Source organism: Mesorhizobium sp. M7A.T.Ca.US.000.02.2.1 (assembly GCF_003996995.1).
In the GTDB taxonomy this organism is placed as follows: domain Bacteria; phylum Pseudomonadota; class Alphaproteobacteria; order Rhizobiales; family Rhizobiaceae; genus Mesorhizobium.
The window spans coordinates 1-57,671 of record NZ_RZTT01000001.1; the positions used below are offsets into that span (position 1 = coordinate 1).

Here is a 57,671-nt window from a genome sequence, read left to right on the forward strand (position 1 = left end):
ATGCACCTGAAGCATGACCCATCCGCCACCGAGAGCTTTGCGCGAACGCATGTGCGGCGGCTGGAGGCGATCCGCCGCGCGACCGGCGGCGTCGAGCGAGAGCCGAACGGCACCTGGCTCATCGCGCCGGACCATCTCGATCGCGTCGCGAATTATGAGGGCCAGCGGGCCAGGGCCGAGCCTGTCGTTGCCGACAAGCTCTCCTCAATGGCGCTGGAGCGACAGGTCAGCTTCAACGGCGCCACCTGGCTCGACCGGGAGCTGGTTGCCGATAGACCCGAGCCTTTGCACGGATCCGGCTTCGGCCGCGACGTGAGAGAGGCGCAAGCTCGCCGGCGGCAGTGGCTGATCGCGCAAGGCCTCGCGCATGAAGAACAGGATGGGATCGTCTATCGAGCCAACATGCTTTCGATCCTGCGCCAGCGAGAACTGAACCGTGTTGCTGGCCAACTGTCGGAGGAACTTGGCCTGCCCTATGCCGAAGCGCGATCCGGAGGACGAGTAGAGGGTACGCTCCGCCGCTCCGTCGAGCTTGCCAGCGGAAAATGTGCCGTCGTTGAGAAGTCGCGCGAATTCACGCTGGTGCCATGGCGGCCGGTGCTTGAGCGCCATGTGGGCAAGGAGGTCTCCGGTGTCGTGAGTGGGGAGGGGATTTCATGGACCGTCGGCCGGCAAAGGAGCGGACCTGGTGTTTCGTGAGATGGTGTACAGCTTTTTAGCCAGCGGCGCGGGCAGCCATGCGACCCCGCGTAGACCTTATGGCCGCAGCCCGCAATCGGTCGCATGGACCTGCCAGGCGGGGCGGCTTTGGAGCGTTCGGACCCGACACGCTGCGTGAGTGGCCAGACTTCGAGCGCTCGAAGATGGCGGACTGTTGTCTGCTGGCCGGCGTTATTCCGGCTGGCCTATGACCGCGGCGCAACAGTTCACCGCTGAAGTTGCCACGGGCGAACATCGACAAGAGAAAAAACACCATTGCGCGATACAAATCGCCGTTGAAAGCGTTTAGGTTGCATGCGCTTCGCCAAGTAAACGGATACCCCAGAAGAGAGCCATGACCACGGCCCGCCATATCGTGACGCTGCTTAAAAGCCACATTGCCGGCGACGAGGATCGTTTCCTCTCTATCGCGATGCAGCTTGCTGCGCATGAGGCACGTCAAGGCCATGGTAAGCTTGCTCAGGAGCTCAAGGATCTGGTCGACGCAGCCAAGAGCAGGGACGCCCGGATTGTCAAGAGCAGTCGGCCGGTTCCCCTTTTTCAGCCAAAGGGCGAGCTCGCAGGGCTCCTGCATGTGCGCTATCCGGACCTGCGACTGACCGACATGATTTTGCCGGACAGTCTGCGCTCGCGCCTGCACCGCGTGCTGGGAGAGCAGCGCCAACAAGCAAGCTTGCGCGAGCACGGGCTTGTTCCCCGTCGCAAACTGCTTCTGGTCGGCCCGCCAGGATCAGGCAAGACGATGACCGCATCGGCATTGGCCGGGGAGCTTCATCTGCCCCTTTTCACGATCGTCCTCGATGGTTTGATCACCAAGTTCATGGGAGAGACTGCCGGAAAGCTGCGGCTTGTTTTTGATGCAATGCAGGCGACGCGGGGCGTCTACTTCTTTGACGAATTCGATGCCATCGGCGCGCGTCGAGGCGAACGCCAGGATGTTGGCGAGATTCGGCGCGTGCTGAATTCGTTTCTGCAGTTTCTCGAGCAAGACGACAGCCACAGCCTGATTATTGCGGCAACAAATCATCCCGAGCTGCTCGACAGAGCTTTGTTCCGCCGTTTCGACGATGTCATCGAATACGCCGTGCCCGATCGGCCGATTATAGAGGCGCTGCTTCGGGCTCGACTCGACCGCTTCGACACCAGAGGGCTTGCCTGGAACGAGGCGATCTCTCAGGCAGAGAGACTGTCGCAGGCCGAGATCACGCGCGCGGCCGACGACGCTGCAAAAACCATCATATTGCGGGGGGGAAGCGGATCACCTCGGAAGCGCTCATCGACGCTCTGAAGGAACGCCGGCAGGCGTCGCTGTTTGAGTAGCGACAGCACAGATCATAATGGCAGACGATTTTCCGCGCGACCGCGCCCATATCCACCTTCGCCATCACAGCGTCGGTGTTCCTGCCGCAAAGCGCGCAAGCCTATTATTTGCGGAAAGTCGAGGCGTATCGAGACGTTGATACTGACCGCGGCAGACCGCGCAACGAGCCGCTCGTCTCCCGCATGGAGACAGTCAGGCTGGCGACTGCACGATCGTTGTTTACCGACCACGACGACCTCTTCCCCCAGGCCGCTGACGAGCAGGTGTGGTGGGAAGTCTGGCTGCGCGACGGTCGCCGCGAGAACTTCGAGCACATTGCCGAAGCCCTGAACATCACTTTGCGCACGCATGCGGTCAGGTTTCCGGAGCGGGTGGTCATGCTGGCCCTCGCCAGCACGGCAATGCTCGACCGCATGATTGCGCACAGCGATGTCGTCGCCGAGCTGCGGCGCGCGAAGGATACGCCGTCCTTCTTCCTGGGCCTTGGCGGCGCGGAGCAAAGGGACTGGAGCGACGAGCTTCTCGGGCGCGTCAGACCGCCTCAATCCGATATTGCGGTCTGCATTCTCGACAGCGGCGTGCGTCGCACCCACCCGTTGATCGAACCCGCACTTGCCGTTGAAGACTGGCACACCGTCAAACCGGCATGGGGCAGCGACGACACACCTGCGTGGAGCGGCCACGGGACGCGAATGGCAGGTGTCGGCCTGTACGGTGATCTGGTCCCGCTCCTGGTCGGAGGCGATCCAGTTCCATTGCCCTTTCGGCTGGAGAGTGTTCGTATCCTTCCGCCAGAAGACGAGGCAAACGATCCAGAACTCTATGGCGCGATCACCGCGGAAGCGATCGCCCGCGCCGAGGTGCAGGCGCCGGAGCGCCGCCGCGCGATCGCAATGGCTGTGACAAGCGCCAGTCCGGCGCGTGGAAGGCCCACATCGTGGTCTGCCGCTATCGACCAACTCTGTTTCGAAGAGGAACAGCGACGCTTGATCGTTCTCTCTGCCGGCAACATCGGCGATGACCTCATGCCGGCCGAGCATTTGACGCGCAACGATCTGGAAGCAGTCGATGATCCTTCTCAGGCCTGGAATGCGCTGACGGTCGGCGCTTTCACAGAAAAGGTCGATATCATTGACACCGACTTTTCGGGCTACGCTCCGATCGCGCCGGTCGGCGAGCTCTCGCCGCGCAGTCGCACTTCGGTCGTTTGGGACAGGCAGTGGCCGGTGAAGCCCGAGGTCGTCTTCGAAGGCGGCAATCTCGCCCATGACGGTGTGTTGCCCGGCGAGCCGATCGACGATCTGCAGATATTGACCACTTTCTGTCGACCCGAACTGCGCCACTCCACCACCCTCGGAGATACGAGCGCGGCAACGGCCCATGCCGCACGGATGGCGGGACTAATTCTATCAGCGCGCCCCGAGCTGTGGCCTGAATCGGTTCGCGCCCTGATCGTCCACTCGGCCGAATGGACTCCGGCGATGCGCGCACGCATCGATGCGTGCAACGGAGCGAAGGGCGAGATCCAGGCGCTCGTGCGGCGCTATGGTTACGGCGTGCCAGATCTTGGGCGCGCGCTTCTGTCAACGGTGAACGACCTCACGCTTATCGTTGAAGATGAGCTTCAGCCTTTCCAGCGCGAGGGCGGCGCGGCTGCCAAAACGCGTGACATGAAGCTGCATCGCCTGCCTTGGCCGAAGGAGCAGCTCGCGGCGCTCGGCGCTGCCCAGGTCGAGCTCCGCGTCACGCTGTCCTATTTCATCGAACCCAACCCCGGTGAACGCGGATGGACCCGCCGGCATCGTTACGCGTCCCATGGTCTTCGGTTCAGAGTAAAGTCAGCGACCGAGACAGTCGACGAATTCCGAGCCCGCATCAATCAGGCCGCTCGGGACGAGGAGGAAGGGGCGCCTGCTGGAGGCGGAGAAGAGTGGCTGCTCGGCACCTTCCGCGATCGCGGCTCGTTGCACGCCGATTTCTGGTCGGGCAGCGCCGCCGATCTCGCCGAGCGTGACGCGATCGGCGTGTTCCCGGTCGGGGGCTGGTGGAAGGAGAAGCCTTACCTGGAACGCGTCGACGCTCTGGCTCGGTACGCCCTGATTGTGACGATTCGGGCGCCTGGGGTCGATGTTGACATCTTCACACCCGTCGAAGCAGCCCTGACTGTCGAGACGTCGGTCGAGACCTGATGCAGCACTGTCCAAACCGGCCAACAACGGAGGTTTGACCAGCCTCTGGTGCCATGGCGGCTGGTGCTGGATCATCACGTCGGCACGGGATCATGCGCGGAGGACGATAGGCCGGCAAAGGAGCGGGCCAAGCGTGTCATAATGGCGCCCATGGTCACGCCCACAAGCCGCGCCCCCTGCGTCTACGGAGAGGTGCGCGTCTGCTTAGGCGGCCGAGACATCGCTTACCTGATCAACGCGCTCCGTATTTGCGCCTGTAAGCGGCAATGAAATCGTCGTCGCTACAGATGCAGCGGCCGCTGGAGTCCTTGGCCTTCGGATCGTGCAAGTGAGAGCCAAGGGGGCGCAGAAGATTCACCCGAGTGCTCGTCGTCGGGCTCATGGGAAACCCCGCACTATGCTTGACCAAATCCGCGGCAAGCATAATCCCGGCAAGCACCGACTGAAAGGCCATCGGAACCACAGTTCGAACGCGGCGACTTCCTTCGCTAAGCTGGAACACCAGACCGCCGCAGATAGCCTGCTGATAAAAGGAGCGCAGGGGCTGGCCGACAAACGGGGCTAGCGGTTCAAACGGCACAGCCATCGCTGTAGCCACGCGAACTACAAAGTCGTTGGGAACTCCGGCATTTGTCTGCAGGAGCGTTTTCACCTGCTCGTGTGCTTCCGGTATTCCGAGTTCCTCGGCAATCAGCTGGTGCTCGTCCTTGGATTTTCCGGATGGCAGGTACATGCAACAAAGGCAAGCCTGGCCGTCATCGAAACCATGCCGGGAGATACCGAGATCGTGCTCCTGCGTCCAAGCGTTTGCGATCCATCGCGGCAGTGCACCTTGGACAGCCAGACGGTCGGCGGCGGTGTCAAGCGCCACACCCACTTGGTCTAAGACCCAATTGCCCCGGCGCGCAACATATTCTGCCCACGTCAGAGGGTGCGCCTCGACCTCAAGGCCAGTCGATCTAAGGGCGGTGGCTGCAAGAACCGCCTTGGACATACCAATCTCCGCCTGGCCGGCCAATGCGTAGCGCTGCAGGTTTGAGAGTTCGATCGCTTCGTGATCGATTACATGCAGACGACCCTTGAGATCGGGTTGTCTCGCTAGCGCCCAAAGCGAGCCATGGCCTATCGCACCGAGCCCAACGAGGTGGGTTTCGCCAAGGTCGACTGGGAAGTCGATCGGGCCAGCCTCCCCGGCTTTGGTCTTGTCGTAGCTGCATAGCGAGAGGTCGATGGTTTCGTCCAACTCGGCGCCGGTCAACTGGGCGGCGAAGATAGTTCGAAAGACGTTGGCGGCGCCGAAGCAACTGGCGGCGCCAGCTCCAAAAGGCAGCAGACTTGGGCCAGAGCCCACCGGGTCCGTACGCGACAGCTTTGCCGCCCAACCGTCCGATCCCACGAAAAAGATCGGGCACCGGAGTGATGGGCGCGTTACCCCTGCAACGACGCAGACGGTGGCAGACTTGCCGGAACGCCGGATGCCGACTTTTGGATTGATCGACTTTGCCAAGCGCTCCAGCGCTTGGGCTTGAGAGCTCGCCGCGCTGTCCAGCGGGAGTATCGCCAGAACCGGGTAGAGCCTAGCGAGCAATCTCACCGCAAGATCTAGTGTCGCCTGGCCTTCGGCGCAGGAAGCGGCCTGATGGTCGAAGGCGACTGCCACGACCTGCTTTTCAAGAGCTGCTTTGAAGTCTCCCAGATGAAAATCGGCCAGGACCTGAGATGCCGCCGTGGCGGCACGATCGATGAAGTTAGCGAATGCCATTGTTCAACTCGATATCATGATCATTCGCGACAGTGCCGCGGGAGGGAGCGCATTCCATTTGGCCTTTTCGTCAAGCCGATAGGCGGCGACCCGAGCAAAATCGAAAGGCTCGCGGGCGAAATTCGGCACTACCAGCGACAGACACCCAACCGTGGTAGCAACCGCATAAGCGTCGTCCGTCGTCGAATGGTAGGCGCGGCCCGGATGGCTGTGAATCTGGGCCAAGAGTTTCAGGCCGCTTTTGTAGAGCCAGACATTGAGCCGGTGCAGTTCTTCGGCCGCAACGATCACGCAAACGCCATCGTTTGTCCGAATGTGACGCTGCGCCGGGATAACCGTCTCTGTTACGGCAAAGTGCCGGTCTTGCTGAACGCCGACCCAGAGCGCCATCCCCTCATTGCCTTCGCGACCAACTGAGCGCAGATGCCCATGCGTGGTCGAGATGCAGCCGCGCGGGAGAGTCACGATCGTTACATCTCTCAAACCAGTCATTCTTGTATCGCCTGAGGGGATACCACCATTCCTACGATTGCCGGTGGGAGTTGAATCTGCAACTGCTCTATAGGAATGATTCCGTACTTGATGATCTTGTCCAGGATGAAGGCCAAACAGCCTTCGCCAGAACCCCGATGAAGTAGCCATGGATCACCTGAATGGGCTGGATTGTCGTGGTATTCCCGGACGCCCGCCATGCACAGGAATGGTTCGTCCTCGGGACTGTTGGCCTGGATGAAGTCCGTCAGCGGCACGGCGTTCTGCTGGATGAGAGCTCCTATCATCTCCGGCGGCGTTCCGGGCAGCGGCGGACGTCTAAGCATTTTCAGGTATAGATCTTTCCGGGCAATCGGATGACGCGTAAACGGATCGACGAAGACCACGGACGGTGGTCTTAAGTCGTAGTCGGTGAAGTCGACCTCGCTCGCTGCGCTGATCACCCGTGGTTTTAACTTGAGGCTTGCGAAAATGAAGAAAGCGCGCGGAAAGGTCGCCTCGATCAAGAAGCAGCCCTGAGCCCGATAGACATCAGCATATGGCCGGAACCGGCCGATCTCCCGATCAAACTTCGCTCGGGAGACCTCCGGATCCACACTTTGGGGTTTAGGCACCTGCGACGCCCGCCTTCAGGCTGAGGAACAGGGTCACAGTATTCGGGAAACCGAAATCGCCAAGCTTCTTGTCGACGTCGAGCAAGTTGCCGGCCTCATCCTTCAATTCCCAATTCTCGGCTGGTTGGGCGACATTCTGCGTGTTCTCAAGGGCTTTGGTACGAATGACGTGAAGCGGCTGGTTGGGATTGGCTTCGACCTGCGTGGGCTGGCCGTTCACCACCATCGTGATCTCGATCTTGCCCGGCCCGCCGCCGTGATTATCGCCCTTACCCGAATCCTTCGACATTGTCCTACTCCTGTGGCTTGCCAACCGTCCCACGCCCTGGCGCCCACCTGCGAGTGAGACCGGCGGTCTTCAATCGTTCACCCGGCGCCACGGCCGCGAGTACGCGAAAGACAGGGGATAAGCTACCGAATCGGTGCTTGCCTTCTTTTATGGGTGACTTGAGCCGCAAGTAAATGGTCTCAAATTGCTCCTCACAACTATAATCGATTAGAGCAATGCGAAAATATTGGCGACACGCCTATTCATCTGCTCTCTCACTCGCCTGCTCCGTGCTTGGCAAGGGGAGCTTTGACTGCGTCACGCGTCCCCCAATCCTGCAACGCATTCACCCGAGCCTGCGCGACACCAGCGCCCGAAAAAACGCTGATCGTGGCGTTCTATCGCGAACTGGCGCTGCTGTTCTGGCTAGACGATTGCAACGACGTTGGCCTGATCGCGCCGGAGCAGCTCGCCGCCGTGGAGCAGGCGCTGGGGCACGGCGTACCGTGCGTTCTCTCCGGATTCGAGGGCTGCGCTCAGCTGCGCGCTTCGCTGGTGCTGGATCGGCGAACGGCGCCGGCCACGGTGGCCGCTGGCTGGGAGTACATCCATTTCGAACACTGCGCACTGCCCGAGTTGGACCTGACGCAGATCGACCTGCGCGCCTCGCTGCTGGGCAAGGCTATGCGCGCGCCGCTGCTGATCAGCTCTATGGCCGGCGGCATGCCACGGGCCGAGGCCATCAACCGGCATTTGAGCGAGGCAGCGCAAGCCTTGCAGATCGCCATGTGCGGTTCGCAGCGTGTGAGCCTGCAATCCCGTAACTCCCAGGGGCTAACGCGCGCGCTGCGCCGCCTGGCGCCAGACATTCCCTTGCTGGCCAATATCGGCGCCGCGCAACTGCGGGAGGCCGACGGCCTGGACCTGGCGCGTCGCGCGGTGGACGCGCTGGAGGCCGATGGGCTCATCGTCCATCTCAATCCGCTGCAGGAAGCGGTACAGCCGGGAGGGCGACCGCGACTGGCGCGGCGTCCTGGCGCTGATCGCTGGCGCCGCGCGCATCGTGGGCGTGCCGATCGTGGCCAAGGAAGTGGGGGCGGCCTGTCCGCCTCGGTGGCCTGTGCGCTCGTCGAGGCGGGCGTGGCGGTAATCGATGTCGCCGGCGCCGGCGGCACCAGTTGGGCCGCAGTGGAGGGCGAGCGCGCCCGCAATGCCGCCGACCGTGCAGTGGCGATGTCATTCGCCAATTGGGGGATTCCCACCCTGACCAGCGTGCAGGCGGTGCGTCGGGCGCTGCCAACGGTGAAGCTGATCGCGTCGGGCGGGATCCGCGATGGCGTCGACGTGGCCAAGGCCATCCGCCTGGGCGCGGACATCGCCGGGCAGGCGGCCAGCGTGCTGGGCGCGGCGACAGTGTCCACCGAGGCCGTTGTCGCGCATTTCGAGATCGTCATCCGCCAGTTGTTGGGTCACCATCAAACCAATTTGACGCCCCGGGACAATATCGTCCGGCATTGTCCGGTGTGCGACGATGTTGGGGATGCGACATAGGCGGATTGCCGTGTATTAAACCGCTTTTCCTTTGGCACGCATATTGCGCCCTATCGGTAAACCTCGTCATGGGCCGGCGGCAATCGCTCGGAGATTGTCGAAATAGCACAATCTGCCGGGGTGACATCCGGCCCGACTAGAGCAGGACCTTTCAGATGATGCAGAAAAGCAAGCGGCCATACTCGCGGGGAAATAGTCGCGTCAGGGCTGCATGGACGCTCTTTCCTGGTTGTTTCGGCGACGGACGCCAACTCTTCAATCGGCACCCGAACCAGTGCCTGGATGTCCAAGGAGCGCCCCTGTTGCGCGTGCCTGGCTGCACCCGCGTGCTGGCTCTCCTCCAAGGCGACGCTCGGCGCTGCTGCAGACCGGCGACGAGAACCCAACTTCAAAATTAGCATTCCGAAAACCGAAAGAAGTGAACAGGTATGTCCAGGATCGGCGCTTTGACGCGCGCGGCATGGCGATCGGCAACTCAGACGCTGGCCAAGGGTTCGAAAAGTTTACACCCGACGCTAGCGCCGGCCGATTTCAAGCGCGCACTTACGATCAACGATCGATATGGCGGGCTCACTGTCAATGTCCCCAAAATGCCTTTCTGGCTGACCGGGGGTGAAGCCTTCGTCTACCGCCGGACTAGCCACGGCGAGCAGCAGTTCATGCAGGTCGATGCTGCCACGGGTTTCAAGCGGCCCGCTTTCGATCAGGCGCGTCTGGCGGCAGCGCTAAACAAGGTGAGCCATGAGAGCTATCAAGCCGGCAATCTTCCGTTCGACCGTTTCGAACTGAGTGAGGATGGTCGCAGGCTCGACTTCCAGATTGAAGACACCCGGTGGAGCTGCGACCTTGCAAGCTATGACTGTACCAGCACCACATTCGATGCAAGGAAAGGGGACCGTAGGGAGCTCAGCCACCGCTACACGCCGCCAGCGGAGAACAACCCCGACAAGAGCAACGCGTCGCCCGACGGCAAATGGATCGCCTATATCAAGAACTGCAACGTTTTCCTGCGCAGCGAGGACGGATTGCAGGATGTTCCTCTGAGCCGGGACGGAGCCGAAGGCAATTGCTACGTCTTTTCGACGCTGAGCTGGTCGCCGGACTCGCGCCACCTCGCCGCTTACCTTGTTCGCCCCGGCTATAGGCGAGAGGTCCGCTACCTCAATTCATCGACGGACCAGTTGGAGCGGGAATATTCAACAATATTCTATCCCAGGCCGGGCGATGTCCTTCCGCTGCCCCAGCCAGTCCTGTTCGACATTGCCGGCCGGCGCCAGATCGTGATTGACGGTGCCCTCTTCTCGAACGTCTTCGAACTTTCCCCTCTCCGGTGGTGGGCGGACAGCCGCGGCTTCACTTTCGAATATAACCAGCGCGGGCATCAGCTCTATCGCTTGGTCGAGGTAGACGCCGCCTCGGGCCGCGGGCGCTCCCTGATCGATGAGACCAGCGAGACATTCGTGGATTATTTGCCGCTGGGGCATGGCCAGGAGGATGCCGGAAAAATCTTCCGTTACGATGTCGATGACGGGAAGGAGATCATCTGGGCATCAGAGCGCGACGGGTATGAGCATTTGTATCTTTTCAACGGCCGGACAGGCGCGCTCGAAAACCAGATCACCCGAGGTGAGTGGGTCGTCCGGAGGGTCAACCATGTCGATCCGGTGAAGCGTCAGATCTGGTTCGAGGCGAGCGGGATGAACTCGCAGGAGGACCCCTATTGGGTCCATGCTTACCGCATCGGCTTTGACGGCAAGGGACTGACTGCACTGACGCCCGAACCGGCCAACCACCATATCGAGTTCTCGCCTGACAGGCGCTATTATGTCGATCTCTGGTCACGCATCGATCTGCCCCCGCGCATGGCACTCTACCGCGCCAGCGACAATGCCAAGCTCCAGCAGATCGAGACGGCCGACATTTCCGAGCTCGTCGCCGCAGGCTGGCAGCCGCCGCTCAGTTTCCATTCCAAGGGGCGCGACGGCAAAACTGACATCTGGGGCGTGCTCCACCTCCAACTTCGACCCGACGAAGAAATACCCGGTTGTGGAGAATATCTATGCTGGACCCCACGGCTCCTTCGTCCCAAAATCCTTCTCGCGGTGGACAGAGCCGCTCACGCAGCTGGGCTTCGTCGTTGCTCAGATCGACGGCATGGGCACCAACAACCGCTCCCGCGCCTTCCATGATGTTGCTTGGAAGAATCTGAAGGACGCAGGATTTCCCGATCGCATTCTGTGGCACAAGGCGGCGGCCGCGCAATATCCATGGTACGACATATCCAACGTCGGCATTTTTGGCGCATCCGCCGGCGGCCAGAGTGCAGTCAGCGCGCTGCTCTTTCACCCCGATTTCTACAAGGTCGCCGTCGCCAAAAACGGCTGCTTCGACAACAGGATAGACAAGACCTGGTGGAATGAACTGTGGATGGGGTGGCCGGTCGGCATTGAATATTCGCAATCCTCCGCCGTTGACAATGCTCACAGGCTGCAGGGCAAGCTGATGATCGCGGTCGGCGAAATGGATGATAATGTCGATCCGTTTTGCTCGTTCCAGCTTGCCGATCGACTCATCAAGGCAGGAAAAGATTTTGACATGGTCTACGTTCCTGGTGCCAATCACCATACTCTAGGCACCTACACCGAGCGCAAACTCCTAGACTTCTTCGTTCGCAACATTCTCGGTCAGACCCCGCCCGACTGGAACAGCAAACCGATCGAGCTGGAGTAGCTTGTGGCTCTTGCAATTGTTAGCTCGCCTTATCGGCTGTAATCAGGGCGAGGCGCGAGCAAATCTGCACCGAAGGACGATCGTGGAGTCTAGGACTTGCGCTGCGTATTGAGGATAGGCTCGCCGCGACGTTGGTCTGAGCAAACTGCTTGATAGGCACGCCTGCAGACCGCGTGTGTGCGATTGCAAGATCCCCTATCAGCCTGGTGTGAAGCGTTCAGGGGAAAAGCCGCACCCAACGCCGCTTCCGCTCGCCGTAACGCTACGGCGGTGCGGCCCACCCGATCCGCTCGACGAGCATAGGAACACATAGGTCCCCGAACGGACGATTACCTTGGCAATAGAAGACCCTCGTCGGTCATCGCCGCTGTGGGTGGCAGCCCGTCGGTCTGGAGCTGCCACGATTCTCATCCTCGCGTCACATATGAGCTGAAGCTTTCCGGATCGGGTATCCAATCGGCATCCAGTTGCTCGGCGATATGGTTGAATTCTACCTCAGGACAAGAGTGAGTAGAGCAGCCCCGCTACGAAAATCCTATCCTGGTTCGTTTGACGCATCGACTATTCAGATTGATTGGCGTGATACCCGGCGCGGCCGCAACACGCTAGGCCGTCAACCGCTGAGCAGAAAACCAGCCTTCGCCTTCCGCGGCGGCGGACCTCGTCAGCCTTTCGAAAGCTTGCCTGAGTAGGTTGCTCATGTGATCTGTGGAAGTGAGGCTAGCGTGCACCCGTACAAACTGGACATTCATCGTAGCAGCTTGGCTGCAGGTGCAGCACGCCGTACCGCACGAGCAAGCGGACAAGCCGGCCAAGCCGGTTTTGAGCAGCACTTGGGCGAATTGCAGGCGGCGGATGAGTTGATGAGTGCACCAGGCGAGGATGTCCTCGTCAATGGCTCGCATGGCAAAGGTGAGTTGAGACCAACGAAGAGGCAGAGGATCCAAAGCAATCTGCAGCATGCTGTGACTGAGCGGCAACCAGGTCAGGTTGGTGACTCAGGCGCTCGCGCGATGATGCAACTCCCTGCCCATCAGGTGGGTACATCGGAACGGGAGGCGCAGCTCGCGATGCAGGGGGATGAGCACGAATACACCCCAGCGCCGCATCTCGATGGGTCGATGCCCTCGACAGTGCAGCCGGATCGTCCAATTGTGGCCCCCGACGGTGCCGACAAGCGTCCTGTTTATTCCAACGATGCCACCGCCATCGAAGGGCTGAAGTCTGCACTCCTTGCGGGTAAAGCCAGGCCGGACACGGTCACTCGCAGCGCAAATTCTCTTTTCGGCTTTAGTCGTTGGCTCTTTCAAAACAAAAAGCCAGGGTTTGCTGCTCGGCTTTACCATCCGTCGCTGAGCCAGGATCTCGAGGAGTACGAGAGTAGGGGTGGTTCCTCCACAGTGGCTGGCGCACTGCGTCAACTGATGAAGCCGATAGGCGGAGCCGCCCCGATTGTGGGTCGCGCTGTCCTGAACCCCCATCCTGACGACGCCGCGCTCACTAGACATTTCAGATCCGCGAGCGGCTACGCAACTGCTCTTAACCATTTCAGTCATTACCTACGTCAAAATGACAAGCTCGGGATTGCGGGCCGGATTTACGATGAATCGCTGGATAAAGATGTTGAGAGCTACAAGGCCGCCTCCTCTACTCGTGGAGCTCCGATCGAATCTGCACTGGTTTATATCCGCAAGCACCCGCCGCGCGTTATACTCGGGAGTCATCTGGAAAACGCGGTCAGCATGGAGGCTCGTCCCCGTGGCGACGCTGCTCAGCATACCGCACCACAGCAGGGATTCGATTGGCCAGAGGAGCTCCTGCCGGTAGGTTATAAGGAGGGCACCGATCTACCATTGTCTCTCGCCCCAACCGCGCACCAACACCAAGCACCCGACTTTGGAGAGGCCGTCCCTCACTTGAACTGGCGCCACGGCGACCAGGGCGCCCCGGAGGGGCTGGTAGCTGCACGGGACAGGAGCAGCCCGCTGCCAAGCGAGGCGGTGCCACATAAATCTGGACGGGGACTCGCTACGCAGCCCAGATTGTGGGCGGAGAAATCCGCCTCGCCAGAGCTCTTTCGACGGCGGGCGGAGCAGGCTCTGCCGGCGTCCGCCAGAGGTGTGGAGACATCCTCCGCGGTTGATGAAGCCGCCGCTCGCCAAGCTTTGGCTTGGTTGCAGCAGGAGATGGAGGGGATCGAACCGATGCAGGATCCTCATAAGGTGGCTACACCGGAATCTGAGGCGCAGCTCGTCAGGCAGAGGGATGAACACGAATCCACCCCAGCACCGCATCCCGGAGCTGGTGGTTCGATGCCCTCGACAGTGCAGCCGGATCGTCCAATTGTAGTCCCCAACGGTTCCGACAAGCGTCCTGTCTATTCCAACGATGCGACCGCTATCGAAGGGCTGAGGGCAGCATTCCACGCGGGTAAGGCCAGCGCGAACACGGTCACTTTCAATGTAAATTCTCTTTTCGGCTTTAGTCGGTGGCTCCTTCAAAACAACAAGCCAGGGTTTGCTGCTCGGCTTTACCATTCGTCGCTGGATCAGGATCTCAAAGAGTATGAGAGTACGGGTGGTTCCTCCACCGTGGCTGGCGCACTGCGTTACCTCAAGAAGTCGACAAGCGGAGCCCCGATTATGGGTCGCCCTCTCGTGATCCCCTATCCTGACGATGCCGAGCTCATTAGAGATTACAGAGCCGCTTCGACCAAGGAGTACCTGGCAGCGCCTGCGACCGGACGGAATCCAGATACCGTGGGCGGCTATACAAATTTTCTTAGACATTTTAGCCAGTATCTGCGTCAAAATAACAAGCCTGGGATTGCCGCTCGGATTCACGACAAATCGCTGGATAAAGATGTTGAGAGCTTCAAGGCTGTCTCCTATGGTAATAGACTAAGTATCGGTTCTGCATTGGCTCACCTCCGGGATATCCTGCCGCGCATTGTGCTCGGGCGCGAAACTGTCCTTGCTGCTCATCCGGCAGACGCAGTCACCAGGCGCGTTGGGGCCGCTGCTGAAGCTGGGCCAGCGGCACCGGCAAGAGCTCCCCAACCCGCCTCGCCAGCAACCGCTAAGCTGCCAGGCACCTACCGCGGCCTTCCACTGGTTGATGTGACCACACTGACGACCAGTTCCTCTGGGGCTCAGATCGGGGCGCTCGATCCGACAGCCCCGTCCAACGTTGCAACGGGGCGGGTGCTCGGCGCCGCCGAATGGCTGAGCGACGCCCATGTCCAGAGAGATTACAATTTGCTGGAGCGGCAACTGCAGGGGATCAATCCGGCGCTCGCTGCCCGGACTCGGCTGGTGGATCCTTCCGTATCCCATCTACTGCGACACACGTCGCCGCAAGACGCTCGAGGCATATTGCAGTCCATCTATAATCAAAACAACGCCACAGCCGACTTCCTGTTCTTGCCAGTGAATAATGGCACGGCTACTAGCCCCGGCACCCATTGGTCGCTGCTGCTCGTTGATCGCCGCGACCCCGAAAGGCGGTTCGCCTATCACTACGACTCCCTCCAGCGAGAGGGATATAACGACGTGCCTGCAAAACAGCTCGCAGGACTGCTGAATGCTACCTTGGCGCCAGCCCCCATGGCCAGACAGACGAACCATTATGATTGCGGCGTATTTGTCCTGGAGGGCACGTGGGCGCTGGTTGAACGATTGGTGAAAGGGCAGCGGCCAGACCACGAGCCGCTGCCCCTCGACAACCTCGTTGCCGATCGGCAGGCGCTGCAAGACCGGCTAAGGAGGCGCTTGCCGCACGAGGAAGAGCCGCGGCAGCTGCTGGAGGATGAACCCGCCTCCCCACCGATGATGGCATTCGAGCCAGGGGAACTGCGGCAACTGTTGGAAGACGAGCCTGACTCCCCACCAATGATGGCGTTCGAGTCAGGGGAACTGCGGCAACTGTTGGAAGACGAGCCTGCCTCCCCACCAATGATGGCGTTCGAGCCAGGGGAACTGCGGCAGCTGTTGGAGGATGAACCCGCTTCCCCATCGATGATGGCGTTCGAGCCAGGGGAACTGCGGCAGCTGTTGGAGGATGAACCCGCTTCCCCATCGATGATGGCGTTCGAGCCAGGGGAACTGCGGCAACTGTTGGAGGATGAACCCGCTTCCCCACCGATGATGGCGTTCGAGCCAGGGGAACTGCGGCAACTGTTGGAAGACGAGCCTGCCTCCCCACCAATGATGGCGTTCGAGCCAGGGGAACTGCGGCAACTGTTGAATGATGAGCCTGCCTCCACTTGGGCACAAATCAATTCGACCCCACATGCGCGAGCGGACGGTGTTCATCAGCCAGCCCAGGCGCCCTGGCTCCCTGAACGCAGAAGATAACTTTGCGGAGGAGCGGTCACGCAACTGTCGGCGGCGCCGGGCCTCAGGGTGAATGGAGAGGATGGTGTCGCGTGAAGGCGCAACACGCGTGCTGACCGACCTGCATAGTAGGAAGTCGTTCATTGCTCCCAAATCGTATGTGAGGAACATTCCTGTCCCGGCTGCACCGCGCGATGCTAGGTCGCGTTGTTCAGCGGGCCAAGCCGATGACACCTACGAAGCTACTGATCGGGCAGATCGCCGTTGTGTGCGCAATTGTCATTATCGGCGTATGGACGGCAACCCAATGGTGCGCTCAAATGCTGACCTACCAGACGCCTCTCGGCGCACCATGGTTTCTCTTCGCCGGCTGGCCAATCTACAAGCCGTGGAAGCTGTTTGAATGGTGGTTCCACTTCGATGCTTATGCGCCGGAGGTCTTCGACAAAGCCGGTACGCTTGCAGGCGCCAGCGGATTCCTGGGCTGTGCCGCCGCAATCGCAGGCTCGCTTTTGCGCGCGCGACAGCGCGGGTCGGTTACGACCTATGGGTCTTCACGGTGGGCCACGACTCATGAGGTCGAGACGGCAGGGTTGTTACGGCCGGCGGGCGTTTTCCTCGGTAGGCTGAACGATCGCTATCTGCGCCATGACGGCCCGGAGCACGTCATGGCATTTGCGCCGACGCGTTCGGGCAAGGGCGTGGGGCTGGTTGTTCCAACGCTACTTTCCTGGACCGGGTCTGCCATCATTCATGATATAAAAGGCGAAAATTGGCAGTTGACCTCCGGCTGGCGGTCGAAATTCTCGTACTGCCTTCTGTTCAATCCGACCGACCCGAGATCGGCACGCTACAACCCGCTGCTGGAGGTGCGCAAAGGCCCAGATGAGATCCGGGACGTTCAAAACATCGCCGACATCCTCGTCGATCCCGAGGGCGCGCTGGAGCGACGGAACCACTGGGAGAAGACCAGCCATTCACTCCTAGTTGGCGCCATTTTGCACGTGCTCTACGCTGAAGAGGACAAGACGCTAGCCCGCGTCGCCACCTTCCTGTCGGACCCGCAACGCTCGTTTGCCGCAACGCTACGGCGGATGATGACGACAAACCATCTCGGGACGGGGCATAACCCTCAGGTCCATCCCGTAGTGGCCTCGGCGGCTCGCGAACTCCTGAACAAGTCGGAAAACGAGCGCTCAGGCGTCCTCTCGACCGCCATGTCCTTTCTTGGGCTTTATCGTGATCCAACGGTCGCGGCGGCCACTTCGTCCTGCGACTGGCGCATCGCTGACCTAGTGGATGGAGAGCGACCGCTGTCGCTCTATCTGGTCGTGCCGCCTTCGGATATCTCGCGCACCAAGCCTTTGGTGCGACTGATCTTGAACCAGATCGGCAGGCGGTTGACGGAGCGTCTGGAGGGGGACCCGAAGAAGAGCCGTAAGCATCAGCTGCTCATGATGCTGGACGAGTTTCCGGCGCTCGGTCGCCTCGACTTCTTCGAAACGGCGCTCGCCTTCATGGCAGGTTATGGCATTCGCTCCTATCTGATCGCACAATCTTTGAACCAGGTTTCAAAGGCCTATGGCGAGAACAATGCTATTCTCGACAATTGCCACGTGCGAATTGCCTTTTCCTCCAATGACGAACGCACGGCCAAGCGCATCTCGGATGCCCTCGGCACCGCAACCGAACTTAGGTCGATGCGCAACTATGCGGGCCATCGGCTTGCGCCCTGGCTTTCACATGTCATGGTGAGCCGCCAGGAAACCGCGCGCCCGCTCCTGACGCCAGGCGAGGTGATGCAATTGCCGCCGTCAGACGAATTGGTCCTGGTTTCTGGGTTGCCGCCGATCCGCGCCAAGAAGCTGCGCTATTATCAGGATCAGAATTTCACAGATCGGGTGCTGCCTGCGCCGGTGCTGCACGACGGACCCTATGCGGACTGCCCTGCATCACGCCCGGACGGCTGGACTGGACAAGTGTGCAGCGTCGATAGCCGACTTGCTGCGGACGAGGAAAGCGCCGACGCGCCAGTTGAAGACGAGGGAGGCGTTCAGCAGCAACGCCATCCAAGCCTGCCCGAAGAAGACGTTGTTGTCTCTCAAGAGCCCGATCAGGCCGATCTGTACAAGCCCGCAGACGATGACAGCGAAGCGCTCGCGGACAAGCGTGTCATGGATCGGATTTCCACTGCGGCCCGCGCCTACGGTATCAACGAGGGCAGGGGCGACGATGTCATTCCCGGCTTCTGAAGTCCGCTGAGTTGCAGAGCGCACCTCAGCGTAGATAACGGCCATAAGCAATTTTGAGCGTCTGGCCGATGCTTCTCCCGTCGCCGGCGCAACGCCGGGCCGTCGGAACGAGCCGCATGAAGCCGCACCGCATTCGCCATCAGTTTCTGCTTGAGCCGGAGCTCAGCGAGAAACTGGACAACCTCAGTCGCGATCCGTCAACGACCAAATCAGCGATCGTGGCGAAGGCGATCGAGGCGTTCATCGAGCGGCGTGGCGAGAGCGAGTTCGATCGGCGCTACGGCGTAAGGCTTGACCGGCTCTCCCGCGATCTTGCCCACGTCAGGCGCGATTCCGAGGTGATCCTGGAGAGCCTGGCGCTCTTCATCCGCTTTTCGATCACCCTTCACGCCCACACGCCGGTCCCGGATCGGGCAACGCAGGCTATTGCCCAAGAGCGTTTCGAGAAATTCGTTGAGAAGGTCGGCCGCCAGATCGCTTCCGGCAAAAAGTCGCTTAGCAAAGACAATGGTGGGGGAGGGGAAGGATGAGCTCTCATCCCGAGGCCGACCACCGGCGGCGTGTCATGCTGCGCACCGCCATGGGTCCGGCAATCACCGAAGCCCTGGCCGATCCGTCCGTCATCGAGGTGATGGTCAATCCCGACGGCGCGCTGCGACTCGACCGGTTAGGCGAAGGTCGGGTCGATACCGACGTTCACATGCACCCGTCCGAGGCAGAACGTATCATCCGCCTGGTTGCTTCGCACGTGCGCGCCGAGGCGCACGCCGACAACCCGATCGTCAGTGCCGAATTGCCGTCTGGCGAACGCTTCGAAGGCCTGCTGCCACCTGTGGTGTTGGCGCCATGTTTTGCCATCCGCAAGCCCGCCGCGAAAGTCTACACCCTGGCCGACTATGTTGCCGAACGCATCATGCTGCCGCTGCAGGCCGATGCGCTGAAAAAGGCCGTCCGCGAGCGGCGCAACATGCTGATCGCCGGCGGCACTTCCTCGGGGAAGACAACACTCGCCAACGCTCTGCTTGCTGAAGTCGCCGAATGCGACGATCGGGTGATCCTGATCGAGGACACACGCGAACTGCAGTGCGCGGCCAGGGACTGCGTTGCCCTGAGAACAAGGCGGGGCTCGGTCACCCTTGCCGATCTCGTGCGCTCGACGCTGAGGCTCAGGCCGGACCGCATCATCGTGGGCGAGGTGAGGGGCGCGGAAGCGCTCGACATGCTGAAGGCATGGAACACCGGGCACCCAGGCGGCATCGCTACCGTACACGCCAATTCCGCGCGCTCGGCTCTCTATCGCATTGAGCAACTCGCCCAGGAAGCGGTGGTCACCGTTCCCCGCCGGCTCATCGCTGAGGCGATAGATCTGATCGTCTTCATAGCGGGACGCGGCTCGTCGCGCCACATCGACGCAATCGCCGAGGTCACCGGTCTCGACGGCAGCGGCGATTACGCCGTTGCCCCGCTCACGCTTTCGCAACTCCAGCAGCTTTGAAAGGCCTTCCTCATGCGCAAGAAGCTTCGCTTTCTTTCGTCCACAGCGCTCGCGTTTCTTAACACGGCCCCGGTTTATGCCGCCGGCTCCGGCATGCCGTGGGAGCAGCCGCTGCAGCAGATCCTGGAGTCCGTGCAGGGACCGGTCGCCAAGATCGTTGCGGTGATCATCATTATCACCACCGGCCTGACGCTTGCCTTCGGCGACACCGCCGGTGGTTTTCGGCGCCTGATTCAGATCGTCTTCGGTCTGTCAATCGCCTTCGCGGCATCGAGCTTCTTCCTCTCCTTCTTCTCCTTCGGTGGTGGGGCGCTCGTCTGATGGCCGCCGGGGAGCAGCATATCGAGGGCTTCGCAGTACCGGTCCACCGGGCGCTGACCGAGCCGATCCTGCTCGGCGGGGCTCCGCGCGCGGTGGCGATCCTCAACGGTACAGTGGCCGCGGCCATTGGCTTCGGCTTGCAGCAATGGATTGCTGGTCTGGTGCTTTGGATCGCAGGCCACTCGTTAGCGGTGTTTGCCGCAAGACGCGATCCGGACTTCGCCAGCGTGCTTGTGCGCCACCTACGTCTGAAGGGGTGGCTTGCATGCTGAACCTTTCGGAATATCGAAGCAAAGCCGACCGGCTTGCCGACCATCTACCCTGGGCTGCCTTGGTGGCGCCCGGCATCGTGCTCAACAAGGACGGCAGCTTTCAGCGGACGTTGCGGTTCCGCGGCCCGGATCTCGAAAGTGCGACGGAGGCTGAACTCGTCGGCATTTGCGCCCGGGCGAACAATGCTCTCAGACGCCTTGGCTCTGGCTGGGCATTGTTCTTTGAGGCCGAGCGCACAGAAGCGCTGGGCTATCCGAACTCGCATTTTCCTGACGCCGCGTCGTGGCTGGTCGACGAAGAACGCCGCGCTGCTTTCGAGGGGAAGGTAGCGCACTACGAGAGCCGCTATCATCTGACCTTGGTGTTTATGCCACCGCCGGACGCCCAGGCGCGCGCAGAAAGCGCGCTCGTCGACTCTCATTATTCCCGAGGAGAAAGAGACTGGCGCCAGGATCTGGCGAGGTTCCGTGACGAGACCAACCGCGTGCTCGATCTCTTCTCGGGTTTCATGTCCGAAGTACGCGTCCTCGATGATGCTCAGACGTTGACCTACCTCCACGGCACGATTTCGCCTCGTCGCCATCCTATCATGGCCCCAGAAACGCCGATATATCTGGATGCAATCCTGGTCGATGCGCCGCTTACCGGTGGCCTGGAGCCGATGCTGGGTGAGCAGCATCTTCGCACACTGACCATCCTCGGCTTTCCGAACCTCACCCGGCCCGGAATCCTCGATACCCTCAATCATCAGGATTTCGCCTATCGCTGGATGACGCGCTTCATTCCGCTCGAGAAAACGGAAGCCACGAAGACGCTGACGCGATTGCGCCGGCAGTGGTTTGCCAAGCGCAAATCGATCGTGGCAATCCTACGCGAGGTCATTACCAACGAGCCGGTCCCGCTTGTCGATAACGATGCCGACAACAAGGCGCTCGATGCCGACGAAGCCCTTCAGGCATTGGGCGGTGATCATGTGAGTTTCGGCTATCTCACCACCACCGTGACCGTGTGGGGCGAGGATCGCCAAGCCGCTGCAGAGAAGCTTCGCGCGGTCGAGCGCATCATCAATGGGCTCGGCTTCACCACGATCCGAGAAGGCGTCAATGCGGTCGAGGCTTGGCTCGGCTCATTGCCTGGCCATGTCTACGCTAACGTTCGCCAACCGCTCGTTCATACATTGAACCTTGCCCATCTCATGCCGCTGTCGTCGGTTTGGGCCGGTCCTGCGACAAACGAGCATCTCGCGAAAGTCACCCAAACCGAAGCGCCACCGCTTTTCGTTGCCGAGACCAGTGGGTCGACACCGTTTCGGCTTTCCACCCACGTCGAAGATGTCGGCCACATGCTGGTTGTTGGTCCGACCGGCGCCGGCAAGTCGGTTCTGCTTGCTCTGATTGCTCTGCAGTTCAGGCGCTATGCCGGCGCCCAGGTTTATGTCTTCGACAAAGGCAATTCGGCCCGTGCTGCAACACTTGCCATGGGTGGAGAACACCACGCGCTAGGAGCGGACGGTTCCCTTGCCTTTCAGCCACTGCGCAGCATCAACGACCAGGCTAGCCGAAGCTGGGCGGCCGAATGGATCGCCAGCCTTGTTGCCCACGAGAACGTCACCGTCACGCCGGAGGTGAAGGAGGCTATTTGGTCAGCGCTGGCCAGCCTTGCCACCGCGCCGGCGCAGGAACGCACACTGACCGGTCTTTCGGTCCTGCTTCAATCCAATGCGCTGAAGACCGCATTGATGCCCTACACGCTCGACGGTCCCTTCGGCCGCCTGCTCGATGCCGATCATGATGGGCTGGCCTTGTCGGATGTGCAGTGTTTCGAGACCGAGGAGTTAATGCACAGCCAAGGCGCTTTGCTGCCGGTGCTTACCTATCTGTTCCAGCGACTTGAGGAACGGTTCGACGGACGGCCCACGCTGATCATGCTCGACGAGGCGTGGGTCTATCTCGACAATCCGCTGTTCGCCGCCCGCATCCGCGAATGGCTGAAGGTGCTGCGAAAGAAGAACGTGTCGGTTGTCTTCGCTACGCAGTCGCTGGCTGATATCGCGGGCTCTGGCATAGCGCCGGCAATCATCGAAAGCTGCCCGCAGCGCATTTTCCTTCCCAATGATCGTGCCGTGGAACCCCAGGCGCGCACAGCCTACGAGCGCTTCGGTTTAAGCGAGCGGCAGATCGAATTGATCGCCCGCGCCACGCCGAAGCGTCAGTATTATCTGCAATCGCGCCGCGGCAACCGTCTGTTCGAGCTCGAGCTTGGCCCCATCGCTCTTGCGCTTTGCGGTGCTTCCGATCCGGCCACGCAGACTCTGATCGACAGGATCATGTCCGAAGACGGGCAAGGCAGCTTTGCCTCGCAGTTCCTGATCGCGCGCGGCCTCGATTGGGCCGGCGAACTTCTCAAGCAATTCCCTCAACCAGACAAGGAGCAATTCTCATGATGCGGCGACGCCTTCTCTCCGGCCTGATCACCGTTTCCCTGATCGCCAAGCCTATGGCCGACTATGTGCAGCCCGCCTACGCCCTTATCGTGTTCGATCCGTCCAATTATGCGCAGAACGTGCTGACGGCCGCGCGCGCATTGGAGCAGATCAACAACCAGATCCAGTCGCTGCAGAATCAGGCGACCATGCTGCAGAACATGGCGCGCAATCTTCAGCGTCTGGATTTCTCTTCCGTTGGCCAACTCACCGGTTCACTCCATCGCATCGACGGCTTGATGGACCAGGCGAGTGGCCTCAGCTTTGATCTGGGCAAGCTTCAAGACCAGTGGCGCAGCCAATATCCGGAAAGCTACGACGCCACGATCAAAGTCAGCGATGTGGCGAGTGCTGCGCGGGAGCGTTGGCAAACCGCCATGCAGGCGTTCCGCCAGACCATGGGTGTCCAGTCGCAAATCGTCGAGAACGTCCGCGCCGACGGCGATCTGCTCGCCGATCTCGTCAACCGCAGCCAAGGGGCGGCCGGTGCGCTTCAGGCAAGCCAGGCCACCAACCAGCTGATGGCGCTTTCGACAAAACAGCAGATGCAGATCCAGACGCTGCTCGCAACGCAGTTTCGAGCTGAGGCCGAGGATGCCGCCCGCAAGGCCCAGTCAGACGAAGCCGCCCGCGAGATGACGAAGCGGTTCTTGGGTACCGGCTCGGCTTATCCCGGCAATTAATCACGAGTTCATCACGACGAGAAAGGCAGCGGCATGAACGACCTTGGCGTCATCGATCGCTTCATGGAGACCTTCATCCGCTACATCGACAGCGGGTTCGGTCTGCTATCGGGCGACCTCGCCTTCCTCACTACCATTCTGATCGGCATTGACATCACACTTGCCGGCCTGGCGTGGGCGCTCGGCGACGAAACCAGCGTTCTCGGCCGGCTTGTCCGCAAGGTGCTCTATGTTGGCGTCTTCGCCTTCATTCTGAACAATTTCAAGAACCTCGCCGATATCGTTTATCGTTCTTTTGCCGGTCTCGGGATTAAGGCGTCGGCCGGCAATCTGTCGGCAGACAATCTCTTGCGCCCGGGCCGCATTGCCGCGACCGGTTTCGAAGGTGCTTGGCCAATGCTTGACCAAGCCAGTCAGCTCCTGGGCTTCCCGGAAATCTTCGGCAACGCACTGACCATCTTCGTGCTGCTGATGGCCTGGTTCCTGGTTATCATCGCCTTCTTCATCCTTTCCATCCAGCTTTTCATCACCATCCTAGAGTTCAAGCTCGCCACGCTGGCAGGTTTTGTTTTGGTTCCATTCGCACTTTGGAACCGTTCAGCGTTCCTGGCCGAACGCGTGCTCGGCCATGTTATCTCGTCAGGCATCAAGGTGATGGTGCTCGCCGTCATTGTCGGTATCGGCTCCACGCTCTTCGGGGAGTTCGCTTCCGCATTGCAAGGCAAGGAGCCGGATCTTGCCGGTGCCATGTCCCAGGTACTGGGCGCACTGGCACTGCTTGGCCTTGGCATTTTTGGGCCGGGGATCGCGTCGGGTCTCGTCTCAGGCGCACCGCAGCTTGGGGCGGGCGCCGCCCTCGGCACGACCGCGGCGGCAGCGGGTGTATCACTCGTTGCTGGAGGCACAGCATTTGCTGGCGCGCGTATGGCAACCAGCGGCGGTCTCGCCGCCATCCGAGCCGGCACAACAATGGGATCGGCTGCTTCCACGTCATGGCAGATCGGGCGCGCAACCTCGCCCGACGCTGGCCTCTCCGGTGTGGCTGCTGGAATGCATGGTGTAACCAGTGCAGCTGGCGGCGCCGCTATACGCATAGCGCGATCCGCCACTGCAAGTGTTGGGCGCAACGCCGATGCCGGGCGCGATGCCGCGTGGACCGCGACCGGCGGCGCGCCGACAGCGTCAATGACCGAACGCTCTGCCGGTTCGGCCACTGTTTCGGCGCCGACGTGGGCAAGGCGCCTACGTTCTGAACAGACCGCCCGGGCAAATCGCCACGCTGCCATGCAAGCTGTCCGAGACGGAGACCGGCCGGGAGGCAGCGCCAACCCCTCTCTCAACGACAAGGATGACTAGATGCTCTTCAAGCGACCCGTGCACCGTTACGGCAAAACACCCGAACCGGTCACGCCGTATCAAAAAGCCGCCCAACTGTGGGACGAGCGCATCGGCTCATCTCGACTGCAGGCCAGGAACTGGCGGATCATGGCCCTTGGCTGCCTGGCCTTGGCGACCGGGCTTTCCGGCGGACTCGTATGGCAGTCGATGCAAAGCCGTGTCGTGCCTTATGTCGTCGAGGTCGATGGCTTCGGCGAGACGCGCGCCGTCGCGCCGGCGGTCCGGAATTATGAGCCCTCGGATGCTCAGATCGCCTGGCATCTCGGCCGCTTCATCCAGAATGTCCGTTCCGTTTCCACCGATCCGGTTTTGGTTCGGCAGAACTGGTTGGCAGCGTACGACTTTGCTAGCGATCGCGCAGCGCTCTTCCTCAACGAATACGCCAAGGCGAACGACCCCTTCGGTCAGATCGGAACGCGCAGTGTTTCGGTACAGGTCACCAGCGTGGTCAGAGCCTCCGAAAGTTCATTCCAGGTCAAATGGACCGAGCAGGTGTTTGAGCGCGGAAGCCTTGCCAGCACGATGCGCTGGACTGCGATCCTCACGATCGTGATCCGCTCGCCAAGCAATACGGATCAGCTGCGCAAGAATCCGCTCGGCGTCTTCATCAATGCCATTGACTGGTCACGCGAGCTCGACAGCGCCGTCCCAGCCCCCCTTTCTCCGACGGAGTCCACCAATGAAAGGTAAAATGTCACCGATTCGTGCCGTGCTGATCCTATCGGTGTCGGCAGCGGTCGTTTCCGCTTGTGCATCGAAGAAGGTGCCGCCGCCTGAGATTTCCTATGACGCTGCCGACTTCAAACCGGCCGCGATCGAAAAAGCGCCGGAGAGGCCGATTAGAATTGTCGAGGTGCCAAAACCACTGCCGCTGCCTGGCCAAATGCAGCCCGAGCCCGGCAAGGCCGAGGACAAGCGCCCTCCTGAAGAACGCGTCGCTGATGCCAACAAAGCCGCGACCCAGCAACCCACCAAGTACGGGTATGTTAATGCAGTGCAAGTCTACCCCTTCACCGATGGCGCGCTTTATCAACTCTATGCCGCGCCGGAGCGCGTGACCGACATCGCTCTGCAGCCGGGCGAGAAACTAACCGCCGTGTCGGCTGGCGACACCGTGCGCTGGGTCATTGGCGATACCGCAAGCGGCACCGGTGACAATCAGCGCACCCATGTTCTGGTAAAACCCTTCGCGCCGGGTCTTGCCACCAATGTCGTCATTACGACGGACCGGCGGACCTATCATTTGCAGCTTCAAAGCACCGAGAAGACCGCAATGGCGGCAATCTCCTGGACCTACAGCCAAGACCAGATCATCGCGCTTCGCCAGCGCAATGCTCAAGCCGAGGCAGTTACACCGGTCGCGTCGAACATCGCGCTCGAAAACCTTCGCTTTCGCTACTCAATCAGTGGCGACACACCGCCCTGGAGACCGACGCGAGCCTTCGACGACGGCAGCAAGGTCTATATTGAGTTCCCTCGTCGCATAGATCAGGGCGAGGCGCCACCACTCTTCATCGTCGGCGCAGATGGGAGCAGCGAGCTCGTCAACTATCGCGTGCGCGGCAACTATTACATCGTCGATCGGCTCTTCGCCGCGGCCGAACTTCGCCTCGGCACCAAGCGGCAGCAGGTGATCCGCATCAGCAGGATTGACGGCAGGCAACCGCAACGGCGGATCTCGCTCTTTCGCGGCAGCCGGCGAGGTGAGGGCTCATGATCGAAAATTCCCGCTCTGGCATCCCGCCGAAACTGGATCCCGAGGAACTGCAGCTTCGGGCCTCTCCCCGCCGCGTGGTGCGGTTCAGGCGCGGTGTGATCATCGCTATCGCAGCGCTCGGATCCGGCGCTGTCTTCGGCGTTACCATGATCGCCCTCCAGGGGCCGGCCCTTCGCATCAGGGATCAGGCGGAAGATCTCTACAACACTGAGCGCAAACCAACCGCCGAGGGACTCGATACGCTTCCCCATGACTATTCCGGCATGAAGCCAAAGCCTCCCGTCCTTGGGCTACCTTTGCCGGGCGACCTCGGCCGCCCCATCCTCGAGCGGCAGCGCCAGCTCGGCATCGTGCCGGGCCAAGACATCTCGGCCGAGGAGCAGCGTCTAGCGCAGCAGGCGATCGAAGCGCGTGAATCGCGGGTGCTTTTCCGCGTCGAAAATCGAGCTCAACAGACAGATGTCGGAGAGAGCGTGCAAACTGCTCAGCATCCATTTGAGGCGCTTCCCCAATCCGAAGCAGGACGCGCGTCAGCCTCGGTGGCGGCGGCGGAAGGCGACCAGAACAATCAGCAGCGAAAGCTTGATTTTCTCAGCCAGCGGAGCACTGGCGGGATCTACAATCCGCATGCGCTTCAGACGCCGATCTCGCCATATCAACTGATGGCTGGCAGCGTGATTGCCGCCAGCCTGATCACCGGCATCAATTCCGATTTGCCGGGCCTTGTCGTCGCGCAAGTCACCGAAAATGTGCACGACACGGTCACGGGCAACATATTGCTGATTCCGCAGGGCTCACGTCTTATCGGCGTCTACGACAGCGTCGTCGCGTTCGGGCAAAAGCGAGCGCTGCTGGTCTGGCAGCGCATTCTGCTGCCCGACGGCTCGTCGGCCGAAATCGACAATCTGCCCGCGAGCGACACCGCCGGCTACGCAGGGCTGGAAGACAAAGTCGATTTCCACACTTGGCAGATGATCAAGGGAGTGGCGCTTGCCACATTGCTCGGTGTCGGCACAGAATTCAGCCTCGGCGAAAACGAGAGCGATCTGGTCAAGGCGATCCGGGAATCAGCCCAGCAGAACGCCAGTCGAGCCGGCCAGCGCATCACCGAAAAAAACCTCAATATCCAGCCCACCATCGTCGTCCGCCCAGGTTGGCCACTGCGCGTCATCGTGCACAAGGACATCGTGCTGCGGCCATACGCCAGTTGAGCAGGAGTTATCATGGCTGACCTGAAACTTGGAAAACTTCCGGACCGAACAGCTTCGAAGATCACCATTACCGTCAGCGCGGAGCTGAGCCAAACACTCAAGGAGTATGCTGCACTTTACCGTCAGACCTATGGTCAGTCTGAAACCGTGGCAGAACTCATCCCTTTCATGCTGGCGGCGTTTCTGGAAGGCGACCGAGCCTTTGCCAGGGCCAGAAAAGAACGTCTGCCGACGGAGCTTGCCGGAAAATCGTGACTCCTCCGCTAGGGCAGCTGGAACATTGCCTAGCTGTCGCGACCTACCTGCTCCTCGCGAAGCATAGGATCAAACCCCTTGGAATGTAGGTATGCGCAAGAGAGGATGTGGAAGGAGATACCGCGCAACAGCCTAAGTTTGCATTTTCGATTTGATGCGGTAGTCGCCTATGAGCGGTCAAAACGAACGCAGCTGGTTCGCCGATCGACCAAACGGCGAGCGCACTGTGCTTTGCTCAGACCGCCACCGAGTGCCTCGCCGTTCCCCCTTTGAAATATGTATCGAACTTGGCCGCGATGGTTCGAATGAAGGGGCGACTTTCAGTCCGTACGAGGAAACTGTCACCATCGAATTCAAGCGCTCGGGCAGGATCGTGGAGTGCGATGGACCTCGAGCGATGAAGGAGCTGCTCGCCGGCTTTGCCGAACCGCTCCACCAGATCGACTGCCGAGAAGGCAAAATCACACATCAGCCGCTCGATGATCCAGCCACGGACGCGATCGTCGTCGGAAAGGGCAACGCCGCGGACGGCAGCCAACCCGCCATCCGCAACCATGCGCCCGTACCCGGCAGTCGAAGCCATGTTTTGCACGTAGCCTTGGCGAAAACGACCGATGGACGAAGGGCCAAGTCCGATCAGTGTCGGGCAGCGATCCTCAGTGTAGCCCTGAAAATTGCGATGCAAAACTCCTGCGCGGGCCGCTATGGCCAGCGCATCGTCGGGCTTCGCGAAATGATCGAGTCCTATTGCCTCATATCCCTTGGCGACAATTGCCCGCGCCGCGAGTTGAGATTGGGCGAAACGCTCAGTGGGACTCGGCAGCCATGCCTCGTCGATCATCGTCTGATGCTTCTTGAACCAGGGCACATGTGCGTAGCCGAACAGGGCCATCCGGTCTGGCTCCAAGGTCAGTGCCTGCGCCACCGTGGAACAGATCGTCTCGCGTGTCTGATTCGGGAGCCCGTAGAGCAGGTCCAGATTGACCGATTCGACGCCCCGCGAACGAACCCCGTCGACGACTGCCTTGGTCTGCAAAAAACTCTGCTCACGATTAATTGCTTTTTGCACTTGCGGATCGAAATCCTGCACGCCGAGGCTCGCCCGGGTTACGCCGATTTGAGCAAGTGCATCAAGGCGCGCCTTGTCCATGTCGTTGGTTTCGATTTCGATGCTGACCGTAGCATCCGGGAGAAAGTCGAAGCTGTCCCGCAAGGCCGCTCCAAGAGCAACCATATCATCGGGCCTCAGAATAGTTGGCGAACCGCCACCGAAGTGGATTGCACGGACATGTGCCTTGCCGCTCAGCAGACCGGCAATCGTGACGATTTCGGCATTCAGCGAGCGCAGATAAGCGGCCACCGGCTCATATTGGTGCGTCTGCTTGGTGTGGCAGGCGCAGAACCAGCAGAGCTTGTCGCAGTAAGGAATGTGCAGGTACAGCGAGATTTCGTCGCCGCTTTCCAGCGTCTCCAACCAGCCACGGTAAATGGCAGCATCGATCCCCGAATGGAAATGCGGCGCCGTCGGATAGCTGGTGTAGCGTGGGACGTTCTCGCTGAGTTTGACAGCTATTTCCGATTGCATCTCGCGTTCACCGTGTTGCCCGCCGGAACACTGCACGCATCGCTGAAGCAGACCCTGATCTCGATCAGCCGCGCTCATGGACAAACCGCCGCAGGATTTCTCTACCCTGGATGGGTATCCTGCCGGCAGTTAGGATCGGGTAAGGCGAACGCATGACCTTTCGGCAAGACATTCATAGTTCCGGCATTCCTGTTCTTTGCTTCCCTTGCGAGGCACGGCGTCGCGGTGTCTGCGGTGCGCTCGATCCAGACAATTTGGTTGGGCTCGCCAAGACTTGCTCGCGTCGCCGGATCGAGTCAGGAATGGAGTTGACCGGCGAGGCACAGAACGTCGACAGCTACTCCAACGTGCTTTCAGGCGTTGTAAAGCTATCAAAGAGCCTGTCGGATGGGCGCCAGCAGATCGTCGGTCTCCAGTTTGCACCGGATTTTCTGGGACGTCCTTTCAAGGTGGAAAGCTCGATCAATGCGGAAGCGGCAACAGCAGTCACGCTGTGTTCGTTTCCGCGAGCGGCCGTCGAACGGATGATGAAGGCGTCACGGGAATTCGAGCATCGCCTGCTCAAACAGACGCTGAATGAACTCGATGAGGCGCGCGAGTGGATGGTGACGCTGGGGCGCAAGACAGCTCCGGAAAAGGTGGCGACTTTTCTCCTCATGATGGCCCGGAATATCGATTCCAGTCTCGATGCGGCTTCCGGGTCGGCGTCCTTCGATCTGCCGCTGACGCGTGTCGAAATGTCTGATTTCCTTGGAATCACCAACGAGACCGTGAGCCGCCAACTGACGCGATTGCGGGCTGACGGGGTGATTCGGATTGAGAACGCACGCCATGTGACGGTGGACAGCATAAGCCGTCTGGAGAAGCGCTGTGGCGGCGGACGCGAGCGGCCCTAAGCGGCGAGGCCATGTCGCATGACTCCGGGGCGGGCCGTGTTTGCCTTTTAATGCGATGTTGCCGCGCCTTCGACGAAGCGGCGTCACGGTCGAGACAAACAGCTTTCGGGCTTTGATAGGAACGTGACCAATCGCCAGGTGTGTTTCGGCACATACCGGCGAAGCATGGTCCTTAATCTGCCACGGCTCGGCGGAACGATCGCGTTCGTTTCCAATGGGATCCGAACAACGTTTGGCAGGGCATCGGCAATAGCATCCAACGCGCGCAGGGCCTCAGCTTTCGCCTCAGCGATCGCGTCTGCGCCCGCCCAACCCAGGGAACGCCTTCCATGAGGGGGGTGAGCCCGCGCTGCGTTCCTCGTTCATTCGCCACCTGCTGATTGCGCCGCCGACACAAAATCTTGCGGCCTGACATAGATCAGGGCGAGGGGGCGGCGGCTGCGCGATTAGTGCGCTGCGGATTTGGCATCCACCAGATTCGAGATCGGGATCTGCAATGAAATTCGGCACAGAGATCGTCCTTCTAAGCGTGTTCGCTTTTGCGGCCCTGGTGGCCGCCGGCTTCGGCGTGGATGAACCTTTCCGCCGACACATGTGGGTGTTGTTCTTCGCAGTGGCTGGTTTCACTGCGATCCTGTTGCGCAACACGGAGTTCAAGCCAGCAGCTCCGATTGACCCATCCGCTTACATGGATGGTCCGATCCGCTACGGCGCGATCGCCACCGTGTTCTGGGGTGTCGTCGGCATGCTGGTCGGCGTGGTGATCGCGCTGCAGCTCGCCTACCCCGATCTCAACATCCAGCCCTGGTTCAATTTCGGTCGTTTGCGGCCGTTGCACACATCCGGTGTCGTCTTCGCCTTCGGCGGCAACGCGCTGCTTTGCACGTCTCTGTATGTCGTGCAGCGCACCTGCCGCGCCCGCCTCTTCGGCCGTGATCTGGCCTGGTTCGTCTTCTGGGGCTACCAGCTGTTCATCGTCATGGCCGCGACCGGCTACCTGCTCGGCATCACCGAGGGCCGCGAGTACGCCGAACCCGAATGGTATGTGGATGTCTGGCTGACCATCGTCTGGGTCGCCTACCTCATTCTGTTCCTTGGCACGATCCTGAAGCGCAAGGAACCGCATATCTACGTGGCCAACTGGTTCTACCTGTCGTTCATCGTCACCATCGCGATGCTGCATGTGGTCAACAACCTGTCCATACCAGTCTCGTTCCTGGGCTCCAAGAGCTACTCCGCCTTTTCAGGGGTCCAGGACGCCTTGACGCAATGGTGGTACGGCCACAACGCGGTCGGCTTCTTTCTCACCGCCGGCTTCCTCGGCATGATGTATTATTTCGTGCCCAAGCAGGCGAACCGGCCAGTCTATTCGTACCGGCTGTCGATCGTCCATTTCTGGGCGATCATCTTTCTCTACATCTGGGCCGGGCCGCATCACCTGCACTACACCGCCTTGCCCGATTGGGCGCAGACGCTCGGCATGGTGTTCTCGATCATGCTGTGGATGCCGTCCTGGGGCGGCATGATCAACGGCCTGATGACGCTCTCCGGCGCCTGGGACAAGCTGCGCACCGATCCGATCATACGCATGATGGTGATGGCCGTCGCCTTCTATGGCATGTCGACCTTCGAAGGCCCCATCATGGCGATCCGGGCGGTCAATTCGCTGTCGCATTATACCGACTGGACCATCGGCCACGTCCATTCGGGCGCGCTCGGCTGGGTTGGCATGATCTCGTTCGGCGCAATCTACTACATGGTGCCGAAGCTCTGGAACCGGCAACGGCTCTACTCGTTGCGGCTGGTCACCTGGCATTTCTGGCTGGCGACACTTGGTATCGTTGTCTACGCCGCGGTGATGTGGGTATCCGGCGTCATGCAGGGCCTGATGTGGCGCGAATACGACGAGCAGGGCTTCCTGGTCTACTCCTTCGCCGAGACCGTCGCCGCCATGCACCCCTACTATGTCATGCGCGCCATCGGTGGGGCCATGTACCTCTCCGGCGCGCTGATCATGGCCTGGAACATCACCAGGACCATCCTCGGCCACCAGCGCGAGGAGGAGCCGATGCCGAGCCCCGTCGCCATCCGACCTGCGCGATCAGGAGCCAGGTAATGGGCTTGATGGACAAACACGCAATCATCGAGAAGAACGCCACGCTTCTTCTCGTTGGCTCGCTGCTCGTGGTGACGGTCGGCGGCATCGTCGAGATCGCGCCTCTCTTCTATCTCGACAATACGATCGAGAAGGTGGAAGGCATGCGCCCCTATTCGCCGCTCGAACTTGTCGGGCGCAACATCTATATGCGCGAGGGCTGCTACCTCTGTCATAGCCAGATGATCAGGCCGTTCCGCGACGAAGTTGAGCGCTATGGCCACTACAGCCTAGCTGCCGAGTCCATGTACGATCACCCCTTCCAGTGGGGATCGAAGCGCACCGGGCCGGATCTCGCCAGAGTTGGCGACCGCTACTCGAATGCATGGCATGTCGCGCATCTTACCGACCCGCGCTCGGTGGTGCCGGAATCGATCATGCCGAGCTATGGGTTCCTGAAAGACACGCCGATCGACGTGAAGGATTTCTCAACGCATCTGGTCGCCAACAGGCTTGTAGCCGTCCCTTACACCGATGACATGATCGTCCACGCCAATGCGGATCTGGCGGCGCAGGCCGATCCCAATGCCGACACATCAGGCCTTGAGGCGCGTTACCCAAAAGCCAAGATCGGCGACTTCGACGGCAACCCGCAACAGGTCACCGAAATGGATGCCCTGCTCGCCTACCTGCAGATGCTTGGCACACTGGTCGACTTCAAAAATTACGACGAAGCCGCCGGCTACCGCTGAGGAGAACGCTGATGACCTACAATTTGATGCGGGCGTTTGCCGACAGCTGGGGCCTGGTTGCGATGGCGCTGTTCTTCGTGGGGTGCATCGCCTTTGCCCTACGCCCCGGCAGCCGAAGGCTGGCCGACGAAGCGGCCCGCATTCCGCTCGAGGACGAGTGATCATGAGCGACGAGCATATCGATGAAATCTCTGGCGTCTCGACCACCGGCCACGAATGGGATGGCATCCGGGAGCTGAACAACCCGCTTCCCAGATGGTGGGTTATCACCTTTTACGTCACCATTGTCTGGGCGATAGGCTACACCATCGCCTATCCAGCATGGCCTCTGTTGCACTCGGCGACGAAGGGTGTGCTCGGCTATTCCAGCCGCAACGAGGTCAGGAACGAGCTGACTGCGGCTGAGGCCGCCAAGGGCAAATATATCTCGGCGGTGGAGTCCAAGAGCGTCTCGGAGATCTCCGCGGACGACGGCCTGCGCGAATTCGCAATCGCCGCCGGTGGCGCCGCTTTCAAGGTCAATTGCGTACAATGTCACGGCTCCGGCGCCCAAGGTTCCAAGGGCTTTCCCAATCTCAACGACGACGACTGGCTATGGGGCGGCAAGGCCGAGCAGATCCAGCAGACGATTACGCACGGCATCCGCTTCGCATCCGATCCGGACACGCGCCTGTCGGAAATGCCGGCCTTCGGCGACATCATTACCGCCGACCAGATCGCACAAGTCAGCGCCTACGTGGCCAGCCTTTCCGGCAAGGTCCGCGATGCAAGTCTGATCCAACCCGGCGCCAAGGTCTTTGCCGAGAACTGCGTCGCCTGTCACGGCGACAATGCAAAAGGCAACAGGGAATTCGGCGCCCCCGACCTGACCGATGCGATCTGGCTCTATGGATCCGGTGAGACAGCCATCGCCGCACAGGTCCGTGCGCCAAAACAGGGCGTCATGCCGGCCTGGGTTGGCCGTCTCGGCGAGATCAAGGTCAAGGAACTTGCAGTTTATGTCCATTCGCTTGGCGGCGGAGAATAGGAATGGAAGTCCTATTCTTCGGTCCCCCCTGCCAAGCGGACGAGGCCCGGCGTGAGCCGGGCCTCGACACCATCCCTAATGCGATCTGCACAACCCGGCAAGGCTATCCTACCGCGAGGCTTTACGACAGGTGCCCCTGACATTGGCTGGGAAAGTGGAGTTGCACATGCGTGATAAGACGCAGTTGACACGGCTCGAAACAGAAACTGTCAATTCCGCCAAAACCCGCAAGCCGCTTTATGCCGCGCGTCAAAAGATCTTTCCGAAGCGCGCCTCGGGCAACTTTCGTCGCTTCAAATGGCTGGTGATGACGATCACACTTGGCATCTACTACCTGGCTGCGTGGCTGCCTTGGGCTCGCGGTCCATTTGCCCCGGACCAGGCAGTCCTGCTCGATCTCGCGAACCGGCGCTTCTACTTCTTCTTCATCGAGATATGGCCCCAGGAATTCTTCTATGTGGCCGGCCTCCTGGTCATGGCGGGCGTCGGTCTTTTCCTGATCACCTCGACTGTCGGCCGTGCCTGGTGCGGCTATGCATGCCCTCAGACGGTGTGGGTCGATCTGTTCCTCGTCGTCGAACGTGCGATCGAGGGGGACCGCAACGCCCGCATGAAACTTGACGCAGGTCCCTGGACCGCGCGCAAGCTCATGCTGCGTGTGTCCAAGCACACCATCTGGCTGGTCATAGGGGCGGCGACTGGCGGCGCCTGGATCTTCTACTTTGCCGATGCACCGACGCTGCTCGGCGAGCTCTTCATCGGCACTGCGGCGCCCGTCGCCTACATCACTGTCGCCGTCCTGACGGCTACCACCTACACGTTCGGCGGTCTGATGCGCGAACAGGTCTGCACCTATATGTGCCCGTGGCCCCGCATCCAGGCGGCCATGCTCGATGAAAATTCCCTCACTGTCACCTACAATGACTGGCGCGGCGAACCGCGTTCGCGCCACGCCAAGAAGGTGCTGGCCGCAGGCCAGCCCGTGGGCGACTGCGTCGACTGCAATGCCTGTGTCGCGGTCTGCCCGATGGGGATAGACATTCGCGACGGCCAGCAGCTCGAATGCATCACTTGCGCGCTCTGCATCGACGCCTGTGACGGCGTCATGGACAAGCTCGGCAAGGAGCGTGGGCTGATCGCCTATGCGACGCTCTCCGACTACAACGCCAACATGATGCTGGCGACTGCAGGCGGGTCCAGCTCAGTCAATCCATCGCTGATCAGGACCGCTGATGGCCTGTTCTCCGACAAGGTGGCGCATTTTCACATCCGCAAGATCTTTCGGCCGCGCACCTACGTCTACATGGGCTTGTGGTCGCTGATCGGCCTCGGCCTGCTCTATTCGCTGCTGACGCGCGATCGGCTCGAACTGAACGTATTGCATGATCGCAATCCCCAGTTCGTCACGCTGACCGACGGATCCATCCGCAATGGCTATACCGTCAAGCTGCTCAACATGATCCCCGAGCCGAGGACGATCGTCGTAACCATGCAGGGCCTTGAAGGCGCTGACATGGTCGTCGTCGGCGACGACATCCCCGCAGGCCGTTCCTTCGCCATTCCGGTCGAACCCGACCGCCTGAAAATGCTGAGGGTCTTCGTTCGCCAGCCGGCGGACCAGATCCGCGCTCCGGCACAGACCTTCAAGTTCCGCGTCGAGGACAGAGCCAGCTTTGAGTCGAACGAGTACACCGCCACCTTCAACGCGCCGGAGCCCCTCAGATGACTGCCAATGTACAAAAGCCTCGTGAATTCACCGGCAGGCACATGCTGGTCATCATCCTGGCCTTTTTCGGCGTGGTCATCGCAGTCAATCTGACCATGGCAACGCTCGCCAGCACAAGCTGGACTGGCCTCGTCGTCGAAAACACCTATGTGGCGAGCCAGCAATTCAACAAGAAGGCCGAGGAAGGACGGGCGCAGGCAGCACTTGGCTGGACCGGCAAGCTGACCATCGCATGGGGCGAAGTTCGCTATGGCCTCGCCGACGTCGCCGGCAAGCCGGTTCCCTTGCACGGCGTCAAGGTGCTGTTTCGCCATCCCGCGTACGAGAAGGAGGACAAGTCGGTCACCCTCGCACCCGCCTCGGGCCAGGAATTCGCAGCCCAGCACATGCCGAAGGACGGCGTCTGGATTGTCGAAGTCGACGCCGACGCCGGTCTGGACAAACCGTATCGCGACGTCCGCCGGATCATGATTTCCAATGGAGCGCTGCAATGAGTTGTTGTGCACCGGGCGCCGAAATGGCGCTTGATCTGGTCAACACCGGATCGGTCCTGCCGTCCAGCCAGGAGATCAGGCTGGCGAGCCGATCGCTTGGCGATGATCTTCACCAGACCGATCTTTCAGTACCGACGGTTCATTGCGCAGGCTGCATCCAGACGATCGAGACGGCGCTGGGAAAGCTCGATCGCGTCGAGAGCGCCCGCGTCAACCTGTCGACGAAACGGGTCTCTGTCCGGTGGCGTGGTGACGAGGTCCCACCGTTCGTCGTCGCGCTTGGGCGGCTAGGCTACCAGGCGCATCTCTTCCCTTCCGAGGTCGGCGACAAGGACAGGACGTTATCGGATTTGATCCGCGCGGTCGCGGTTGCCGGCTTTGCGGCGGGCAACATCATGCTGCTTTCGGTCTCGGTCTGGTCCGGCGCCGAAGGTGCTACCCGCGACCTGTTTCACTGGGTCTCGGCGCTGATCGCCATTCCTGCCCTCGCCTTCGCCGGCGGCATCTTCTTCCGTTCGGCCTGGAATGCTTTGCGCCATGGCCGCATGAATATGGACGTGCCGATCGCGGTCGGTGTTTCGCTCGCCTACGCCATGAGCCTCTACGAGACGATCAACCATGGCGATCACGCCTATTTTGACGCGTCGGTATCGCTGCTGTTCTTCCTGTTGATCGGCCGCACGTTGGATCACGTGATGCGCGAACGTGCCCGGACCGCTGTGAAAGGCCTGTCCCAGTTGGCCGCACATGGCGCCATGGTGCTGCGCAGCGACGGCGCGCGCGACTATTTGCCGGTCGGCGAGATCGAACCAGGCATGCGGTTGTTGATCGCAGCCGGTGAGAGGATCCCCGTCGACGGCAAGATCATCCAGGGAACGTCGGATCTCGACTGCTCGCTGGCCTCAGGCGAAAGCACGCCGAAAAACGTGGCGCCGGGCGAAGCAGTTCAGGCCGGCGTGCTCAATCTTACCGGCCCGCTGACGATTGAGGCGACAGCCGCCGCGAAGGATTCGTTTCTGGCGGAAATGGTTCGTCTTATGGAAGCCGCAGAGGGCGGCCGCGCGCATTATCGCCGGATCGCCGATCGCGTTTCAGCGCTCTATGCCCCGGTGGTTCATCTCACAGCCTTCGCGACGTTCCTTGGCTGGATGGCGGTGACCGGCGACTGGCACCGGGCGATAACCATCGCCATTGCCGTTCTGATCATCACCTGCCCGTGCGCGCTCGGCCTCGCCGTACCGATCGTTCAGGTGGTCGCCGCGCGGCGCCTGTTTGAGAACGGCATCATGGTAAAGGACGGTTCTGCCATGGAGCGCCTGGCGACGATTGATACAGCGGTGTTCGACAAGACCGGAACGCTCACGCTCGGCCAGCCCCGGCTGGTCAATGCATCGTCGATCGATCCGGCCATGCTGGCAGTCGCGGGAGACATGGCTACGCATTCCCGCCATCCTTTTTCAAAGGCCATAGCCGGTTTTGCCCATCCCGGCGGGCAGTACAAATTTGATGCCGTCACCGAGCATCCAGGGTTTGGAATCGAAGCCACTGGAGCCGGAAGCACCTGGCGGCTAGGCCGACGCGGATGGGCTGGATGGAGAGCCCGGACCGGTGGTGAAGGCAAACATGGCGGAACCGTGCTGACAAAAGACGGGTTCATTGTCGCGACCTTCGATTTTGAGGACGCGCTGCGCGCAGACGCCAAGGCGGCGATCGGGCAATTGAGCCATGCCGGGGTGTCAGTGGAAATGCTGTCGGGCGATACTGCGGGTGCCTGCGGTGAAGTCGCAGAAATGCTGGGTGTCAAGGACTTCGTTCCGTGCCTGCTGCCATCCGGCAAGGTCGAGCGCATCGAGACCCTGGCGAAAGACGGACACAAGGTTCTGATGGTTGGCGACGGCCTCAACGACACGCCGGCGCTCAGCGCGGCGCATGTCTCGATCGCTCCAGCTACCGCCGCCGACATTGGCCGCAATGCCGCCGACTTCGTATTCCTGCGCGAAAGCCTTCTGGCAGTGCCTCTCGCGCTGGACGTCTCGCGCAAGGCGGGACACCTGATCCGCCAGAACATCGCGATTGCGATCGTCTACAATGCGGTGGCAGTACCAATCGCCATCCTCGGGCACGCCACGCCTTTGTTAGCGGCGATTGCCATGTCTGCCTCATCGGTGCTTGTTATTGGAAACGCATTGCGCTTGCACGGCTTCGGGGCGAATGCGACGCTGCAAGTTATTCAAAAAGTCGGACGCTCCGCAGTCAGCTATTCGGCATAATCCTCGTGACGACGTTGCTCTATCTCATACCAGTGGCCCTTTTTCTGGGTGCACTGGGTGTGTCCGGCTTCGTCTGGGCATTGCGAAGCGGTCAATACGAAGATCTCGACGGAGCCGCCGAGCGGATACTAATTGATCGGGACGACAAACCGGAACGCTGATTTCAATCCGCTGTGCATAAGATGCGCGGATCGCGCTCGTCAGTCGAGCCGGCTCGGTCGGGAACAAGCTGTCCATGCTCCATGCTCCATGACCATCTTGACCTAAGCTGCACACTACATTTGTGAAAAGCCTCTGTCGTGCGAAGGACTGCCTCCCATTGCACCCAGTATGAGGCGGCTGATGCCACGAGAGTACCTCGCGTGGCCGGACGAGAGCTTGGCCATGTGCGCACGGGTTCCAAAGTGGAACGTCACGGTCGATCACCTGACCGTAAACCGCCAGTGCCGATTGGTCATGTCTGGCTGATCCAGATCAGGGTCATACTCATCGGTGTGTTCTATTGACCAGTCTTCGACGGAGAAATGCATGACTTACGGAAAGATTGGTCGTCATTATCAGCACCTTCACGGTTCTGGGTTTTCTGTCGTGTGGTCGGCCATGCCTTGTGCTTACGGCGCAGCCATTAGCTGACCGGCGTCGTGTGTATCTCGCTTGCTGGCTGACCATCCGCGTGGCTGCGCGGACACGGGGGCCGATCAACAGCTTTCGCCTTTGATGGGTTGTGTGCGTCGTTGCCGATCCATCCCGATTCCCGGCCCGCGCCTTGAGGCTATGCGACGGTACCGGAACCCAGCGCACGTCACGCGGTTCCGCGCGCGTGGTGTCCGCTCGTCACGACGATGAACGAACAAGCGGCTGGAGTACCATGAACACCGTACACATCATCGACTGCCACAATGCAAATGACTACTTCGCCGACAGGCAAGAGGGACCGATCGTGCAGCACTTGTTAAAGGCTGTCAACATCCGCGCGGAGCTCCACATGGCGTTGAACCGAACGAAATTTGGTGAGGCTGTAGTACGAGCGATGGAGGCGGAGTGCGACGTGCTTCACATCGCCGGGCACGGCAATGGTGACGGGATCGCTTCGTCCAGTGGGCGAAGTGGCCTTCTTTGGGCTGACTTCGTAGAAATGTTCCAGGGCTCGCATCCAGCGCCGAAGATCCTCGTGATGTCAACGTGCTGCGGAGCATCATCGGGGTTGGGACGTGCGTTTTCGAGATCGATCAACCGTCCGAAGTTGATCATTGGTTCGAGTGACGCGCGCTATTTCGACGACTATGTCGCCGCGTGGGCTTTGCTCTATCGGCGACTAAATTGCAAGGACATCGACATCGAAGCCATGCAGCAGGTTCTTGATGAGATATGCGCGGTCGTGGATAAAAGTTTCCGCTACCTTGGCTGGGATGACGAGAGAGAGCGCTACGTTCGATACCCTCGCAAGAGAGCCCGCTTCGACGTCGTGGAGCGTGAGTAGTATGCGCAAGGGTTCCAGGTGGAATGTGGCGATCGATGCGGCGCGGCCGTGGCTGACCAGCGTCGCGAGTGTCTCGCTTGCTGGCGGCGATCTGCGCGGCTGCGCGGCCAAAGGGCGGGATCGGTTAGCCGCATCCACCTCTGAGCGCTTTGAGTGCTTCGTTGCCGATCGATGCGAATCTCCCGGCCCAGCGCCTTTAGGCAATGCGGCGGCCACGGAGCTCATGTCACTCGGCTCAGTTCCACCGTTACACGAGGATAGGCGACCGGATGGCGGCACGCTGATGGGCTCTGACGATAATTTTGACATCGTTGTCGTTGGAGCCGGCCCGGTCGGCCTTTCGTTCGCTGCGTCGCTTGCCCAAAGCGAACTCAAGGTGGCAGTTGTTGAACAGAACACATTCGATAGTCTGGCGAATCCGGCTTTCGATGGTCGCGAAATCGCGCTGACCAACGCTTCGATCAGAACCCTTCGCGAGCTCGGCGCCTGGGATGTCATCCCGGCTTCGGACAAATCAGCACTTCAAGGCGCGCGCGTGCTCAACGGCTCGAGCGCATTCGCTCTTCGTTTCGATCCTCCCAGCAACTCTGGAGAACCGCTGGGGGTTTTGGTTCCAAATTGCCGGATCCGCGAGGCGCTGTTCAAAATCGTCCGCTTGCAGGATCGCGCCCGGCTGTTGTGCGGCCACTCGGTCGTCGATGCAACAAACAGCCAAGAAGGAGCAGTCGTAACGCTCTCTAATGGCGCGCGTTTAACTGCTCGGCTGGTTGTTGCCGCGGATTCGCGTTTGTCCGCCACGCGTGATCTGCTAGGCATCGGCGCCGATATCAACCGGCTTGGCCACTCGATGCTGATTTGCCGAGTGAGGCACGAGCGCGCCCACCACCAGATCGCCATCGAATGGTTCGATCACCATCAGACGATAGCGATGTTGCCCCTCGCGGAGGGCATGTCGTCGCTGCTGCTCACATTGCGCTCAAACGAGGCCTATAGACTGCTTGCCTTCGATGATGATTTGTTCCTGTCGGAGTTGACGAAACGGTGTCGAGGGCGCCTTGGAAAAATGACCTTGGCAAGCAAGCGCCACACCTATCCGCTGGTCACGACCTGGGCGCACAAATTCCGGGCGCCGAGCGCCGCACTCATCGGCGACGCTGCCATCGGCATGCACCCGGTGACCGCTCACGGATTCAACATCGGTCTCAGCAGCCAGAAGCAACTCGCCCGTGGAATCATGACTGCGTGCCGCGACGGCCGCAATGTTGGCGACCCCGACATGCTGCATATATACGAAAGGCGGCTGCGCCTGTCGGCGGCGCCGCTCTACCATGCAACGAACATATTGATTGGACTCTACTCCAGAGACCACCTGGCGGCACGGCTTGCAAGGCATCTGGGGCTTCGCTTTGCCCAACATGTTCCCCTTGTCCGGCATGGGATATCGGCGGAGCTCCAGCGGTGATACTGCACCAGCAGTCGCATTTTTGCGCGTGCTGGGCGAGCGATGGGAGAGAGTGCATGATGCACCGGAGTAATCCTGCTCCCCGACGCTGATCTCCGATTGAAGAATTAACCCGTCCTTCAGGGGGGCTGCATAGGCTGCGGACAAGCAGGAGTAAGCAAGCTGACCCGTCCAGCCTTGGAAAAGAAGATCCGCTGGAGGCGAGAATCCTTCAGGACCAGCTCGCTGATCTGAGGGCAGGCCTTTTCGTCTCAATGCCGATAAGCATTGTGCTGTCCGGGCTGATTTTGACCGTGCAGGCCCTTTCCGGGAACGGTCTTGCTGGCGCGGCCTGGTTTTCGGTCGTTAATGCGATAAATGCCGCCCGCCTTGCACTCGCCCGTCATCAGCTGAAGGAACCCGGAGTCCAGGATGATCTGACACGGGTTTGGCTGCGGCTTCGCTGGTTTGGCAGGCTTGCTCTTCTGGCGGGATTCACCTGGTCATTCCTTGCCATCCTAACGGCTGGATACACGACGTCTCAAGCATCGCTGCATCTAATAATTCTGGCGGGCATTTCAGCTGGCGCGGTCACGTACGGCAGCTCATATGCTGCGGCAGCGATATGCTTCATCACACCGCCACTCCTCATTGCCGCCGCATGTTTGCTGACGAAGGGAGCCCCGGAAAACTACATTCGGGCTTTTGCCGTCCTGCTTTTCGAGGGCGGCCTGGTTCGATCCTCGTTCGTTGGACAAGCGCGCTTCCGTGACGCGAGCCGCCTGAGACATCAAGCCGAGCGGCTTGCCGCGGAAATGGAGCGCAATTCCAGGGAGGACCATCTTACCGCGCTCCTCAACAGGCGGGGCCTCGAACATGCAATCGATCAGTTTGAGAACACCGATGGACCCTTTGTGGCCATGCTGATTGATCTGGACGGGTTCAAATCTGTCAACGGTACCTACGGTCACAGAACGGGTGACGAGCTGCTTGCCAGGATCGCCCGCCGAATAGAGGAAGAAGCACCGGAGGGCTCAACGCTCGCCCGCATCGGTGGGGATGAATTCGTGCTGGTTTTTTCTTCGCGAAAGAATTCTCCTTCTCCCACCAATCTCGCGTCCAATCTCATAGCCAAGCTTGCTCGCCCCTATCCTGGGATCGCATCCGTCCGCATTGGAGCGTCTATAGGAATCTACTTGGCTGAAAACCCCGGACTGACGGAAATGTTGTTGCGGGCCGACATCGCCCTTTACACAGCTAAGCGCCGCGGCAGGAATGAATTTTGTCTGTTCGGTGCCGAGCTAGCCCGGGAACTGCAACGCCGCCAGTCAATCGAACGCGATCTTCATTCGGCGATAACGATGAGAAGCTTGGTCGCTTGGTTTCAGCCAATCGTAAGACTCGAAACTGAAGCCGTCGTCGGTTTTGAAGCCTTGCTAAGATGGTCTCACCCGCTTCACGGTCCCATTTCTCCGCCCGAGATCATGACAGCGGCACGCGAAACTGGAATGCTTCAGCTGCTAACTCAAACGGTATTCGCCGACTGTTGCGCTCTTATCGAGGGCTTGGTCAAAGCTGACCGTCGTGATGTTCGTGTGGCGATGAATGTTTCACCGCGCGAGTTGGAAGCTGGCGATATTGACGAGATGATTCTTAATGGTCTGGCGGCAAAAGACCTCCCTGCAACGATGTTCGACATCGAGATTACCGAAGAAGCCCCAGTGGATCCGGACAGAGTGGATGAAAAGCTCGGCCAGCTTTCACATGCTGGCATTTCTATCGCGCTCGAGGACTTCGGCACCGGTTTTTCGACGTTGGCATCGCTCAAGGACAGTCGGATCAGGAAAGTGAAAATAGATCAGGGCTTCATTCGCGGCTTAGCCAAGTCCCGGGAGAATCGGCTGCTTGTCAAAGCGGTGATTGATCTTGGTAGGACGCTCGGGATCGAGGTCATGGCCGAGGGCGTTGAAACAGAGGCAGATCGGCAAACTCTGTACAAGCTTGGCTGCAGAACCGCGCAGGGCTTCCTGTTCTCTAAGGCAGTGCCTCTCCATTTGGCACTTGATTCGGTAGTAAAAGAGCACGCGAAGGAGTTGTGACCGGCCTCTCCGTCCGTGCTGCTCGCGGAACTTTCATGTGGGGTGGACCTGACGCGCGAAAGCCGTTTCGGACGGTAGAGTTATTACGGGGGCGAAACTGAGCACGTGGTTTGGATAGCAGCAATCCGGTCCACCGGCGCACATGCAGCGGCTTCATGCAAGCGTTCAAGTTGCGAGATGAGCTTGAGTGAACGACGTCGGAGAATTGCGTCCCTTGGACGCTGGTTTCGCGGTTCCCGTAGGATTCGATTACGGGAAGCGTTCTTGGCTGCTTCTCGGCTCAGCGCTCATCCGGATGAACAACGTACCCGCGGTCAAGGTTTTCGCGACCTCAACCCAGTCACCATCCCGCAACAGCAGCGGTCGGGTCCTGATCAAGCGCTCAGCCTCAGCACAGGTGCTGGAGCAACGGTAGAGCGCGGAAAACGTGTATCGGAATGCGCTGGCTCACCATAGGAAGCTGCCACGGCATGTCGAATGTCCCCAGGGGGCGGGACCGTTCCCTTGCATTTGTCTCGATGACGGGCTCTCAAAGCTAAAGCCAAGAGAGCTTTATAAAAATCGCACCCGATCGGCTGCGCAACGACGACCAGCTGAGGCCCGATCGGGTGCTAAGGTCGTGCCAAAAAAGGCGCGTCACTGTCGCATTTCTAGCCGGCTTGCGATCGGACGTCATCTCTTGGCGATCGTTGCCCCTTCTCTCAAATGCGCTTAGCGGCGCCGACGGCGAATAGCGCAAGCTTTTCCACCCGTTTCTACTCCACTACCGAGACTCGTCACCAACCTCCTTTTATTCGCTTCCATATGGCCCATCCTGTCTCCAATCGAGGAGGAGCGCGAACATGGGCCAAGCCGTAGAACGTCTCAGTCTCGGGAATTCTTCTGCTCGCCAAACTGCCGTTGTCACCGGCACCATATTTGGCAGGGTGACAGTGAACGACAAGATATCAGGCGTTCTTGTCTGGGCTGAACTATGCTTGCAAGCCATAACCCAAAAATCGCCGATCCCTTTGAATTCGAGCCGGATGAATGGGTGTTTCAAAATTTTTGGCGGTTTTAGGCAGAACCCTCCGATGGCCCGCGTACCGGTCAAGCTTCGTGAGCACTTTAGGTTCGTCGATCAGGCATAGGTTTCTATCCCATGCCACATGCTGGCCGTTTGCCTAGTTCGGAAGCCCTCGAGAGGCGTTGCTCGTCTTGGTATGGCGTCGCCCCTTTTTCCGATCCATCGGCCACGGAGCTAGAATGCTGTCTAGCTGTTGCCGCCTACTTGGTCATCCGGCATGGAGATGCCTATATACCGACCTTCGAAAGGCTGGAATACGAGGTCGAACAAATGCGGCGGAAGCTCGGAAATCGCGAGCGAGCGCAGCGCGTGCTGGCCACGCTCAACCTAAATGGCTCGGACAGCTGGAGCCGTGAGGTTGGTTCTCAAGGCCTGGATGGCGCCGCAATCACATTCGCCCGGGCGGGGTAAAAGCGATTTTTTGAAGCCACTCGCGCTTTTGCGCTAACGAAGGTCCCGCGCCGTATTTGGGCCGGATCCATTTGTGGCCCATCAGAGAAGCAATTACCTTCTCCGGCGCCTCAACTGCCGTCAGCCGGTCCTCGAAAGTGTGTCGCAGGCTATAAAGACTATGCTCGGAAGTCGGCAGAAGTTCCTTGCTGGCGAGCACCTTGTTGACGAGCGCTGAAAGTGACGCGGCCTTGTCGCGATAACGAGGAAAGCCGTCCGGATGGAGCTTGATGGCTGCAAGTGCGCCGCCAACCAAGGGAATGTCACGGGCTGAATGACCGGTCTTCAAGCGACGGCCATTGGGGCGCACCCGCACATGCGGGATTTCTTGATCGAGGTGGATTGTTTCGGTGGTGAGGTTTGCCGCTTCAGAAAGCCTGAGTCCGGTATCGGCAATCACATAGATTAGATGGCGGGCTTCGTCATTGAGTCCGTCGAGCGCGCCTTCAGCGAGTATCTTCTCCTGAATGAACTCCGCTGTGAACGCAGCGCGTTGCCCGGGGACGGCGCCGGAAAGACGCAGGTTTCGAAAAACCGGCTCCAGCTTGAGCTGGTGAGTCAGATCGACGACGCGCAGCATTTTCGAAACATGGCCGATGTCCTTGTTGGCCGTACCGATATCAAGTCCATCCTCAACGATCCGCTTTTGCCACCACTCGCGGAACGCGATTGCGTCGTCCCGAGTGAGGCTTGCGATCTCCTTGTCGCCAATGACTCCAACCAGATTGGCAACTGCGCGCTTTTTGGGGTTACGCCATTTCTTGATTTGGTTAGGCGACATGGTCAGCAAGTTCTGTTGCTCGATCGTCTCGAATTCCTTGATAAGACCGCTCAGGCGGACCGCTGGCCGCTTCTCCCCACCCATGACGGCCGAGACGTCCTGCGCGTCCTCGATCGATTTTTTGTCGAGGAGCAGCTTGATACGGGCCATGAGTTCGTCGAGCGGCCCCGCTGCTAGTTCCTCGTTAGAGCGATAGGCCAATCCAAATGACCGCGCGCGCTTCCTCGCGGCTTCGAAACGCAGCCCCGCCTCGGCGGATTGGCCTTCCCGCAGTCTACGCCAATACGCCTCCAGCCCCGCGCCGAGGCTTTGCACTGCATCTCGCGCCCGTACACCGCGGGGATCGTCAGCCACGGCGACGCCCGTGGAAATGCGTACTAGGCAGCGGCGATCAAACGCCGCGAATTCCTTCGGCACCCTGCGGACGAGATACCAGATGCCTTCACGTTTATGCGGCTTTGGCGCTGCGGAACGTCGCATTATCTTTCTCTAATGTTACACAGTTTGTTACACAGTCTAAGATAAGTTTCGCTTCGCGCTGGTCAAGCGCAACAAGGAAGCTTTTGAAAGGAAACGATTATTATGGAAGCTAAATGGCGGAGAGGGAGGGATTCGAACCCCCGATGGGCTTGCACCCATGCCGCATTTCGAGTGCGGTGCATTCGACCACTCTGCCACCTCTCCGCGGTCATGGTCGGCCGTTGCCGGCGCGGCGCACTAGATAACGGCTGAACGGGCAGGTTACAAGGCCAATCCGTCAGTTATTTGGCTTGCTTGGCAAGCGGCGGATTCACGGGCTGGTGGGGTACAGCGAGACCCGAGGCAGATTGCCGACCGGTCACCCATCCTCAGCCCAGGGGGGCAACGCCGTGGGCATGTCGGCACAGCCGGTCCGTGCCCGCCAATGACGGTCTCGGAAACGGCGCGGCTGGTTTGCCTTGACTCGCCCCCAACCTTCGGTTAGGGACAGCGCGCAATCGGCGTGGAGGGTTCTTCCGCGCCGCTTGTTTTTTGAACCCGCAGACTGACAAAAAGACGGCCGAACCGCCAGATGCGGTTCATCAAGGCCGACCGAACAGCGAAAGGCAAAAAATGTTCGCAGTCATTAAAACGGGTGGCAAGCAGTATCGCGTTGCCGCCAACGATCTCCTGAAGATCGAAAAAGTCGAAGCCAATGTCGGCGATATGGTCGAGATCGGCCATGTGCTGGCGCATGGCGAGGGCGAGAATGTCACGTTCGGCGCGCCGTTCGTCGACGGCGCGGTGGTCACCGCCGAAGTCGTCGAACAGGGCAAGAACCGCACCGTCATCGCCTTCAAGAAGCGCCGCCGGCAGAATTCGCGCCGCAAGATCGGCCATCGCCAGCTTTTGACCACCGTGCGGATCTCCGAGATCCTGCTGGGTGGCGCCAAGCCGACGAAGACGGCATCGGTCAAGGCGCCGAAGAAGGTGAAGGCCGAGGCCGCCACCGAGGTGCAGGCGGAAGCTGCGCCGAAGAAGGAGCCCAAGGCCAAGGCAGCCGAGACAAAGGCAGCCGAGACCGCGGCAGCGCCGCTGTTCAAGGCGCCGAAGGGTGAGCCGGACGATCTGACCGTGATCAAGGGCATCGGCCCGGTCGCAGCCAAGGATCTCAACGAGCAGGGCATCATCACCTTCGCGCAGCTCGCCAAGCTGACCGACAAAGATGTCGCCAAGATCGACGAGCACATGTCCTTCAGCGCCGACCAGATCAAGGACTGGCGCGAGCAGGCCAAGGAATTGGCTGCGAAGTAATTTTCTGGCGACCTGGTCGCCGGATCGGACTTGAAACGGAACGCGAACGCGTTCATAAGGCCTTTTAGGCGCCTTGCGGCGCAACGGAGTTAGTTAGATGGCACACAAGAAAGCTGGCGGCTCGTCGCGCAACGGTCGCGACTCGCATTCCAAGCGTCTGGGCGTGAAGAAGTTCGGCGGCGAAGCCGTCATCCCGGGCAACATCATCATTCGTCAACGCGGCACCACGTGGCATCCCGGCGTCAATGTCGGCATGGGCACGGACCATACGCTTTTTGCGCTCGAGACCGGCGCCGTGACGTTCAACAAAAAAGCCAACGGCCGAACCTACGTATCGGTCAACCCGATTGCCAAAGCCGCGGAGTAGCCGGTTCCGCACTAGAACACCGGCGCCCATCTCGGGACCGGTGTCTGGCAAAGCCAGGAAAAGGATCAGGGGAGATGGGTTTCCATCTCCCCTTTTTCTTGTGCCTGGAGGACTTTCAAATGGTTGCCGAAGCGGAAGACTCAGAAGACGAAAGTTACGCGATAGATTGTCCGGTGCTGGTCACCGAGCGACTGGTGATGCGGGCGCCTCACGAAGGCGATATCGCGCAACTGGTCGAACTTGCCGACAACCGCCATGTCGCCGAAATGCTGGCCCGCATGCCGCACCCCTATGGCGAGCCCGAGGCGCGCTGTTTCCTGGCCATGACCAAGTCGCGCCGGGCCGGTATCGCTTATGCCCTGACGCTGGCCAGCACCGACACTTTCGTCGGCTGCGCCGGTCTCAACACCACCGATCGCGGGCTGGAGCTCGGTTACTGGATCGGCGACCCGCACTGGAAGAAGGGCTATGCGACCGAGGCGGCACATGCGCTGGTCGATCTCGCCTTCCAGAGGACGTCGATCCAGGTTCTGCATGCCTCGACCCGGGTCATCAATCCGGCCTCGCGCCGCGTCATCCACAAATGCGGGTTCCAATATGCCGGCCAGGGCATGCTGAATTCGATTGTCGCCGGCCAGGTTCCGGTCGAGCGCTACCGGCTCGATCGCAAGACCTGGACGAGCTTGCGGAACTGGGTCCACTTTTGATGTGTGCCGTATTCAGGTGAGGCCGGCCTGCGAATGGCGGTTTCCTGCGCTTCCGGTGCTCGCGTACGAAAAGTACGCTCCGCTCCGGTTCTCGGAAGCCACTATTCTCGGCTCGGCCTGACCTGAATCTCGACTCACATCGGGTACGGCGCGAAACCAATGGGAGGCAAACCTGGATCAGCCCAGTTCGACCCAGACCGGCAGATGGTCCGAACCGTCCGCTTTCCGGTCAACCCACAGGCGCTGCAGGGATTTGGCGAGCGACGCGCTGGTGAAGATGTAGTCGATGCGCTTGTGGCGGCTGGGATCGGTGGGTTGCTTGGGATCGACCCAGCTGATGAGATCGTCGCCGGTGGCGTTCAGGCGCAAGGCGGCATCAACGGCGAAGTCGGCGGTCAGCGGCATGCCGAATTCATGATCCGGCCGGCCGGCGAGTTCGACATATTCGGGTGAGCCGGCCAACATGTTGAAATCGCCCATACCGACAAAGGCTTCGGGATGCGGCAATTCCGGCAGGCCGATCTCGGCGACGCCGGACAGCGCGCCGCCTTCGAGCGCGTAGTTCAGCATGCGTTGGCGCAGGAACTCGATCTGGCTGGCGCGTTCGACGGGGCTGCGGTGATCGAGATGGATGGAATAGAAGCGGATGAAACCAAGCGGCGTCTCGATCAGCGCTTCCAGCGCGCCACGCTGGAAGTTCATCATCTCAAAGCTGCGGCTGCGCGGCAAAAGCAGGTTGCGCGACAGATGAATGGGGGTCTTAGACAGCACCATGTTGCCGAGCTGGAAGGTTTTCGTGATGGCGCGGCCATTGTCGATGTGCGAACCGATATTGGCCTCGAAATTGCTGCCATAGACGGCGAAGTAGTCGGGCAGCGCCTCGCCGATCTCGGCGACCATGTCGCGGCCGCCATTCCGGGGATTGTTGCGGGTCACCTCCTGCAAAGCGATCACGTCGGCGCCGCGCACGGCATCAGCGATGCGCCCGACATCGTATTGCCCGTCGAGGCCGATGCCGTACTGGATGTTGTAAGTTACAAGCTTCATTCCGGCATCTCTCCGGCCGATCCCGCGCGGCCATTGTCACAAAACGGCCTCGCCCTTCGCCGCGCCTTGGTTTAGAGCAAGGGCCAAGGTTTAGAGCAATGCCGCAAGGCCACTAGTAGAAACTGTACAATCCCATGAAATTTCTCGATCAAGCCAAGGTCTACATCCGCTCCGGTGACGGTGGCGCCGGTTCCGTGTCGTTCCGGCGCGAAAAGTTCATCGAGTTCGGCGGGCCGGATGGCGGTGATGGCGGCCGTGGCGGCGATGTCTGGCTGGAGGCGGTCGACGGACTGAACACGCTGATAGACTACCGCTACCAGCAGCATTTCAAGGCCAAGACCGGCGTCCACGGCATGGGCCGCAACATGACCGGCGCCAAGGGCGCCGATGTCACGCTGAAGGTGCCGGCGGGAACGCAGGTGTTCGAAGAAGACAACGAGACGCTGATCTGCGACCTGACCGTGGTCGGCCAGCGCTTTTTGCTCGCCAAGGGCGGCAATGGTGGCTTCGGCAACCAGCATTTCAAGACCTCGACCAACCAGGCGCCGCGCCGCGCCAACCCCGGCCTGCCGGGGCAGGAGCTCAACATCTGGCTGCGGCTGAAGCTGATCGCCGATGCCGGACTGGTCGGGCTGCCGAATGCCGGCAAGTCGACATTCCTGGCCGCCGTCACCGCGGCCAAGCCGAAGATCGCCGACTATCCGTTCACGACCCTGCATCCCGGCCTCGGCGTTGCCCGCATCGACGCGCGCGAATTCGTCATCGCCGATATTCCGGGCCTCATCGAAGGCGCGCATGAGGGTGTCGGCATCGGGGACCGCTTCCTTGGCCATGTCGAGCGCACGCGTGTGCTGTTGCATCTGGTTTCGGCGCAGGAGGAAAATCCGGGCAAAGCCTACAAGACCGTGCGCGCGGAGCTTGAGGCCTATGGCAACGGCCTGACCGACAAGGTCGAGATCGTGGCACTGTCCCAGGTCGACACGCTCGACGCCGATGCGCGCAAGAAGAAAGTCGCCTCGCTGAAGCGTGCCGCCGGCCGCGCGCCGATGCTGTTGTCGGCCGTCACCGGCGAGGGTGTCGAGGCGGTGCTGCGGGCGCTGATGTCGGTGGTGGCCGAGGCGCGTGCGCAGATCGCTGCGCCAGTCGAGACGCGCTGGGAAAAGTAGGACGATGCAGTCGCTGGGAAAATATCGGCGCATCACCGTCAAGATCGGCTCGGCGCTGCTCGTCGACCGCGCGACAGGCCTGAAGCGCGACTGGCTGGCCTCGCTCGCCGACGACATTGCGGCGCTGGCCAAGGGCGGCGCTGAAATCCTCGTCGTCTCGTCCGGCGCCATCGCGCTAGGCCGCACGATCCTTGGTCTCGGCAAGCGCGCCTTGAAGCTCGAAGAGAGCCAGGCCGCGGCAGCCGTCGGGCAGATCGCATTGGCCGGCGCGTGGTCGGATGCGCTCGGCAAGGGCAGCCTGAAATCGGGCCAGATCCTGCTGACGCTCGGCGACACCGAGGAGCGCCGCCGCTATCTCAATGCACGGGCAACGATCTCGACGCTGCTCAAGATGAAGGCGGTGCCGGTCATCAACGAAAACGACACGGTGGCGACGTCCGAAATCCGCTATGGCGACAATGACCGGCTGGCGGCCCGTGTCGCCACCATGATGGGTGCTGATCTTTTGGTGCTGCTCTCCGACATCGATGGCCTCTATACGGCGCCGCCGGCGCGTGACCCTCAGGCCAAATTCATTCCGGTGGTCGACCGCATCACGCCCGATATCGAGGCGATGGCGGGTGCGGCCGCTTCCGAGCTGTCGCGCGGCGGCATGCGCACGAAGCTCGATGCCGGCAAGATCGCCACCGCCGCCGGCACCGCGATGATCATCACCTCAGGCACGCGGTTGTCGCCGCTGATGGCGATCGAACGCGGCGAGCGCGCTACTTTCTTTCGGCCGAGCAGCAACCCGGTCAAGGGCTACAAGACCTGGATCGCCGGCCAGCTCGAACCGGCCGGCCGGCTTACGGTCGATGCCGGCGCCATCGGTGCGCTGCTGTCGGGCAAGTCGTTGCTGCCGGCCGGCGTCAAGCTGGTCAGCGGCAATTTCTCGCGCGGCGACACGGTGGCGATCCTGTCGCCCGAGGGCCGCGAGATCGCGCGCGGGCTGGTTGCCTACGATGCGGCCGATGCCGTAAGGATCGCGGGCCTGAAGACGACCGAGATCGAAACCGTGCTCGGCTACGAGGCGCGTTCGGCGATGATCCACCGCGACGACCTTGTGGTGAGCCATTCGGGTGACCAAGTACGGGCCGGCGACCAAACAGGGGCCGGTGACCAAGTCACGGTCGGTGGCGATGTAAGCGGAGGATGAGCCATGCTGAAACTGCATGAAAAATCCGGGGATGACACCGTAGCAACGATGGCCGATATCGGCCGTCGTGCCCGCGCTGCCGCCCGACCGCTGGCCATTGCCACGACCGCCGCCAAGAATGCTGCACTTCTCGCCATGGCCGAGGCGATCGTCGCTCGGGAGCAGGACATTCTCGACGCCAACGCCATCGATGTCTCGAACGGCCAGGAATCCGGGCTTTCCGCCTCCTTCATGGATCGGCTGAAGCTCGATCCGGCGCGCATTCGCGCCATGGCCGACGGCATCAGGGAAATCGCCGCGCTGCGCGATCCGGTCGGCGATGTGATGGCGCAATGGGACAGGCCGAACGACCTGCATATCGAGCGTGTGCGCACGCCGCTCGGCGTCGTCGGCGTCATCTATGAGAGCCGCCCGAACGTCACCGCCGATGCCGGCGCGCTGTGCCTCAAGGCAGGCAATCCGGTGATCCTGCGTGGCGGCTCGGATTCGCTCAATTCATCAGCCGCCATCCATGCCTGCCTGGTCGAAGGGCTGAAGCAAGCCGGCCTGCCGGAAGACGCCATCCAGCTGGTGCCGACCACCGATCGCGCCGCCGTTGGCGAGATGCTGAAGGGCCTCGGCGGCACGCTGGATGTCATCATCCCGCGCGGCGGCAAAAGCCTCGTCGGCCGGGTGCAGAACGAGGCGCGGGTGCCGGTCTTCGCGCATCTCGAAGGCATCTGCCATCTCTACATCGACCGCTCGGCCGATCTCGACATGGCGGTGCGGATTGCGGTCAACGCCAAGATGCGGCGCACCGGCGTCTGCGGTGCCGCCGAGACGCTGCTGGTCGACCGGGCGGTTGCCTCCACGCATCTGGTGCCGATCCTCGACGCGCTTCGAGCGGCCGGCTGCGAAATCCATGCCGATGCCGACGTGCTGAAAGTATTTTTCGATGCCAAGCCGGCGATCGATGCCGACTGGGTGACCGAATATCTCGACGCCATCATCGCGGTGAAGCTGGTCGACGGCGTTGCCGGTGCCATCGAGCATATCGAGACGTTTTCCTCGCATCACACCGAGGCGATCGTCGCCGAGGACGCGCAAGCCGTCGAAAGATTCTTCAACGAGATCGATTCGGCGATCCTGCTGCACAACGCATCGACGCAGTTCGCCGATGGCGGTGAGTTCGGCATGGGCGCCGAGATCGGCATAGCCACCGGCAAGATGCATGCGCGCGGACCGGTCGGCGTCGAGCAACTGACCTCGTTCAAATACCGCGTGCGCGGGTCGGGACAGGTGAGGCCTTGAATCTTTTCGTTGTCAGAGCCTGAGGCAATGCTGGCATCTTCCGAACCGGCGGTACCCTCCCGTTACCTGAAGATGCCGCATGCCGAGAAAGGCCTCGCCGTCGGCCTGTTCGGCGGCTCGTTCAATCCGCCGCATGCCGGCCATGCGCTGGTCGCCGAGATCGCGCTCAGGCGCCTGGCGCTCGACCAGCTGTGGTGGATGGTCACGCCGGGCAATCCGCTGAAGAACACCAGGGAACTGGCGCCGCTCGGCGAACGGCTGCAGCTGTCGGAGCAGATTGCCAAGAACCCGAAGATCAAGGTCACCGCCTTCGAAGCCGCCCATCACGTCCGCTACACCGCCGACACGCTGGCGCTGGTCAAGGAGCGCAATCCCGGCATCGACTACGTCTGGATCATGGGGGCGGATAGTTTGCGCGATTTCCACCGCTGGCAGCGCTGGCGCGAGATCGTCATGACCTTCCCGATCGCCGTCATCGACCGTCCGGGCGCGACGCTGTCGTTCCTGTCCTCCGTCGTCGCCAAGACCTTCGACTATGCCCGCATCGACGAGGGCGATGCGCCGCGGCTTGCCCGCATGAAGGCACCGGCCTGGACTTTCATCCACGGCCCGCGCTCGTCGCTGTCATCGAGCGCGATCCGCAAGCTGGCGAAGGGGTGAGCCCGACCGCCCGCCCATGTCGCTTTTATCGCTCCCTTTGCCCGTTTCATGGGCAATCCTGAGCAGGCATGTCGATTCCCAGGAAAACCCGCAGCGAAGCCGAGCAGGGCGCCGAGCCCACACCGCTGATCGCGATTGCCAGCGTCATCGTGTCGATGGCACTGATAGCCGTCGGCAACGGGCTGATGTTTGCCTATATCCCGGTCCGGCTCGGCGCCGAGGGTTTCGATCCGACCTGGGCCGGGCTGATCATCACCGGACTTTCGGCCGGCGGGCTCGCCGGATGCATCCTGACCGGACCGCTGGTGCGAAGGGTCGGCCATGCCCGTGCCTTCATGGTGTTGTCGGCGCTGATCGCACTGGCCAACGCCGCTGTCGGCGCCGGGGTCCATCCGCTGCTGTGGATAGCCGCCCGCGCGCTCTACGGCTTTGCCATCTGCGGCCTGTTCATCGTCGCGCAGAGCTGGCTCAACGACGCCGTTGCCAACGCCATCCGCGGCCGGGTGATGGCTTTCTTCTACGTTGCCTATGTCGCCGGGCTCGGGGTCGGCTACGCGACGCTGGCGCTGGTCGATATCAGGACAGCGGATGCGCCGCTGATCGGCATCGTCTTCACGGCGCTATCGATCCTTCCCGTCGGGATGACCCGACTTGCCCAGCCGCCGGCACCGCAGGCGGCCTCGGTGGCGCTGCGCCGCGCCTGGCGGGTTTCACCGGTCGGCGTCGCCGGCATGCTTGCGGTCGGCGGCCTGTCAATGTCGATTGCGGGCTTCGCGCCGATCCACGCCACGGCCGAGGGCTACAGCCAGGCCGATGTGGCGCTGCTGCTTTCGGCGATGCCTCTCGGCACGCTGATCCTGCAGATCCCGCTTGGCTGGATTTCCGACCGAACCGACCGCCGCTATGTGCTGATCGCCGCATCCGCGCTTGCCATGGTCGCCGGCGTATTTGCGCTCGGGTACGATGGCGGCGCGTTGGCCGCGTTGGTTGTGATCTATATCGTGTGGGACGGCGCCTCGGAATCGATCTATTCGCTGGCCAGCGCACATGCCGCCGACCGCGCCGGCAAGGATGACATGGTGGCGCTGTCCAGTTCGCTTCTATTTGCCTGGTCGCTGTCGGGTTTCGTCGTGCCCGGCATCGTGACGGCGCTTTCGGCCGTCTTTGGAACGCAGGCTTTCATCTATGTGGCTGTTCTCATCGCCGCAGCCTTCTGCCTGTTCGTGCTTCTGCGCGTCTTCACGACGGGTGCGGTCCCGGTCGGTGAAACCGGCAGTTTCGCACCGATGACGGCGCAGGCGCCTTTGCCGGTCGAACTTGCCTTCTCACCGGACGATGAGGGCCGGCACTGAGCCAACCGACTATTGCCGGCGGGCTTCGGGTTGGGGCGCTTCCGGCGGCGGCAGCGGGATCGATATGCCTTCGCTATCGAATTCCTGTTTGGCGCGCTTGGTGAGATCAGTCTGGGTGGCGAAGAAGTCCGCCGACGATGTCCAATAGCGCAAGGCAATCGAAACAGTGCTGTCACCCAATGTCGAGACGAAAGCGATCGGCGCCGGCTCACGTTTCACTCGCCGTTCGGCCGCGGCAATTGCAAGCAAGGTTTTCTGCGCCCTGTCGATGTCGTTCCAGGAGCCGATGCTGAGCGTGATATCGCTGCGGCGCACGCCGTTGCGCGAGAAGTTGCGCACCGGCTGGTTCCACAACGTCGAGTTGGGCGCCAGGATGTAGACGCCGTCGGCGGTCCTGAGCTTGGTCGCGAACAGACCGATTTCCTCGATCGTGCCGGCGATCGAACCAACCTCGACGGATTCGCCGATGCGGAACGGCCGCAGCGCCAGAAGCATGATGCCGGCGGCGATGTTCTGCAGCGTGCCCTGCAACGCCAGGCCGATGGCGAGGCCAATGGCACCGATCGCGGCAATGATCGAGGCCGTCTGCACGCCGAACTGGCCGAGCACCATGATGGTGACGAGGATCAGGATGGCGTAGCGGACGATCTTGGAGAAGAAATGCCGCAACGTCGCGTCGAAACCATGGATATGGCCGAGACCGGCGAAGATCGAACGTTCGGCAAGACCGGCGACGATATAGCCGACAATCAAGAGAATGACGGCACCGATGGCCGAGAAGGAGTACGAAACAATCAGCGTGCTCAGTTGGGCGAGGCCAGCCTGGACGCTGAGAAAGGCGTTTTGCGGGTCGATCGGCATGGGGGGAATCCGGTTGGTCGGTGAGCCGATAACCCATGCGGGCGGTGAGGGTTCCGATCTTTTCCGGCGTGCAGCGGAACCACAAGAGCGACAATACGTTCGTGCGAGGCAGGGTCCCGTCTTGAAACTGTCAGGGAACTCTGCCTATCTAAGTGGTGTCACCTGCTTCAAGGGGTGATTTGGTTGTTCTTGCTGCGAAAGGAAATACACTGAGAACAGCACTGCGGAAGAAGGCCGATATCATGCCTTCGCCGGCCAGGATCAGCGTAGACGACGCCGTGTCCCGCGCCATCAAGACAGTCCTTGCCAGTCTGGAAGACTCCAAGGCCGAAAACATTGTCTCCATCGACATCCAGGGGAAATCGAGCCTCGGCGACTACATGGTCGTCGCTTCGGGCCGATCGCACCGTCATGTCGCGGCTGTCGCCGATCATCTTCTCAAAGCGATCAAGGATGCCGGTCTCGGCACCGCGCGCGTTGAGGGGCTGTCCGGCGCCGACTGGGTCCTGATCGATTCTGGCGACATCATCGTCCATGTCTTCCGCCCCGAAGTCCGCGAATTCTACAATCTCGAAAAGATGTGGCAGGCGCCGGACCTCGAGGAAGAAACGCTCCACTAAGTCGTTCGCGCGGCTTACAAGGCGAGGATGAAGATATCAGTTCATGCCGTGGGCCGGATGAAAGCCGGCCCCGAAAAGCTGCTTGCCGACCGCTATTTCGAGCGCTTCGCCAAGAGCGGCCCGGCCGTGGGGCTTGAATTTGGCGGCATTGCCGAGATTGCCGAGGGGCGCAGCCAGACCGCCAACGAGCGGCGGCGCGAGGAAGGCCAGAAGCTGCAGACGCAGTTGCATCCTGGCACCGCGCTGGTCCTGCTTGACGAACGCGGCAAAAGCTTTTCCTCGGAAGATTTCGCCGGGCGCCTTGGCCTGTTGCGTGATGGTGGCCGCAAGGCGCTGGTCATCGCCATCGGTGGCGCCGACGGTCACGATCACTCGCTGCGCGACCAGGCCGAACTGGTGATGT

The 57,671-nt window shown here is 61.0% G+C and carries 45 protein-coding genes, 1 tRNA gene and 4 pseudogenes (1 of these 50 running past the window's edge); 41 read left to right on the forward strand and 9 right to left on the reverse strand.

Annotation, left to right across the window (positions count from 1 at the left end; genetic code table 11):
• The 3 genes and pseudogenes from EOD15_RS00005 to EOD15_RS00015 form a co-directional block, all read left to right on the forward strand.
• A partial coding sequence (locus EOD15_RS00005) for a DUF3363 domain-containing protein (RefSeq protein WP_127408228.1) occupies window positions 1-699 on the forward strand: 699 nt, incomplete at its 5' end.
• Between the two features lie 355 nt (window positions 700-1,054).
• Window positions 1,055-2,040 (forward strand): annotated as a pseudogene (locus EOD15_RS00010) (ATP-binding protein).
• 75 nt (window positions 2,041-2,115) lie between these two features.
• A complete protein-coding gene (locus tag EOD15_RS00015) occupies window positions 2,116-4,230 on the forward strand; it encodes a S8 family peptidase (RefSeq protein WP_245463521.1) in 2,115 nt (704 codons plus the stop codon).
• 232 nt (window positions 4,231-4,462) lie between these two features.
• On the opposite strand, the gene EOD15_RS00020 is transcribed toward EOD15_RS00015, so the two are convergent.
• From EOD15_RS00020 to EOD15_RS00035, 4 genes are read right to left on the reverse strand one after another with little or no spacing between them, the layout of a single operon-like run.
• Window positions 4,463-5,992 (reverse strand): E2 ligase fold family C protein, encoded by a 1,530-nt coding sequence (locus EOD15_RS00020; RefSeq protein WP_127320520.1) that lies wholly within the window; start codon window positions 5,990-5,992, stop codon window positions 4,463-4,465.
• A 3-nt stretch (window positions 5,993-5,995) separates the two neighbouring features.
• A complete protein-coding gene (locus EOD15_RS00025) occupies window positions 5,996-6,484 on the reverse strand; it encodes a Mov34/MPN/PAD-1 family protein (protein ID WP_126057777.1) in 489 nt (162 codons plus the stop codon).
• On the reverse strand, window positions 6,481-7,098 hold the full coding sequence (locus tag EOD15_RS00030) for a putative metal-binding protein (protein ID WP_126057778.1): 618 nt from the start codon (window positions 7,096-7,098) through the stop codon (window positions 6,481-6,483). Before EOD15_RS00030 ends, EOD15_RS00025 begins: the two co-directional genes overlap by 4 nt.
• Window positions 7,091-7,387: a DUF2604 domain-containing protein gene (locus tag EOD15_RS00035; protein ID WP_126057779.1), complete on the reverse strand. Its 297-nt coding sequence runs from the start codon at window positions 7,385-7,387 to the stop codon at window positions 7,091-7,093. The genes EOD15_RS00030 and EOD15_RS00035 overlap by 8 nt, the downstream gene beginning before the upstream one ends.
• Window positions 7,388-7,698: 311 nt before the next feature.
• Here EOD15_RS00035 and EOD15_RS36205 point away from each other — a divergent pair.
• The 16 genes and pseudogenes from EOD15_RS36205 to EOD15_RS00110 all read left to right on the forward strand — a co-directional run.
• Window positions 7,699-7,918, forward strand: a pseudogene (locus tag EOD15_RS36205) (hypothetical protein); the annotation flags it as partial.
• Window positions 7,907-8,830 (forward strand): annotated as a pseudogene (gene fni / locus EOD15_RS00040) (type 2 isopentenyl-diphosphate Delta-isomerase); the annotation flags it as partial. The pseudogenes EOD15_RS36205 and fni, both read left to right, overlap by 12 nt.
• Before the next feature lie 515 nt (window positions 8,831-9,345).
• Window positions 9,346-11,647: pseudogene (locus EOD15_RS00045) on the forward strand (prolyl oligopeptidase family serine peptidase).
• Between the two features lie 833 nt (window positions 11,648-12,480).
• A complete protein-coding gene (locus EOD15_RS00050) occupies window positions 12,481-16,002 on the forward strand; it encodes a Ulp1 family isopeptidase (RefSeq protein WP_245463522.1) in 3,522 nt (1,173 codons plus the stop codon).
• Window positions 16,003-16,208: 206 nt separating this feature from the next.
• On the forward strand, window positions 16,209-18,233 hold the full coding sequence (locus EOD15_RS00055; protein ID WP_024502848.1) for a conjugal transfer protein TraG: 2,025 nt from the start codon (window positions 16,209-16,211) through the stop codon (window positions 18,231-18,233).
• Window positions 18,234-18,349: 116 nt separating this feature from the next.
• The gene (locus EOD15_RS00060) at window positions 18,350-18,763 is read left to right on the forward strand and encodes a CopG family transcriptional regulator (RefSeq protein WP_095488561.1); all 414 of its coding nucleotides are present in this window, start codon (window positions 18,350-18,352) and stop codon (window positions 18,761-18,763) included.
• Window positions 18,760-19,728, forward strand: coding sequence for a P-type conjugative transfer ATPase TrbB (trbB, locus tag EOD15_RS00065; RefSeq protein WP_024502850.1), 969 nt, complete (start codon window positions 18,760-18,762; stop codon window positions 19,726-19,728). Before EOD15_RS00060 ends, trbB begins: the two co-directional genes overlap by 4 nt.
• A 12-nt stretch (window positions 19,729-19,740) precedes the next feature.
• Complete coding sequence (locus tag EOD15_RS00070; RefSeq protein WP_126057781.1) at window positions 19,741-20,049, forward strand: TrbC/VirB2 family protein; 309 nt, start codon at window positions 19,741-19,743, stop codon at window positions 20,047-20,049.
• The gene (locus EOD15_RS00075; RefSeq protein WP_024502852.1) at window positions 20,049-20,321 is read left to right on the forward strand and encodes a VirB3 family type IV secretion system protein; all 273 of its coding nucleotides are present in this window, start codon (window positions 20,049-20,051) and stop codon (window positions 20,319-20,321) included. Before EOD15_RS00070 ends, EOD15_RS00075 begins: the two co-directional genes overlap by 1 nt.
• A complete protein-coding gene (gene trbE, locus EOD15_RS00080; RefSeq protein WP_126057782.1) occupies window positions 20,315-22,765 on the forward strand; it encodes a conjugal transfer protein TrbE in 2,451 nt (816 codons plus the stop codon). Before EOD15_RS00075 ends, trbE begins: the two co-directional genes overlap by 7 nt.
• The gene (gene trbJ / locus EOD15_RS00085) at window positions 22,762-23,487 is read left to right on the forward strand and encodes a P-type conjugative transfer protein TrbJ (protein WP_024502854.1); all 726 of its coding nucleotides are present in this window, start codon (window positions 22,762-22,764) and stop codon (window positions 23,485-23,487) included. The genes trbE and trbJ overlap by 4 nt, the downstream gene beginning before the upstream one ends.
• A 33-nt stretch (window positions 23,488-23,520) precedes the next feature.
• Window positions 23,521-24,843, forward strand: a complete 1,323-nt coding sequence (trbL, locus tag EOD15_RS00090; protein WP_127317705.1) for a P-type conjugative transfer protein TrbL — start codon at window positions 23,521-23,523, stop codon at window positions 24,841-24,843.
• Window positions 24,844-25,575, forward strand: coding sequence for a conjugal transfer protein TrbF (trbF, locus tag EOD15_RS00095; RefSeq protein ID WP_126063930.1), 732 nt, complete (start codon window positions 24,844-24,846; stop codon window positions 25,573-25,575).
• 1 nt (window position 25,576) lies between these two features.
• The gene (gene trbG / locus EOD15_RS00100; RefSeq protein ID WP_127232321.1) at window positions 25,577-26,602 is read left to right on the forward strand and encodes a P-type conjugative transfer protein TrbG; all 1,026 of its coding nucleotides are present in this window, start codon (window positions 25,577-25,579) and stop codon (window positions 26,600-26,602) included.
• Window positions 26,599-27,813 (forward strand): TrbI/VirB10 family protein, encoded by a 1,215-nt coding sequence (locus EOD15_RS00105; protein ID WP_126057785.1) that lies wholly within the window; start codon window positions 26,599-26,601, stop codon window positions 27,811-27,813. The genes trbG and EOD15_RS00105 overlap by 4 nt, the downstream gene beginning before the upstream one ends.
• A 12-nt stretch (window positions 27,814-27,825) precedes the next feature.
• Entirely contained in the window at window positions 27,826-28,068 is a 243-nt protein-coding gene (locus EOD15_RS00110) for a DUF2274 domain-containing protein (RefSeq protein ID WP_126057786.1), read from the forward strand.
• Between the two features lie 235 nt (window positions 28,069-28,303).
• On the opposite strand, the gene hemN is transcribed toward EOD15_RS00110, so the two are convergent.
• Entirely contained in the window at window positions 28,304-29,653 is a 1,350-nt protein-coding gene (hemN, locus tag EOD15_RS00115) for an oxygen-independent coproporphyrinogen III oxidase (protein WP_126059321.1), read from the reverse strand.
• A gap of 152 nt (window positions 29,654-29,805) precedes the next feature.
• On the opposite strand from hemN, the gene EOD15_RS00120 reads away from it, so the two are divergent.
• The 12 genes from EOD15_RS00120 to EOD15_RS00175 all read left to right on the forward strand — a co-directional run bounded on the left by EOD15_RS00120 (window position 29,806) and on the right by EOD15_RS00175 (window position 43,933).
• On the forward strand, window positions 29,806-30,549 hold the full coding sequence (locus EOD15_RS00120; protein ID WP_126057787.1) for a Crp/Fnr family transcriptional regulator: 744 nt from the start codon (window positions 29,806-29,808) through the stop codon (window positions 30,547-30,549).
• Window positions 30,550-31,045: 496 nt separating this feature from the next.
• Window positions 31,046-32,665: a cytochrome-c oxidase, cbb3-type subunit I gene (ccoN, locus tag EOD15_RS00125; RefSeq protein ID WP_126057788.1), complete on the forward strand. Its 1,620-nt coding sequence runs from the start codon at window positions 31,046-31,048 to the stop codon at window positions 32,663-32,665.
• Entirely contained in the window at window positions 32,665-33,396 is a 732-nt protein-coding gene (gene ccoO, locus EOD15_RS00130) for a cytochrome-c oxidase, cbb3-type subunit II (protein WP_126057789.1), read from the forward strand. The genes ccoN and ccoO overlap by 1 nt, the downstream gene beginning before the upstream one ends.
• A gap of 11 nt (window positions 33,397-33,407) precedes the next feature.
• On the forward strand, window positions 33,408-33,557 hold the full coding sequence (locus EOD15_RS00135) for a cbb3-type cytochrome c oxidase subunit 3 (protein WP_024502864.1): 150 nt from the start codon (window positions 33,408-33,410) through the stop codon (window positions 33,555-33,557).
• A 2-nt stretch (window positions 33,558-33,559) separates the two neighbouring features.
• Window positions 33,560-34,423: a cytochrome-c oxidase, cbb3-type subunit III gene (gene ccoP / locus EOD15_RS00140; RefSeq protein ID WP_126057790.1), complete on the forward strand. Its 864-nt coding sequence runs from the start codon at window positions 33,560-33,562 to the stop codon at window positions 34,421-34,423.
• A 166-nt stretch (window positions 34,424-34,589) separates the two neighbouring features.
• Window positions 34,590-36,149 carry a cytochrome c oxidase accessory protein CcoG gene (gene ccoG / locus EOD15_RS00145; RefSeq protein WP_127317707.1) on the forward strand — a complete coding sequence of 520 codons (1,560 nt, stop codon included), beginning with the start codon at window positions 34,590-34,592 and terminating at the stop codon, window positions 36,147-36,149.
• The gene (locus EOD15_RS00150; RefSeq protein ID WP_126057792.1) at window positions 36,146-36,643 is read left to right on the forward strand and encodes a FixH family protein; all 498 of its coding nucleotides are present in this window, start codon (window positions 36,146-36,148) and stop codon (window positions 36,641-36,643) included. The genes ccoG and EOD15_RS00150 overlap by 4 nt, the downstream gene beginning before the upstream one ends.
• Window positions 36,640-38,913 carry a cation-translocating P-type ATPase gene (locus EOD15_RS00155; RefSeq protein ID WP_126059322.1) on the forward strand — a complete coding sequence of 758 codons (2,274 nt, stop codon included), beginning with the start codon at window positions 36,640-36,642 and terminating at the stop codon, window positions 38,911-38,913. Before EOD15_RS00150 ends, EOD15_RS00155 begins: the two co-directional genes overlap by 4 nt.
• Window positions 38,914-38,918: 5 nt before the next feature.
• Complete coding sequence (ccoS, locus tag EOD15_RS00160) at window positions 38,919-39,074, forward strand: cbb3-type cytochrome oxidase assembly protein CcoS (RefSeq protein ID WP_081714250.1); 156 nt, start codon at window positions 38,919-38,921, stop codon at window positions 39,072-39,074.
• Window positions 39,075-39,781: 707 nt separating this feature from the next.
• A complete protein-coding gene (locus tag EOD15_RS00165; protein ID WP_127317709.1) occupies window positions 39,782-40,393 on the forward strand; it encodes a hypothetical protein in 612 nt (203 codons plus the stop codon).
• 280 nt (window positions 40,394-40,673) lie between these two features.
• On the forward strand, window positions 40,674-41,855 hold the full coding sequence (gene ubiM, locus EOD15_RS00170) for a 5-demethoxyubiquinol-8 5-hydroxylase UbiM (protein ID WP_185928959.1): 1,182 nt from the start codon (window positions 40,674-40,676) through the stop codon (window positions 41,853-41,855).
• Between the two features lie 254 nt (window positions 41,856-42,109).
• Window positions 42,110-43,933 carry an EAL domain-containing protein gene (locus EOD15_RS00175; RefSeq protein WP_245463523.1) on the forward strand — a complete coding sequence of 608 codons (1,824 nt, stop codon included), beginning with the start codon at window positions 42,110-42,112 and terminating at the stop codon, window positions 43,931-43,933.
• A gap of 1,454 nt (window positions 43,934-45,387) precedes the next feature.
• On the opposite strand, the gene EOD15_RS00180 is transcribed toward EOD15_RS00175, so the two are convergent.
• Both EOD15_RS00180 and EOD15_RS00185 read right to left on the reverse strand, forming a co-directional pair.
• Window positions 45,388-46,710 carry an integrase gene (locus EOD15_RS00180; protein WP_126057794.1) on the reverse strand — a complete coding sequence of 441 codons (1,323 nt, stop codon included), beginning with the start codon at window positions 46,708-46,710 and terminating at the stop codon, window positions 45,388-45,390.
• A 114-nt stretch (window positions 46,711-46,824) separates the two neighbouring features.
• Window positions 46,825-46,914, reverse strand: a tRNA-Ser gene (locus tag EOD15_RS00185).
• A gap of 408 nt (window positions 46,915-47,322) precedes the next feature.
• Between EOD15_RS00185 and EOD15_RS00190 the strand changes: the two genes are divergently transcribed.
• The 3 genes from EOD15_RS00190 to EOD15_RS00200 all read left to right on the forward strand — a co-directional run bounded on the left by EOD15_RS00190 (window position 47,323) and on the right by EOD15_RS00200 (window position 49,077).
• A complete protein-coding gene (locus EOD15_RS00190; protein WP_127317713.1) occupies window positions 47,323-48,003 on the forward strand; it encodes a 50S ribosomal protein L21 in 681 nt (226 codons plus the stop codon).
• Between the two features lie 97 nt (window positions 48,004-48,100).
• Entirely contained in the window at window positions 48,101-48,370 is a 270-nt protein-coding gene (gene rpmA / locus EOD15_RS00195) for a 50S ribosomal protein L27 (protein WP_013529063.1), read from the forward strand.
• A 119-nt stretch (window positions 48,371-48,489) separates the two neighbouring features.
• Window positions 48,490-49,077 (forward strand): GNAT family protein, encoded by a 588-nt coding sequence (locus tag EOD15_RS00200; protein WP_185928958.1) that lies wholly within the window; start codon window positions 48,490-48,492, stop codon window positions 49,075-49,077.
• 177 nt (window positions 49,078-49,254) lie between these two features.
• On the opposite strand, the gene EOD15_RS00205 is transcribed toward EOD15_RS00200, so the two are convergent.
• Window positions 49,255-50,124, reverse strand: a complete 870-nt coding sequence (locus tag EOD15_RS00205; protein WP_127317717.1) for an endonuclease/exonuclease/phosphatase family protein — start codon at window positions 50,122-50,124, stop codon at window positions 49,255-49,257.
• Window positions 50,125-50,258: 134 nt separating this feature from the next.
• On the opposite strand from EOD15_RS00205, the gene obgE reads away from it, so the two are divergent.
• The 5 genes from obgE (at window position 50,259) to EOD15_RS00230 (ending at window position 55,787) form a co-directional block, all read left to right on the forward strand.
• Window positions 50,259-51,290 carry a GTPase ObgE gene (gene obgE / locus EOD15_RS00210; protein WP_127266818.1) on the forward strand — a complete coding sequence of 344 codons (1,032 nt, stop codon included), beginning with the start codon at window positions 50,259-50,261 and terminating at the stop codon, window positions 51,288-51,290.
• A gap of 4 nt (window positions 51,291-51,294) precedes the next feature.
• Window positions 51,295-52,485, forward strand: coding sequence for a glutamate 5-kinase (gene proB / locus EOD15_RS00215; RefSeq protein WP_127317719.1), 1,191 nt, complete (start codon window positions 51,295-51,297; stop codon window positions 52,483-52,485).
• Between the two features lie 3 nt (window positions 52,486-52,488).
• Window positions 52,489-53,775 carry a glutamate-5-semialdehyde dehydrogenase gene (locus tag EOD15_RS00220; RefSeq protein WP_127317721.1) on the forward strand — a complete coding sequence of 429 codons (1,287 nt, stop codon included), beginning with the start codon at window positions 52,489-52,491 and terminating at the stop codon, window positions 53,773-53,775.
• A gap of 27 nt (window positions 53,776-53,802) precedes the next feature.
• Window positions 53,803-54,435 (forward strand): nicotinate-nucleotide adenylyltransferase, encoded by a 633-nt coding sequence (locus tag EOD15_RS00225; protein ID WP_245463524.1) that lies wholly within the window; start codon window positions 53,803-53,805, stop codon window positions 54,433-54,435.
• Between the two features lie 68 nt (window positions 54,436-54,503).
• The gene (locus EOD15_RS00230) at window positions 54,504-55,787 is read left to right on the forward strand and encodes an MFS transporter (RefSeq protein ID WP_127317723.1); all 1,284 of its coding nucleotides are present in this window, start codon (window positions 54,504-54,506) and stop codon (window positions 55,785-55,787) included.
• Between the two features lie 9 nt (window positions 55,788-55,796).
• On the opposite strand, the gene EOD15_RS00235 is transcribed toward EOD15_RS00230, so the two are convergent.
• Window positions 55,797-56,648, reverse strand: a complete 852-nt coding sequence (locus tag EOD15_RS00235) for a mechanosensitive ion channel domain-containing protein (protein ID WP_127317725.1) — start codon at window positions 56,646-56,648, stop codon at window positions 55,797-55,799.
• 242 nt (window positions 56,649-56,890) lie between these two features.
• Between EOD15_RS00235 and rsfS the strand changes: the two genes are divergently transcribed.
• Together rsfS and rlmH are read left to right on the forward strand one after the other, a co-directional pair.
• On the forward strand, window positions 56,891-57,268 hold the full coding sequence (rsfS, locus tag EOD15_RS00240; protein WP_013529073.1) for a ribosome silencing factor: 378 nt from the start codon (window positions 56,891-56,893) through the stop codon (window positions 57,266-57,268).
• Between the two features lie 27 nt (window positions 57,269-57,295).
• Window positions 57,296-57,671 carry the 5' portion of a 23S rRNA (pseudouridine(1915)-N(3))-methyltransferase RlmH gene (rlmH, locus tag EOD15_RS00245; protein ID WP_127317727.1) on the forward strand. It continues 107 nt past the right edge of the window, so the window shows 376 of its 483 coding nt (coding positions 1-376); the start codon lies at window positions 57,296-57,298; its stop codon lies off the right edge, out of view.

Excerpts from the sequence above, each read along its gene's own strand:
- EOD15_RS00120 (WP_126057787.1), top strand. The coding sequence starts at position 29,806 with ATGACCTTTCGGCAAGACATTCATAGTTCCGGCATTCCTGTTCTTTGC.
- hemN (WP_126059321.1), bottom strand. The coding sequence starts at position 29,653 with ATGCAATCGGAAATAGCTGTCAAACTCAGCGAGAACGTCCCACGCTAC.
- ccoP (WP_126057790.1), top strand. The coding sequence starts at position 33,560 with ATGAGCGACGAGCATATCGATGAAATCTCTGGCGTCTCGACCACCGGC.
- ccoG (WP_127317707.1), top strand. The coding sequence starts at position 34,590 with ATGCGTGATAAGACGCAGTTGACACGGCTCGAAACAGAAACTGTCAAT.
- trbL (WP_127317705.1), top strand. The coding sequence starts at position 23,521 with ATGAACGACCTTGGCGTCATCGATCGCTTCATGGAGACCTTCATCCGC.
- EOD15_RS00135 (WP_024502864.1), top strand. The coding sequence starts at position 33,408 with ATGACCTACAATTTGATGCGGGCGTTTGCCGACAGCTGGGGCCTGGTT.
- EOD15_RS00180 (WP_126057794.1), bottom strand. The coding sequence starts at position 46,710 with ATGCGACGTTCCGCAGCGCCAAAGCCGCATAAACGTGAAGGCATCTGG.
- trbF (WP_126063930.1), top strand. The coding sequence starts at position 24,844 with ATGCTCTTCAAGCGACCCGTGCACCGTTACGGCAAAACACCCGAACCG.
- EOD15_RS00020 (WP_127320520.1), bottom strand. The coding sequence starts at position 5,992 with ATGGCATTCGCTAACTTCATCGATCGTGCCGCCACGGCGGCATCTCAG.
- EOD15_RS00150 (WP_126057792.1), top strand. The coding sequence starts at position 36,146 with ATGACTGCCAATGTACAAAAGCCTCGTGAATTCACCGGCAGGCACATG.
- EOD15_RS00110 (WP_126057786.1), top strand. The coding sequence starts at position 27,826 with ATGGCTGACCTGAAACTTGGAAAACTTCCGGACCGAACAGCTTCGAAG.
- proB (WP_127317719.1), top strand. The coding sequence starts at position 51,295 with ATGCAGTCGCTGGGAAAATATCGGCGCATCACCGTCAAGATCGGCTCG.
- rpmA (WP_013529063.1), top strand. The coding sequence starts at position 48,101 with ATGGCACACAAGAAAGCTGGCGGCTCGTCGCGCAACGGTCGCGACTCG.
- EOD15_RS00055 (WP_024502848.1), top strand. The coding sequence starts at position 16,209 with ATGACACCTACGAAGCTACTGATCGGGCAGATCGCCGTTGTGTGCGCA.
- EOD15_RS00025 (WP_126057777.1), bottom strand. The coding sequence starts at position 6,484 with ATGACTGGTTTGAGAGATGTAACGATCGTGACTCTCCCGCGCGGCTGC.
- EOD15_RS00060 (WP_095488561.1), top strand. The coding sequence starts at position 18,350 with ATGAAGCCGCACCGCATTCGCCATCAGTTTCTGCTTGAGCCGGAGCTC.
- trbB (WP_024502850.1), top strand. The coding sequence starts at position 18,760 with ATGAGCTCTCATCCCGAGGCCGACCACCGGCGGCGTGTCATGCTGCGC.
- ccoN (WP_126057788.1), top strand. The coding sequence starts at position 31,046 with ATGAAATTCGGCACAGAGATCGTCCTTCTAAGCGTGTTCGCTTTTGCG.
- EOD15_RS00175 (WP_245463523.1), top strand. The coding sequence starts at position 42,110 with ATGCCGATAAGCATTGTGCTGTCCGGGCTGATTTTGACCGTGCAGGCC.
- EOD15_RS00105 (WP_126057785.1), top strand. The coding sequence starts at position 26,599 with ATGATCGAAAATTCCCGCTCTGGCATCCCGCCGAAACTGGATCCCGAG.
- trbE (WP_126057782.1), top strand. The coding sequence starts at position 20,315 with ATGCTGAACCTTTCGGAATATCGAAGCAAAGCCGACCGGCTTGCCGAC.
- EOD15_RS00190 (WP_127317713.1), top strand. The coding sequence starts at position 47,323 with ATGTTCGCAGTCATTAAAACGGGTGGCAAGCAGTATCGCGTTGCCGCC.
- EOD15_RS00235 (WP_127317725.1), bottom strand. The coding sequence starts at position 56,648 with ATGCCGATCGACCCGCAAAACGCCTTTCTCAGCGTCCAGGCTGGCCTC.
- EOD15_RS00035 (WP_126057779.1), bottom strand. The coding sequence starts at position 7,387 with ATGTCGAAGGATTCGGGTAAGGGCGATAATCACGGCGGCGGGCCGGGC.
- EOD15_RS00155 (WP_126059322.1), top strand. The coding sequence starts at position 36,640 with ATGAGTTGTTGTGCACCGGGCGCCGAAATGGCGCTTGATCTGGTCAAC.
- EOD15_RS00205 (WP_127317717.1), bottom strand. The coding sequence starts at position 50,124 with ATGAAGCTTGTAACTTACAACATCCAGTACGGCATCGGCCTCGACGGG.
- trbJ (WP_024502854.1), top strand. The coding sequence starts at position 22,762 with ATGATGCGGCGACGCCTTCTCTCCGGCCTGATCACCGTTTCCCTGATC.
- EOD15_RS00200 (WP_185928958.1), top strand. The coding sequence starts at position 48,490 with ATGGTTGCCGAAGCGGAAGACTCAGAAGACGAAAGTTACGCGATAGAT.
- EOD15_RS00230 (WP_127317723.1), top strand. The coding sequence starts at position 54,504 with ATGTCGATTCCCAGGAAAACCCGCAGCGAAGCCGAGCAGGGCGCCGAG.
- ccoO (WP_126057789.1), top strand. The coding sequence starts at position 32,665 with ATGGGCTTGATGGACAAACACGCAATCATCGAGAAGAACGCCACGCTT.
- EOD15_RS00075 (WP_024502852.1), top strand. The coding sequence starts at position 20,049 with ATGGCCGCCGGGGAGCAGCATATCGAGGGCTTCGCAGTACCGGTCCAC.
- EOD15_RS00225 (WP_245463524.1), top strand. The coding sequence starts at position 53,803 with ATGCTGGCATCTTCCGAACCGGCGGTACCCTCCCGTTACCTGAAGATG.
- trbG (WP_127232321.1), top strand. The coding sequence starts at position 25,577 with ATGTCACCGATTCGTGCCGTGCTGATCCTATCGGTGTCGGCAGCGGTC.
- EOD15_RS00220 (WP_127317721.1), top strand. The coding sequence starts at position 52,489 with ATGCTGAAACTGCATGAAAAATCCGGGGATGACACCGTAGCAACGATG.
- EOD15_RS00165 (WP_127317709.1), top strand. The coding sequence starts at position 39,782 with ATGAACACCGTACACATCATCGACTGCCACAATGCAAATGACTACTTC.
- EOD15_RS00070 (WP_126057781.1), top strand. The coding sequence starts at position 19,741 with ATGCGCAAGAAGCTTCGCTTTCTTTCGTCCACAGCGCTCGCGTTTCTT.
- obgE (WP_127266818.1), top strand. The coding sequence starts at position 50,259 with ATGAAATTTCTCGATCAAGCCAAGGTCTACATCCGCTCCGGTGACGGT.
- rsfS (WP_013529073.1), top strand. The coding sequence starts at position 56,891 with ATGCCTTCGCCGGCCAGGATCAGCGTAGACGACGCCGTGTCCCGCGCC.